The 56,654-nt window shown below is 72.8% G+C and carries 50 protein-coding genes (2 of these 50 only partly in view); 21 read left to right on the top strand and 29 right to left on the bottom strand.

The genetic code is table 11. The features are described 5' to 3' along the window. A protein-coding gene (locus tag ACFYVJ_RS27895; protein ID WP_388896946.1) for a (5-formylfuran-3-yl)methyl phosphate synthase crosses the window boundary here: on the bottom strand, window positions 1-83 show its 5' end (the start). It extends 673 nt beyond the left edge of the window; the window shows 83 of its 756 coding nt (coding positions 1-83); the start codon lies at window positions 81-83; its stop codon lies off the left edge, out of view. 253 nt (window positions 84-336) lie between these two features. On the opposite strand from ACFYVJ_RS27895, the gene ACFYVJ_RS27890 reads away from it, so the two are divergent. The 13 genes from ACFYVJ_RS27890 to ACFYVJ_RS27830 all read left to right on the top strand — a co-directional run bounded on the left by ACFYVJ_RS27890 (window position 337) and on the right by ACFYVJ_RS27830 (window position 15,766). Beyond that, the gene (locus ACFYVJ_RS27890; protein WP_388896943.1) at window positions 337-1,563 is read left to right on the top strand and encodes a sensor histidine kinase; all 1,227 of its coding nucleotides are present in this window, start codon (window positions 337-339) and stop codon (window positions 1,561-1,563) included. Then, complete coding sequence (locus ACFYVJ_RS27885; protein ID WP_388896940.1) at window positions 1,560-2,267, top strand: response regulator; 708 nt, start codon at window positions 1,560-1,562, stop codon at window positions 2,265-2,267. The genes ACFYVJ_RS27890 and ACFYVJ_RS27885 overlap by 4 nt, the downstream gene beginning before the upstream one ends. A gap of 130 nt (window positions 2,268-2,397) precedes the next feature. Further along, window positions 2,398-3,279, top strand: a complete 882-nt coding sequence (locus ACFYVJ_RS27880; protein WP_388896937.1) for an ABC transporter ATP-binding protein — start codon at window positions 2,398-2,400, stop codon at window positions 3,277-3,279. Further along, window positions 3,276-5,774: an ABC transporter permease gene (locus ACFYVJ_RS27875; protein ID WP_388896934.1), complete on the top strand. Its 2,499-nt coding sequence runs from the start codon at window positions 3,276-3,278 to the stop codon at window positions 5,772-5,774. The genes ACFYVJ_RS27880 and ACFYVJ_RS27875 overlap by 4 nt, the downstream gene beginning before the upstream one ends. A gap of 142 nt (window positions 5,775-5,916) precedes the next feature. Then, a complete protein-coding gene (locus ACFYVJ_RS27870; RefSeq protein WP_388896931.1) occupies window positions 5,917-6,576 on the top strand; it encodes an RraA family protein in 660 nt (219 codons plus the stop codon). Then, entirely contained in the window at window positions 6,573-7,733 is a 1,161-nt protein-coding gene (locus ACFYVJ_RS27865; protein WP_388896928.1) for a pyridoxal phosphate-dependent aminotransferase, read from the top strand. The genes ACFYVJ_RS27870 and ACFYVJ_RS27865 overlap by 4 nt, the downstream gene beginning before the upstream one ends. 112 nt (window positions 7,734-7,845) lie before the next feature. Continuing rightward, on the top strand, window positions 7,846-8,463 hold the full coding sequence (locus ACFYVJ_RS27860; protein WP_388896926.1) for a TetR/AcrR family transcriptional regulator: 618 nt from the start codon (window positions 7,846-7,848) through the stop codon (window positions 8,461-8,463). Between the two features lie 178 nt (window positions 8,464-8,641). Next, window positions 8,642-9,466 (top strand): alpha/beta fold hydrolase, encoded by an 825-nt coding sequence (locus ACFYVJ_RS27855; protein ID WP_388896924.1) that lies wholly within the window; start codon window positions 8,642-8,644, stop codon window positions 9,464-9,466. After that, window positions 9,459-10,571, top strand: a complete 1,113-nt coding sequence (locus ACFYVJ_RS27850) for a DUF3500 domain-containing protein (protein ID WP_388896921.1) — start codon at window positions 9,459-9,461, stop codon at window positions 10,569-10,571. Before ACFYVJ_RS27855 ends, ACFYVJ_RS27850 begins: the two co-directional genes overlap by 8 nt. Window positions 10,572-10,620: 49 nt before the next feature. After that, window positions 10,621-12,432 (top strand): gamma-glutamyltransferase family protein, encoded by a 1,812-nt coding sequence (locus ACFYVJ_RS27845; protein WP_388896919.1) that lies wholly within the window; start codon window positions 10,621-10,623, stop codon window positions 12,430-12,432. Beyond that, the gene (locus ACFYVJ_RS27840) at window positions 12,429-13,166 is read left to right on the top strand and encodes a YoaK family protein (protein WP_388896916.1); all 738 of its coding nucleotides are present in this window, start codon (window positions 12,429-12,431) and stop codon (window positions 13,164-13,166) included. Before ACFYVJ_RS27845 ends, ACFYVJ_RS27840 begins: the two co-directional genes overlap by 4 nt. 33 nt (window positions 13,167-13,199) lie before the next feature. Then, entirely contained in the window at window positions 13,200-14,597 is a 1,398-nt protein-coding gene (locus ACFYVJ_RS27835) for an MFS transporter (RefSeq protein ID WP_388896913.1), read from the top strand. Continuing rightward, window positions 14,594-15,766 (top strand): FAD-dependent monooxygenase, encoded by a 1,173-nt coding sequence (locus tag ACFYVJ_RS27830; RefSeq protein ID WP_388896911.1) that lies wholly within the window; start codon window positions 14,594-14,596, stop codon window positions 15,764-15,766. The genes ACFYVJ_RS27835 and ACFYVJ_RS27830 overlap by 4 nt, the downstream gene beginning before the upstream one ends. 146 nt (window positions 15,767-15,912) lie before the next feature. On the opposite strand, the gene ACFYVJ_RS27825 is transcribed toward ACFYVJ_RS27830, so the two are convergent. After that, on the bottom strand, window positions 15,913-19,149 hold the full coding sequence (locus tag ACFYVJ_RS27825) for a family 78 glycoside hydrolase catalytic domain (protein WP_388896908.1): 3,237 nt from the start codon (window positions 19,147-19,149) through the stop codon (window positions 15,913-15,915). 437 nt (window positions 19,150-19,586) lie between these two features. On the opposite strand from ACFYVJ_RS27825, the gene ACFYVJ_RS27820 reads away from it, so the two are divergent. Continuing rightward, complete coding sequence (locus ACFYVJ_RS27820) at window positions 19,587-20,687, top strand: M23 family peptidase (protein ID WP_388896906.1); 1,101 nt, start codon at window positions 19,587-19,589, stop codon at window positions 20,685-20,687. Between the two features lie 86 nt (window positions 20,688-20,773). Here the strand turns inward: ACFYVJ_RS27820 and ACFYVJ_RS27815 are convergent, their stop codons facing one another. From ACFYVJ_RS27815 to ACFYVJ_RS27805, 3 genes are all read right to left on the bottom strand, one after another. Continuing rightward, the gene (locus ACFYVJ_RS27815; RefSeq protein WP_388896903.1) at window positions 20,774-21,331 is read right to left on the bottom strand and encodes a DapH/DapD/GlmU-related protein; all 558 of its coding nucleotides are present in this window, start codon (window positions 21,329-21,331) and stop codon (window positions 20,774-20,776) included. Then, on the bottom strand, window positions 21,331-21,528 hold the full coding sequence (locus ACFYVJ_RS27810) for a hypothetical protein (protein WP_388896900.1): 198 nt from the start codon (window positions 21,526-21,528) through the stop codon (window positions 21,331-21,333). Before ACFYVJ_RS27810 ends, ACFYVJ_RS27815 begins: the two co-directional genes overlap by 1 nt. A 207-nt stretch (window positions 21,529-21,735) precedes the next feature. Then, window positions 21,736-23,646, bottom strand: coding sequence for a hypothetical protein (locus tag ACFYVJ_RS27805; RefSeq protein ID WP_388896898.1), 1,911 nt, complete (start codon window positions 23,644-23,646; stop codon window positions 21,736-21,738). A gap of 899 nt (window positions 23,647-24,545) precedes the next feature. Between ACFYVJ_RS27805 and ACFYVJ_RS27800 the strand changes: the two genes are divergently transcribed. Continuing rightward, window positions 24,546-25,505 (top strand): glycoside hydrolase family 43 protein, encoded by a 960-nt coding sequence (locus ACFYVJ_RS27800; RefSeq protein ID WP_388896976.1) that lies wholly within the window; start codon window positions 24,546-24,548, stop codon window positions 25,503-25,505. A gap of 65 nt (window positions 25,506-25,570) precedes the next feature. On the opposite strand, the gene ACFYVJ_RS27795 is transcribed toward ACFYVJ_RS27800, so the two are convergent. Together ACFYVJ_RS27795 and ACFYVJ_RS27790 are read right to left on the bottom strand one after the other, a co-directional pair. Then, on the bottom strand, window positions 25,571-25,957 hold the full coding sequence (locus ACFYVJ_RS27795; protein ID WP_388896895.1) for a hypothetical protein: 387 nt from the start codon (window positions 25,955-25,957) through the stop codon (window positions 25,571-25,573). An 8-nt stretch (window positions 25,958-25,965) separates the two neighbouring features. Next, window positions 25,966-26,475: a SigE family RNA polymerase sigma factor gene (locus tag ACFYVJ_RS27790; RefSeq protein WP_388896893.1), complete on the bottom strand. Its 510-nt coding sequence runs from the start codon at window positions 26,473-26,475 to the stop codon at window positions 25,966-25,968. 193 nt (window positions 26,476-26,668) lie between these two features. Between ACFYVJ_RS27790 and ACFYVJ_RS27785 the strand changes: the two genes are divergently transcribed. From ACFYVJ_RS27785 to ACFYVJ_RS27775, 3 genes are all read left to right on the top strand, one after another. Further along, entirely contained in the window at window positions 26,669-27,067 is a 399-nt protein-coding gene (locus tag ACFYVJ_RS27785) for a hypothetical protein (RefSeq protein WP_388896890.1), read from the top strand. A 229-nt stretch (window positions 27,068-27,296) separates the two neighbouring features. Then, a complete protein-coding gene (locus ACFYVJ_RS27780) occupies window positions 27,297-28,508 on the top strand; it encodes a sulfatase-like hydrolase/transferase (RefSeq protein WP_388896888.1) in 1,212 nt (403 codons plus the stop codon). Next, window positions 28,505-29,911, top strand: a complete 1,407-nt coding sequence (locus ACFYVJ_RS27775; RefSeq protein WP_388896885.1) for a sulfatase — start codon at window positions 28,505-28,507, stop codon at window positions 29,909-29,911. Before ACFYVJ_RS27780 ends, ACFYVJ_RS27775 begins: the two co-directional genes overlap by 4 nt. A gap of 158 nt (window positions 29,912-30,069) precedes the next feature. On the opposite strand, the gene ACFYVJ_RS27770 is transcribed toward ACFYVJ_RS27775, so the two are convergent. The 12 genes from ACFYVJ_RS27770 to ACFYVJ_RS27715 all read right to left on the bottom strand — a co-directional run bounded on the left by ACFYVJ_RS27770 (window position 30,070) and on the right by ACFYVJ_RS27715 (window position 43,858). Beyond that, window positions 30,070-30,600 (bottom strand): hypothetical protein, encoded by a 531-nt coding sequence (locus ACFYVJ_RS27770; protein ID WP_388896882.1) that lies wholly within the window; start codon window positions 30,598-30,600, stop codon window positions 30,070-30,072. A 289-nt stretch (window positions 30,601-30,889) separates the two neighbouring features. Continuing rightward, window positions 30,890-32,482 (bottom strand): TROVE domain-containing protein, encoded by a 1,593-nt coding sequence (locus ACFYVJ_RS27765; RefSeq protein ID WP_388896880.1) that lies wholly within the window; start codon window positions 32,480-32,482, stop codon window positions 30,890-30,892. A 634-nt stretch (window positions 32,483-33,116) separates the two neighbouring features. Next, window positions 33,117-34,208, bottom strand: a complete 1,092-nt coding sequence (locus ACFYVJ_RS27760) for a glycoside hydrolase family 5 protein (RefSeq protein ID WP_388896877.1) — start codon at window positions 34,206-34,208, stop codon at window positions 33,117-33,119. 78 nt (window positions 34,209-34,286) lie between these two features. Continuing rightward, a complete protein-coding gene (locus ACFYVJ_RS27755) occupies window positions 34,287-34,451 on the bottom strand; it encodes a fibronectin type III-like domain-contianing protein (RefSeq protein ID WP_388896874.1) in 165 nt (54 codons plus the stop codon). Further along, window positions 34,448-34,834, bottom strand: a complete 387-nt coding sequence (locus ACFYVJ_RS27750) for a hypothetical protein (RefSeq protein WP_388896872.1) — start codon at window positions 34,832-34,834, stop codon at window positions 34,448-34,450. Before ACFYVJ_RS27750 ends, ACFYVJ_RS27755 begins: the two co-directional genes overlap by 4 nt. Continuing rightward, complete coding sequence (locus ACFYVJ_RS27745) at window positions 34,831-35,928, bottom strand: ABC transporter ATP-binding protein (RefSeq protein WP_388896869.1); 1,098 nt, start codon at window positions 35,926-35,928, stop codon at window positions 34,831-34,833. The genes ACFYVJ_RS27750 and ACFYVJ_RS27745 overlap by 4 nt, the downstream gene beginning before the upstream one ends. Next, window positions 35,925-37,052 carry an ABC transporter ATP-binding protein gene (locus ACFYVJ_RS27740; protein WP_388896866.1) on the bottom strand — a complete coding sequence of 376 codons (1,128 nt, stop codon included), beginning with the start codon at window positions 37,050-37,052 and terminating at the stop codon, window positions 35,925-35,927. The genes ACFYVJ_RS27745 and ACFYVJ_RS27740 overlap by 4 nt, the downstream gene beginning before the upstream one ends. Window positions 37,053-37,064: 12 nt before the next feature. Next, window positions 37,065-38,168, bottom strand: coding sequence for an ABC transporter permease subunit (locus ACFYVJ_RS27735; protein ID WP_388896863.1), 1,104 nt, complete (start codon window positions 38,166-38,168; stop codon window positions 37,065-37,067). A 9-nt stretch (window positions 38,169-38,177) separates the two neighbouring features. Then, the gene (locus ACFYVJ_RS27730; RefSeq protein ID WP_388896860.1) at window positions 38,178-39,170 is read right to left on the bottom strand and encodes an ABC transporter permease; all 993 of its coding nucleotides are present in this window, start codon (window positions 39,168-39,170) and stop codon (window positions 38,178-38,180) included. A 30-nt stretch (window positions 39,171-39,200) separates the two neighbouring features. Further along, on the bottom strand, window positions 39,201-41,174 hold the full coding sequence (locus tag ACFYVJ_RS27725; RefSeq protein WP_388896857.1) for an ABC transporter substrate-binding protein: 1,974 nt from the start codon (window positions 41,172-41,174) through the stop codon (window positions 39,201-39,203). A gap of 18 nt (window positions 41,175-41,192) precedes the next feature. Then, a complete protein-coding gene (locus ACFYVJ_RS27720) occupies window positions 41,193-42,794 on the bottom strand; it encodes an FAD-dependent oxidoreductase (RefSeq protein WP_388896854.1) in 1,602 nt (533 codons plus the stop codon). After that, window positions 42,791-43,858: a LacI family DNA-binding transcriptional regulator gene (locus ACFYVJ_RS27715; RefSeq protein ID WP_388896851.1), complete on the bottom strand. Its 1,068-nt coding sequence runs from the start codon at window positions 43,856-43,858 to the stop codon at window positions 42,791-42,793. Before ACFYVJ_RS27715 ends, ACFYVJ_RS27720 begins: the two co-directional genes overlap by 4 nt. 226 nt (window positions 43,859-44,084) lie before the next feature. Between ACFYVJ_RS27715 and ACFYVJ_RS27710 the strand changes: the two genes are divergently transcribed. Together ACFYVJ_RS27710 and ACFYVJ_RS27705 are read left to right on the top strand one after the other, a co-directional pair. Continuing rightward, window positions 44,085-45,098: an acetylxylan esterase gene (locus tag ACFYVJ_RS27710; RefSeq protein WP_388896974.1), complete on the top strand. Its 1,014-nt coding sequence runs from the start codon at window positions 44,085-44,087 to the stop codon at window positions 45,096-45,098. Between the two features lie 191 nt (window positions 45,099-45,289). Further along, window positions 45,290-47,290 (top strand): hypothetical protein, encoded by a 2,001-nt coding sequence (locus ACFYVJ_RS27705; RefSeq protein WP_388896848.1) that lies wholly within the window; start codon window positions 45,290-45,292, stop codon window positions 47,288-47,290. 30 nt (window positions 47,291-47,320) lie between these two features. Here ACFYVJ_RS27705 and ACFYVJ_RS27700 read toward each other — a convergent pair whose 3' ends face one another. The 7 genes from ACFYVJ_RS27700 to ACFYVJ_RS27670 all read right to left on the bottom strand — a co-directional run bounded on the left by ACFYVJ_RS27700 (window position 47,321) and on the right by ACFYVJ_RS27670 (window position 52,993). Next, complete coding sequence (locus tag ACFYVJ_RS27700) at window positions 47,321-48,505, bottom strand: GDSL-type esterase/lipase family protein (RefSeq protein ID WP_388896846.1); 1,185 nt, start codon at window positions 48,503-48,505, stop codon at window positions 47,321-47,323. Between the two features lie 46 nt (window positions 48,506-48,551). Further along, window positions 48,552-49,124, bottom strand: coding sequence for a TetR/AcrR family transcriptional regulator (locus ACFYVJ_RS27695; RefSeq protein ID WP_388896843.1), 573 nt, complete (start codon window positions 49,122-49,124; stop codon window positions 48,552-48,554). A 100-nt stretch (window positions 49,125-49,224) separates the two neighbouring features. Next, on the bottom strand, window positions 49,225-50,523 hold the full coding sequence (locus ACFYVJ_RS27690; protein ID WP_388896841.1) for a glutaminase: 1,299 nt from the start codon (window positions 50,521-50,523) through the stop codon (window positions 49,225-49,227). A 113-nt stretch (window positions 50,524-50,636) separates the two neighbouring features. Continuing rightward, window positions 50,637-51,290, bottom strand: coding sequence for an NAD(P)H-binding protein (locus tag ACFYVJ_RS27685; RefSeq protein ID WP_388896838.1), 654 nt, complete (start codon window positions 51,288-51,290; stop codon window positions 50,637-50,639). A gap of 158 nt (window positions 51,291-51,448) precedes the next feature. Further along, window positions 51,449-51,871, bottom strand: coding sequence for a (4Fe-4S)-binding protein (locus ACFYVJ_RS27680; RefSeq protein WP_388896835.1), 423 nt, complete (start codon window positions 51,869-51,871; stop codon window positions 51,449-51,451). A 29-nt stretch (window positions 51,872-51,900) separates the two neighbouring features. Further along, a complete protein-coding gene (locus tag ACFYVJ_RS27675) occupies window positions 51,901-52,209 on the bottom strand; it encodes a GNAT family N-acetyltransferase (RefSeq protein ID WP_388896833.1) in 309 nt (102 codons plus the stop codon). A 127-nt stretch (window positions 52,210-52,336) separates the two neighbouring features. Then, the gene (locus tag ACFYVJ_RS27670) at window positions 52,337-52,993 is read right to left on the bottom strand and encodes an isochorismatase family protein (protein WP_388896830.1); all 657 of its coding nucleotides are present in this window, start codon (window positions 52,991-52,993) and stop codon (window positions 52,337-52,339) included. A 292-nt stretch (window positions 52,994-53,285) separates the two neighbouring features. On the opposite strand from ACFYVJ_RS27670, the gene ACFYVJ_RS27665 reads away from it, so the two are divergent. Then, window positions 53,286-53,753 carry a MarR family winged helix-turn-helix transcriptional regulator gene (locus ACFYVJ_RS27665; protein ID WP_388896827.1) on the top strand — a complete coding sequence of 156 codons (468 nt, stop codon included), beginning with the start codon at window positions 53,286-53,288 and terminating at the stop codon, window positions 53,751-53,753. A 38-nt stretch (window positions 53,754-53,791) separates the two neighbouring features. Here ACFYVJ_RS27665 and tpg read toward each other — a convergent pair whose 3' ends face one another. From tpg to ACFYVJ_RS27650, 3 genes are all read right to left on the bottom strand, one after another. Then, window positions 53,792-54,349: a telomere-protecting terminal protein Tpg gene (gene tpg, locus ACFYVJ_RS27660; protein WP_388896824.1), complete on the bottom strand. Its 558-nt coding sequence runs from the start codon at window positions 54,347-54,349 to the stop codon at window positions 53,792-53,794. A gap of 3 nt (window positions 54,350-54,352) precedes the next feature. After that, window positions 54,353-56,494, bottom strand: a complete 2,142-nt coding sequence (gene tap / locus ACFYVJ_RS27655; protein WP_388896821.1) for a telomere-associated protein Tap — start codon at window positions 56,492-56,494, stop codon at window positions 54,353-54,355. A 99-nt stretch (window positions 56,495-56,593) separates the two neighbouring features. Beyond that, window positions 56,594-56,654 carry the 3' end of a DUF1963 domain-containing protein gene (locus ACFYVJ_RS27650; protein WP_388896819.1) on the bottom strand. Its footprint extends 587 nt past the window's final position, so 61 of the gene's 648 nt are visible here — the last part of the coding sequence; the start codon falls outside the window, past its right edge; it ends in the stop codon at window positions 56,594-56,596.

The raw sequence follows: 56,654 nt of genomic DNA, 5'->3' as shown, positions 1-56,654 counted from the left end.
ACGTCGACGATGTCGAGATGCTCCGCCGCCTTCGCACAGTCGAGAGCCTCCTCGACACCGTCCGGAGAGATGAGAAGCAACACCCTGACCTCCTTGGCCGCCGGTCCCCGGCCGAGGGGCAGGGGACCGCAGATCACTGGCTGATGTGCGGTGTGCTCATCATTTCCGTCACCCTTGGAGATCGGGAGGGCGCACAGAGTAACCAGGCGTTCACGTCCACCACAATGCGCCGTACAAACCGGAGCGAACAGGAACAAAGGTGGCGATCCGTTGGCGCCCATCCGTGCCACGGGGTGGGCGCCACGGGCCCCGTACGGCCGCGCATAGGCTGGGCCCATGACGTCCGTGGAGCCGGAGCGCCCGCGCCCGCTGCTCGCGACGGCGTCGCGCCGTTGGGTGCGACTGCTGCCGTGGGGCCTGGCGTTCGTGCTGTGCGTCGCCCTCCTGCCCACCACCATCCGGGTGCTCACCGTCGACTACGGGCTGAACGCCGGCGTCGCGAGCCTGCTGGCCGTCGCACAGTCGGCGCCGCTGCTGCTCGCCGTCACCCGGCCGCTGCTCGCCTGGTACGTGATCTTCGCCGCGGACGTGGCCGGAGCGCTGGCCTTGCTCAGCGCCGACTACGGCGAGCGGCAGGAGTGGCCGTTCCCGCCGATGCAGATCGTCGGGTACATCGGCCTCTGCCTCGCCCTCGGCCTGCGCGAGTCCCGCCGGACGCTGGTGCTGGTGTGGCTGGCGACGGCGGGCGCGAACGTCGGGCTGCTGTACGTCGCGCCCGACCGGGTGAACGACAGAAGCGTCCTGCTGATGATCCTCGGCGGGGTGACCCTCCTGATCACCGGCGTGCTGCGGGAGCGGCACGAGGTGCAGCGCAGGCTGACCGAGCAGGAGACGATCAGCGAGGCCGAACGCGGCCGCCGGACGCTGCTGGAGGAGCGCGCCCGCATCGCGCGCGAACTGCACGACGTGGTGGCGCACCACATGTCCGTCATCACGGTGCAGGCGGACACCGCGGAGTACCGCCTCGCCGAGCTGCCGCCGGAGGTGCGCGGCGAGTTCACGTCGATCGCGGCGACCGCGCGCGAGTCGCTGGGCGAGATGCGCCGGCTCCTCGGCGTGCTGCGCAACGAGGAGACGCACGGCGAGGTCGCGCCGCAGCCGGACCTGGCGCAGATCGGGCAGTTGGTGGCGGCGACGGAGCGGGCCGGCGGGCCGGTGGAGTTCACGCCCTGCGACGCCGACGTGCCGGAGGCGGTGGGGCTGTCCGCGTACCGCATCGTGCAGGAGGCGCTGGCGAACGTCGTACGGCACGCGCCGGGCGCCGCGACGCGGGTGTCGCTGTCACTGTCGGACGCCGGCGACCGGCTCACGGTCCTCGTCGTCAACGGGCCGCCGCCGGAGCCGCCCACCGCACCGCTGGAGCACAGCGGCACCGGGCACGGCCTCGTCGGCATGCGCGAGCGGGTCCGGCTCGTCGACGGCACCTTCGACGCGGGCCCGCTGCCGGACGGCGGCTTCCGGGTCGCGGCCCACCTCCCCCTGAACGGAAAGGACACCGGGTGACGACGCGCGTCATCATCGTCGACGACCAGGCCATGGTGCGGGCGGGCTTCGCCGCGCTGCTGGCCGCCCAGAGCGACATCGACGTCGTGGGGGAAGCCCCCGACGGCGCACAGGGCGTGGAACTGAGCCGGCGTACCCATCCCGACGTCGTGCTGATGGACGTCCGCATGCCCGAGATGGACGGCCTGGAGGCGGCGCGCCGCATCCTGGCGCCGCCCGCGGGGGATGGGGGCACCGCCCACGCCGTTCAGGCTGTGGGGGACCACCGGCCGCGGGTGCTGATGCTCACCACGTTCGACGTGGACGACTACGTCTACGAGGCGCTGCGGGCGGGCGCGAGCGGCTTCCTGCTCAAGGACGCGCCGCCGGCGGACCTCATCGCGGCGGTACGGGTCGTGGCCTCCGGCGACGCGCTGCTCGCCCCGTCGGTGACCCGGCGGCTCATCGCGGACTTCGCCCGGCAGCGGCCCGCCGGCCGGGGCAAGCCCGCGCTGCGGCTGAAGGCCCTGACGGAGCGCGAGACCGAGGTCCTGACCCTGGTGGCCCGCGGCCGGTCCAACGCGGAGATCGCGGAGATGCTGGTGCTGGCCGAGCAGACGGTGAAGACGCACGTCAGCCGGGTGCTGACCAAGCTCGACCTGCGCGATCGCGCGCAGGCGGTCGTCATCGCGTACGAATCGGGGCTGGTGGCCCCCGGCGAGTAGGGGGGCCGGCCCCTCCGCCACCCCCTACCGGGGTACTACCTCCACATCGGCTCCCGGGTATGACGCCCGGCGGCCAGCCGTCCGCGCACTCTTCAGCCGTCAGCACGAAGAGATGACGAAAGGGCGGATCATGAGACTGCGTGGCAGCAAGCGGCACAAGGCGGACCACCGGCCGGCGGCCGGCGGCGGGCCGGAGGTCCCGGCCGCCGAGGCCCCGGCGGCCACCCCAGGACTCGCCGTGGAGCTGCGCGGCGTCCGGCGGCGGTACGGCCGCGGCAGCGGCACCGTACACGCACTGGCGGGCGTCGACCTCGCGCTCCCGCGCGGCACGTTCACCGCGGTGATGGGCCCGTCCGGGTCCGGCAAGTCGACGTTCCTGCAGTGCGCCGCCGGCCTCGACCGGCCGACGGCCGGATCCGTGTGCCTCGGCGGCACGGAGATCACCGGCATGAAGGAGAACGCAGTCACCGAACTGCGGCGCAGCCGCCTCGGCTTCGTCTTCCAGGCGTTCAACCTGCTGCCCTCCCTGACCGTGGAGCAGAACGTCCTGCTCCCCCTGCGCCTCGCCGGACGGCACCGGAACCGGGGCCGGGCGGACGCGGTGCTGGCGCAGGTCGGGCTCGCCGACAAGGCGCGGCGCCGGCCTGCCGAGCTGTCCGGCGGGCAGCAGCAGCGCGTGGCCATCGCCCGCGCCCTGGTCACCAGCCCCGACGTGATCTTCGCCGACGAGCCCACCGGCGCCCTCGACACCGCCACCGCCGCCGAGGTCCTCGGCCTGCTGCGGCACGCCGTCGACACCCTGGGTGCCACCGTCGTGATGGTCACCCACGACCCGGCCGCCGCCGCCTGGGCGGACCAGGTGCTGTTCCTCGCGGACGGCGCCTTCGCCGACCGGCTCGCGGGCGGCTCCGCGGCGCAGATCGCGGCGCGGATGGCCGGGCTCGGTGCCCGTACCGGAGCCCGTACCGCCGCTGACGTGCGCGGCGAGGCCATGGCGGGGGTGCCGGCATGATGCGCCCCAACGGACTCGCCCGCGCCGCCGTCCGCTTCAAGCCCGCGTCGTTCGCCGGGACCTTCGTGGTGCTGATGATGTCGGCGCTGATCGTCACGGCCTGCGGCATCCTGCTGGAGACCGGCCTGCGTGCCTCGGTGCCCGCCGAGCGGTACGAGAAGGCGCCGGTCGTCGCGGCGGCCGACCAGTACGAGTACGTCGTCACGGGCAGCGGCGAGGACCTGGAGAAGGAGGCCGTCCCGCTGCCTGACACGGCGCGGCTCGACGCCGGGCTGGCGGCGAAGGCCGCCGGGGCGCCGGGCGTCGGGGAGGCGGTGGCGGACTTCACCTTCCCGGTACGGACCGGGGACGGCCCGCTCACCGCGCACGGCTGGGGCTCGCACGCCTTCACCGGTACGGAGCTCACGGCCGGCGGCGCGCCGCGTACCGGCGAAGTGGTGCTCGACGCCGCCGCGGCCCGCGCCATGAAGGCGGAGGTCGGCGACACCGTCGCGCTGGAGACCGCCGCCGGGAAGCAGGACTTCCGCGTCGCGGGCCTCGCCGAGGCCGGCGCCGGGGACACCGCCCGGGACGGCGGCGAGCCGGGCTCCCTCGCCTGGTTCGCCGACGGTCAGGCACCCGCGCTCGCCGGGCACCCCGGCAAGGCGGACGCCGTCGCCGTACTGGCCGAGGACGGCACCGGCGCCGACGCCCTCGCCGACTCCGTGAAGAAGGCCCTGGCCGGGTCGGACGCCCAGGTGCACGTCGGCGACGACCGCGGCGCCGTCGAGGACCCGGGCCTGGCCTACGGCAAGGACACGCTCTTCGGCATCGGCGGCCCCTTCGGCGGCGTCGCCGCCATCGTCGCGGTGTTCACCGCGGCCGGGACCGTGGCGCTGTCCGTCTCGCAGCGGGCCCGGGAGTTCGCGCTCCTGCGCGCCGTCGGCGCCACCCCGCGGCAGATCCGCCGCGCGGTCTCCGCCGAGGCGCTGGTCGTCGCGCCGCTCGCCGGGATCCTCGGCACCCTGCCCGGCATCGGGCTCGCGCACTGGTGGTTCGGGCAGCTCAAGGACCGCGGCGCGGTGCCGGAGGCGGTCGGCCTGCACGTCTCGGGGTTCCCGCTGCTCGCCGCGGTGGGGGCCGGGCTGCTCACCGCGCTCGGCGCCGGCTGGGCGGCGGGGCGGCGGCCGGCGAAGATGAAGCCGGGCCAGGCGCTCACCGAGGCGTCGATGGAACGTACGCGGCCGGGCGTGGTCCGTACCGCACTCGGCGTCGTCGCCCTCGCCGGCGGCGCGACCCTCACCGGCGTCGCGGCCAACTCCTCCGGTGACGACGCGGCCGGTGCCTCCCTCGGCGTCGTGATGAGCTTCATGCTCGCCGTCGGGCTGCTCGGCCCGCTGCTGGCGCAGTTGTGCGCACGCCTCTTCGGCCTGCCGCTGCGCGCCGCGGGCGCGGCCGCGCAGTTGGCCGCCGCCAACTCCCGTACCAACGCCCGCCGGCTCGCGTCCGCGATCACCCCGATCGCGCTCGCGATGGCGTTCGCCTCGACGCTCGTCTTCATGAACACGAGCGAGAACCATGCCGCCGACGAGCAGTTGCGCGCGGGCGTCACCGCGGACCACGTGGTGACCGACCCGGCCGGGCTGCCGGCGGACGCGGCGGCCGGTGCCGCCCGCGCACCGGGCGTGGACACGGCGGTCGGGGTGCTCAACACGCAGGTGCTGGTGCCGGTCGGCTCCGGCGAGTTCAAGTCGCTGCTGGGCGCGGCCACCCAGGGCGTCACCTCCGCCGACAAGCTGGCGAAGGTGCAGGACCTGGACGTACGCGAAGGCAGCCTGGACCGGATCGGCAAGGACCGGATCGCCATCGACAAGACCCTGGCGTCCTCCGCGGGCGTCTCCGTCGGCGACCGGCTGCCGCTCTACCTGCCGGACGGTACGAAGGCCGACCCGGAGGTCGTCTCGGTCTACGGCCGTGGCCTCGGCCTGGGCACGGTGACCATGGACCGGGCGGACCTGGACGGGCACGTCACCTCGGGCTTCGACACGGCGCTGCTGGTCCGCGGCGGGGACGCACGGGCGCTCGGCGAGCTGGGCGAGGTCACCGACGCAGCCGGCTACGCCGCCGAGAAGAGCCTCGACGCGAAGCTGGGGTCCTGGTCCAACAAGACCATGGCCGCGGTCCTCGGCGGCTTCGCCGCCGTCGCGGCCGTCAACACCCTGGTGATGACGGTCCTCGACCGCCGCCGCGAACTGGGCACGCTGCGCCTCGTCGGCTCCACCCGGCGCCAGGTGCTCGCGATGCTCCGCTGGGAGGGCGCGCTGGTCTCGGCGGTGGGCGTGGTCGTCGGCTCCGCGATCGCCGCGGCCACGCTGATCCCGATGATGAGCGGCCTGACGGGTGCGGCGCCGTACGTGCCGCCGCTGGTGTACGTGTCCTTCGTGGCCGGCGCGGGCGGCCTGGCGCTGCTCGCGGTCACCCTCCCGGCGCGGGCGGTGCTGCGCCGCTGGTCGTAGGGGCCGGTACAAGGGCGGCAGCCGGCGGTGCGCCGACTGCCGCCCTTGCCGTAGGGCCCGACCGCCCGTTGTCGCCGGCCGGCCGAGCGGCTATGGTCATTCTTATCTGAGATAACAGCCTCATTTAAGAACGGAGACCATCGTGTTCATTGCCGCGGCGGCGGACAGCGTGTCCGTCACTCCGGGCTGGGACCGCGTGGCGGCGGGGGAAACCCGCCGGCTGGGGGAGGTACCGGCCGCCAACGTCGGCGACGCGCTGGAGCGGATGACCGTCGTGGACGGCGGCATCCGGCTCGTCACCGAGCGCGCCACGCTGCTGGGCAACGCGCTCACCGTCGACGTGCGGTCCGGCGACAACCTCGCCGTCCACCGGGCGCTCGACGAGGCCCGGCCGGGCGACGTCCTGGTCGTCAACGGGCACGGGGACACGACCCGCGCGCTGATCGGCGACCTCATCGGCGAGATCATGGTCAACGCCGGGCTCGCCGGCGCGGTGGTCGACGGCGCGGTGCGCGACGTCCAGGCGCTGTCCGCGATGGGCCTGACGGTCTACGCGCGGGCCGTCACTCCCGCGGGTCCGTTCAAGGAGGGCCCCGGCACGGTCGGCGCCCCGGTGGCGGTCGGCGGCGTGGTCGTGGCGGCGGGCGACGTGCTCGTCGGCGACGCCGACGGCGTCGTCGTCGTACCTCGGCGCCGTGCGCGGGAGGTCGCGGGCGCGGTCGACGGGATCGTGGCGAAGGAGGAGGCGCTGCGCCGCCGCATCCTCGCCGCCCGCCCCGGCGACGAGGCTGCGACCCGGTGACCGCCGTGCCGCCCGCCGCGGCACCCGCCTTCCGGATCGCGGAGCTGCGCCGCCTCTCGCGGCGCCCGGCTCTCGCCCCGGCCCCACCCGGGACCGTCTCGCTGGCCATGGGCGAGCCGGACCACCCGACGCCACCGCCGGTGATCGCCGCCGCGGTGACCGCCCTGCGCCGGGGGCACACCCACTACGCCGACCAGCGCGGAATCCGGGAGCTGCGCGCCGCGCTCGCGGCGCGCCTGCCGGCCCGCCCCGGCCGGGCCTGGACCGCGGACGACGTCGTGGTCACCCACGGCGCGACCGCCGCGCTGGCGGCAGTGGTGCTGGCGACGGTCGACCCCGGCGACCGCGTGGTGATCCCGGAGCCCGCCTACTCGCTCTACGCCGACCTGGTCGTCCTCGCCGGGGGCACCGTGGACCACGTCCCGCTCGCCCCCGACCTGCACTGGGACCTCGACGCGCTGGCCGCCGCGCTCCCCGGCGCGGCCATGATGATCTTCTCGAACCCGGCGAACCCCACGGGCATCGTCCACCGCAGGCAGGAGCTGGAGGCCCTCGGCGAGCTGCTGGACGGCTCCGGCACCCTCGTCGTCAGCGACGAGGCGTACCACCGGCTGACCTACCCGGGGCACGAGCCGACATCGGCGCTGGAGATCGACTCGCTGCGGGACCGGACCGTGTACGTGCAGACCTTCTCCAAGACGTACGCGATGACCGGCTGGCGGGTGGGGTACCTGACCGGGCCGCGCGCGGTGGTGGACGCGGCGGCCCACGTGCACCGGAGCCTGAACGGCTCGCTGAACACCGCCGTCCAGTACGCGGCCCTGGCGGCCCTGGAACTGCCGGACGAGGTCGTGGCGGCCATGGTCGACGGGTACCGGCGGCGGCGCGAGCTGGCGGTCGCGCGCCTGTCCGGCGTGCCCGGCCTGCAACTGGTGCCGCCGGAGGGCGCGTTCTACGGATTCCTCCGGTACGGCACCGGCGTGCCCTCCGAGGACGTCGCCCGCGAGCTGGCCGGGCAGGGGGTGCTGGTGCGGGCCGGCGCGGAGTACGGGCCGTCGGGCGAGGGGCACGTCCGGATCTCGTTCGCGACCGCCGAGGACGACCTGTGGACCGGGCTGGAACGCATCGTCCGCTACTTCGGCGCCGCGGGGCCGTGACGTCGCCGGTGCGGGTGCCGGTGGAGGCGCGCCCGCCGCGTACGGGCGCGCGGCCGGCCCGTAACCCGGGGCGCTACCCTGTGCCTGCACGTCGATGAGGCGGAGGAGCCGCGTGGCCGACCAGCAGGCCGCCCCGGACGGGGGGCGCAAACTGCGCAGCGACACCCGCCGCAACCGCCGGCGCCTTCTGGAGGCCGTCGGCGAACTCGCCCGGGAGGCGCCCGACGGGCTCACCATGCAGGCGGTCGCGTCGCGCGCGGAGATCGGCCCTGCCACCGCATACCGCTACTACTCCTCGATGGACGACGTGCTCGCGGCCTACGTGCTCAGCGTCGTCGAGGAGCTGCGCGACTTCAGCACGGCGTCGGCCGCGCAGGGCCGGCCGCTGTTCGACGCCGTCGTGGACAAGTGGGTGGACCTGCTCGCGGAGCACGGCCCGGCGCTGGTGCAGCTCCGCTCCCGGCGGGGTTTCCTGGAGCGGCTGCACGGCGGGAACGAGATCATCGTCGCCACCCGGGACGCCTGGAGCGGACCCGTGCGCGGGCTGATGGACGACATCGGCGTCCCGGACGACATGCTCGAATACGCCCTGTTCCTCAGCAACGTGATCTTCGACCCGCGGGAGGTCCGGGACCTGCTGCGGGAGACGGGGCTCTCCCGCCGCGAGGTCATCACGCGGCTGACCGAGGCGTACCGCGGTGCGCTGCGCGGGTGGGCGCGGGCCGGCTGACCGGCCGCCCCCTCCCCTACCGCGGTAGCACCTCACTTTCACCCCCCGGGTATGACGCCCGGCGCACAGCCGTGCCCGCACACTCCCTCGTGCCGGGCGGAAATCCCTTCGCGTGAAGTGATAGACGCATCTCAAATCGTAGGTATATCTTACGACTGCATCGACAAGGAGGTCAGCGGTGGCAACGCACCAGGCAGGGCAGGAGCAGGAACCCGCGGAACCGGCCAGTGCGACCGTGCGAGCGGGCGGACTCGACGTCGGGGTCATCGACGGCGGCAGCGGCGTGCCGCTCGTCCTCGTGCACGGCGGCGAGAGCGACCGCACGCAGTTCGCCGTGCTCCGCGGCCGGCTCGGCGCGGGGATCCGGGCGATCTCGTACGACCAGCGGGACTCGGGTATCACCGTGAACCCGCCGGTCCCGTACGCGCTCGAAGACCTCGCCGACGACCTCGCCGCCCTGCTCGACGCGCTGGAGCTGCCGCGGGCGCACCTGCTGGGCACCTCCTTCGGCGGCGCGGTCGCGCAGCACGCCGCGCTCCGGCACCCCGGCCGCGTCGCGTCCCTCGTCCTGGTGGCCACCACGCCGAGCTTCGCGATGGGCGGCGCGGCGATCGACGAGCTGCTGCGGATGTCGCCCGGCGACCGGCAGCACGCCGCCGCCGACTTCTTCTTCAGCCCCGCGGGCCGGGCCGGGCTGCCGGCCGCGGCCGGCCGGACGCTCACCGTCCGTACGCCCGGGCAGCGCGCCCGCCGCCACGACGTCGCCCGGCAGCACGAAGTACGCGACCGGCTCGGCGAGATCACCGCGCCCACGCTGATCGTGCACGGCACGGCGGACCGGCTGGCGCCGTACGCCGGCGCCGTGCTGATGGCGCAGCGGATGCCGCACGCCGAGCTGTGCGCGATCGAGGACGGGCGGCACGGGATCGCGGTGGAGTTCGCGGACACGATCGCCCTTCGGGTACGCGACTTCCTCGGCGTGGCCGGCGGCAGCCGTGGCTGACGGCAGCCGCGAGGTCGCGGCCCGGATGGCCGAGGCGGCCCTGGCGTGGCTCGACTCCCTCGACCCGGACCAGCGCCGGGCCGCGGTCGGGCCGCCGCCGGCGGCCGGCGGCGGCGCCGACGCCGAACGGACCCGCTGGTTCTACACCCCCACCGACCACGGCGGCCTGACCTTCCACCAGCAGCGCCCCGCCCAGCACCGGCTCGTGATGCGGCTGGTCGCCAGCGGCCTGTCGGAAGCCGGGTACACCACCGTCGCCACCGTGCTCGGCCTGGAGAACGTGCTCGACCGCGTCGAGGGCTTCGCGATCGACTGGGGCCGGGAGCGCACCCGCGATCCCGCCATGTACTACCTGCGGGTGTTCGGCGAGCCCGGCGGGGCGCAGCCGTGGGGCTGGCGGTTCGGCGGCCACCACGTCTCGCTCAACAACCTCGTCGTGGACGGGCGCGTCGCCGCCGCCACCCCGTGCTTCCTGGGCGCCGACCCCGCCGTGTCCCCGCTGCTGGGCGGCGCGGCACTGCGCCCGCTGGGGGCGGCCGAGGACCTGGCCCGCGAGCTGGTACGTTCCCTGCGCCCCGGCGCCGCCGCCCGCGCCGTACTGCTGCCGCGCGCCCCGCACGACGTGGTGGCGGGCAACAGCACCCGGGTCGACGGCCGCGAGCTGCGGCGCCGCGAACTCTGGCGCCCGGGGCCGCACGTCCCGGACCGCGCCGACCACCCGGTCACCGGGCTGGCCGGCACCGACCAGCGGGCGCTCGCCCTCACGCCGGCGCCCAAGGGCGTACCGGGTTCGGAACTCGACGCCGCACAGCGGGAGTTGCTGCGCGCCCTGCTCGGCACGTACCTCGACCGCGTCCCCGCAGGGGTGTCCCCGCTGGCCCGGTACGAGGATCCGGCGGCGCTCGACGCCGTCCACCTCGCCTGGGCCGGCTCCACCGCGGCGGGCGAACCGCACTACTACCGCCTTCAGGGCCCGCGGCTGCTCGTCGAGTGGACCAACATCCACCGCGGGGTCAACCACGCCCACGCCGTGTGGCGGGACCCGGTGGCCGACTTCGGCGGCGACGTGCTCGCCGCCCACCACGCCACGCACCACGCGCCGTAGGCACGCGCCGCACGGCCACCGCGTACGAGACGAACGGAATGTGACAGACATGGCCGGTCAGCGACCGTCACCGACCGACGCACCCCCGCACACCACGCGCCCCACGCTGCGCGGCTCCTTCGGCATGTGCGCCTCGACGCACTGGCTGGCCTCCGCGACGGCCCAGTCCGTGCTGGAGCGCGGCGGCAACGCCTTCGACGCGGCCACGGCCGGCGCCTTCGTCCTGCACGTCGCCGAACCGCACCTCAACGGCCCGGGCGGCGACCTCGTCGCGGTACTCGCCACCGCGGCGGATCCCGCGCCCCGGGTGCTCGCGGGGCAGGGGCACGCCCCGCGGGGAGCCACGATCGCGCACTTCCGGGCCGAGGGCCTCGACCACGTGCCGGGCGCCGGCGCGCTCGCCGCGGCCGTTCCGGGCGCGGTCGACTCCTGGCTGTGGCTGCTCGCCGAGTTCGGCACCTGGGAGCTCGCGGACGTGCTGGCGTACGCCGTCGGCTACGCGGAGCGCGGCGTTCCCGCCGTGCCCCAACTGGCGGGCGTCCTGGCGACGGTCGAGGACCTCTTCCGTACGCACTGGCCGACCTCGTACGCCCAGTGGATGCCGCGGGGGCGCGCCCCCGGCCCGTACGAGACCCTCGTCAACCCCGCCTACGCCCGCACCCTGCGCCGGCTCTGCGCCGAGGGTGCCGGCGCGAGCAGGGCCGCGCGCATCGGCGCCGCGCGGGACGCCTGGCGCACCGGGTTCGTGGCCGCCGCGCTGGCCCGGTCCGCGGCCGTGCCGCACCGGCACTCCTCGGGCCGCGACCACGCCGGGGTGCTCACCGCCGCCGACCTCGCCGACTTCCGGCCGTCGCTGGAGCCCGCGGTCACCGCGGAGTTCCGCGGCGTCACCGTGGCGAAGGCCGGGCTGTGGTCCCAGGGCCCCGTGCTGCTGCAAGTCCTCGCCATGCTCGACCACTTCGGCGACGACCGGATCGACCCGTCGACAGCCGCGGGCGTCCACACCCTCGCCGAGGCGCTGAAGCTGGCGATGGCCGACCGCGAGGCGTACTACGGCCACCTGGACCCGGCGGACGCCGAGACCGTCCTGCGCCGGCTGCTCTCGCCCGCGTACGCCCGCGAGCGCGCCGCGCAGATCGGCGCCGCCGCGTCGGCCGCGCTGCGGCCCGGCGACATCGGCGTCGCGCCGTACACGCCGCCGCTGGTCACCGAGCAGCACGCCGTACGGGCCGAAGGCGTGGGCGAACCCACCGTGCAGCAGACCGGGGACACCCGCGGCGACACCTGCCATATCGACGTCGTGGACCGCTGGGGGAACATCATCTCCGCCACCCCGTCCGGCGGCTGGCTCCAGTCCTCCCCCGCCGTGCCGGAACTCGGCTTCGCCCTGGGCACCCGGCTGCAGATGACCTGGCTCGATCCGGCGGCCCCCGCCCGCCTGGCGCCGGGGCGGCGGCCCCGCACCACCCTGAGCCCGACCCTGCTGCTGCGCGGCGGCCGGCCGGTGGCCGCGCTGGGCACACCGGGGGGCGACCAGCAGGACCAGTGGCAACTGCTCTATCTGGTACGCACCCTGGCCCTCGGTCTCACGCCGCAGGAGGCGATCGACGCGCCCGCGTTCCACACCACCGCGGTGCCGAGTTCGTTCTGGCCGCGTACCTGGACGCCCGCCGGGCTGGTGATCGAGGAGCGGGCGGGGGAGGCGATCGCCGGCGAACTGCGCGCCCGCGGGCACGACGTGACGGTCTCGGGGCCGTGGAGCCAGGGCCGCCTGTCCGTCGTCACGCGCGACCCGGACAGCGGCCTCCTCCAGGCGGCCGCGAACCCGCGCGGCGCCCAGGGTTACGCGACCGGGCGATGAGCGGCACCGCGGCCCGCGGCCGGCCGGTCGGTCCGCCGGCGCTGATGCTCGCCCTCACCTTCGCGACGGGCGTGGTCGACGCCGTCGGCTACCTGCACCTGGACCAGGTGTTCGCGGGCAACATGACCGGCAACGTCGTCATCCTCGGGATGGCGGCCGCGGGCGGAACGGGGCTGCCGGTCCTCGGCCCTGCCCTGGCGCTCGCCCTCTTCCTCGCCGGCGCCGCCGTCGCCGGACGGCTGCTGCGCACCGCCGCCGCGGGCTGGAGCCGCCGGTGCACGGTGCTGCTGACCGGCGTCGGACTGGCCCTGGCCGCCGCGGCGTCCGGCCTGGCCGCGGGCGGGGCGGGCACGCCCGGCGCCCGCGCGCTGACAGCGTCGGGGCTCGCGCTGGCCATGGGGGCGCAGGCGGCGACCGCCCGGCACCTGGCGGTCAAGGACGTCACCACGGTGGTCGTCACCTCCACGCTGACCGGCCTCGCGGCGGACTCCCGGCTGGGCGCGGCCCGCGGGCAGGGGGCGCTGCGGCGGAGCGCCGCCGTCGCGCTCCTGGCCGCCGGGGCGGTCGCCGGCGCCGCGCTATGCCGGGTGCACGCGGGCCTCGCGGTGGCGGCGGCGGCGTGCGTCGCGCTGGCGGTGGCCGGCCTCGGCCACGCCGCCGCGCGGTCCGCCGGCGCACCCCCGCGCGGGGCGGCGGCGCGCCCCCGTACGGCCGCAGCCTCACCGGCTCCGTAGCCCCCCGAACTCCTCGGCTCGGAAAGGACGCTCATGACCTCAACCCTGGCTCCCCCTGTCCCCATCGGAAAGGCCGCCGTCGGGGCCCTCGGCATGCTGGCCGTCGCCACCGGCGCCCTGGAGTCGGTGGTGACGCCGACGCTCCCGCTCCTCCAACGCGAGCTGCACCTGAGCCCCGCGGAAGGCGCGCTGCTCAGCGTCGCGCTCCTCATCACCGGCGCGCTCACCACCCCGATCGCCGGCAAGTTCGGCGACCGCTACGGCGGGAAGCGGGTCCTGATCCGGCTGATGGCGGTGGTCTCGGTGGGCGGCCTGATATCCGCCGTGGCGCCGAACCTGCCGGTGCTGCTGCTCGGCCAGGTGCTCCAGGGCGCGATGGTCGGCGCGCTGCCGCTGTCGTTCATCGTGGTACGCGCCCACCTGCCCGCCGGCGAGTCGAAGGTGGCCATCGGGGTCGTCAGCGGGCTGTTCGTCGGGGGCGGGATGGCGGGCACGCTGGCGGCCGGGCCGGTGGCGGAAGAGCTGTCCCGGCACTGGATGTTCGCGCTGCCGACCTTCGCGGTCATCGGGTCGACGCTGCTGGTGCACAGGCTGATGCCGGCCGACGCGCCCGGCCGGTCCGGCGGGGGCGGGATCGACTGGCCGGGCCTGCTGCTGCTGAGCGGCGCGCTGGGCACGCTCATGGCCATCCTCGCCAAGGTCCCGGAACTCCGCTCGCGGCCCCTCGTACTCGCCGCGCTCATCGCGGCACTGGCCGCCTTCACGATCGGGTGGACGGCCGTCGAGCGCCGCGCGTCCGCGCCGATGATCGACCTGCGGATGCTGGCGCGCCCGGAGATCTGGAAGGCGTGCGTGCTGACGTTCCTGATCTGCGTCGGGACCTCGGTGCCGGTCTTCCTCGTACCGCAGTTGCTCGCGCTGCCGAAGGAGGCGTACGGGTTCGGGGCCGGCGCCACCGCGATCGGATTCCTCCTGCTGCCGGGCGCCGTGGCCGCGTCGCTGGCCGGGCCGCTCGGCGGAATCGGGACGCGGCGGTTCGGCTCGCGCGCGGTGGTCGGCACCGGGGCCGTCATGCTCGCCTTCTCGCTGTTCGCCCTGGCGGCCGTGCACGGCGAGGTCTGGCACGTCGTCGCCGGCAAGACGCTGATCGCCCTCGCCAACGGCCTGTGCGTCACGGCGATGATGACCAGCACCGCCACGTCCGTCGAGCAGCGCGACACCGGCATCGCCAGCAGCCTGATCCTGGTGACGCGCGTGGTCGGCTTCGCCGTGGGCGCGCAGCTCGGCGGCGCCCTCCTCACCGCCGGGACGCCCGCGGGCGGGCAGATCCCGGCCGAGTCCTCCTTCGTCACCGGCTTCGTCATAGCCGGCGCCGTCACCGCGCTGTCCCTGCTGGTCACGCGCACCATGAGCAAAGGAGCCAAGGAATGAGCACGGCACCCACCCGCGTCCTGATCTCCGGTGCCAGCATCGCGGGGCCCGTCCTCGCGTACTGGCTGAACCGCCGCGGATACGCGGTCACGGTGGTGGAGAAGGCGGGCACGCTCCGCAGCGGCGGCTACCCCGTCGACGTACGCGGCACCGCCCTGGAGGTCGTCCGCAGGATGGGCGTACTCCCCCGCCTGCGGGACGCCCACATCGACCTGCGCCGGCTGACGTTCCTCGCCGCCGACGGCAGCGAGGTGGCCGCGGTCCACCCGCACGCGGTCACCGGCGGCGTCGCGGGCCACGACCTGGAGGTACGGCGCGGGGACCTCACCGACGCCCTGTACGCGGCGGTCCGCGACGACGTGGAGTTCGTCTTCGGCGACTCGGTCGACACCCTGGAGCAGAGCGGCCGCGGGGTCGACGTCGTTTTCCGCGGGGGCGGGAGGCGTACGTACGACATGGTGTTCGGCGCGGACGGGATGCACTCGCACACCCGGAAGCTGCTCTTCGGCCCCGAGGAGCAGTTCCACCGCTACCTCGGCTACTGCTTCGCCGTCTTCACCGTGCCCAACGCCTTCGGGCTCGCCTACGAGACCGTCATGTGGAACACCCCCGGCAGAGCCGCGGCGCTCTACGCCACGGGCCCCGACGACGACGTGCACGCCTTCCTGACCTTCGCCCGCCCCACACCGCCGTTCGCCGCCTTCCCGGACCCGCGGGCCCAACGGCACCTGGTGGCCGAGGTCTTCGCCGACGCGGGCTGGGAGGTGGCGGGGATGCTGACCGCGATGCGGGAGGCGGACGACGTGTTCTTCGACGCGGTCGCCCAGATCCGGATGCCCCGCTGGTCGCGGGGCAGAGCCGCCCTGCTCGGCGACGCCGCGTACGCCCCCTCGTTCCTCACCGGCCAGGGCACCAGCCTCGCGCTCGTCGGCGCGTACATGCTCGCCGCCTCGCTCGCCGACCGGGACCACACCGGGGGCTTCGCCGCGTACGAACACGCCACCCGCGACTTCGTCACCCGGAACCAGAACCTGGTCGGCGAAGGCGGCGCGACCCTCTTCCCGACCACCCAGGAGGCCCTCGACGCCCGCAACACCAGGCTCCGCACCCTCACCACCCTCCCGGCCCCGCAGCCCCGCCCGGCCCACACGGCCCTCACCCTCCCCTGAGACTCCGCCCGGTTCACGCGCCGTTGCCCGGGCGGAAAAGCCCCGGTCGCCCCCGTAGGCGACCGGGGCCCTCACCCCGCAGACGCCGAGCGCCGCGCGGGAGCCGGTCCGGGTCGCCGGCTTCCCCGCGGCAGCGCACGCCGGCTTCAGTTCTCCTTGCGGCAGACGCCCGTCAGGCGGTCGTCGTCGCGCACGCTCGCCGTCCACGAGGTGCTGAGGACGTGGCAGCCGGCGCCCACCTGCACGGTGATGCGGTCGCCGTCGCGTTCGCCCTCGACGGGCCGGCCGTCGACGTACACGACCGCTGCCTCGTGGCCCTCGGGCGCGAGCACGCCGACCGTCCCGGTGGTGTTGCCGGGCACGCTGACGCCGAGGTCCTGCCGGTCGCCGGACCGGTGGAAGGAGACCCCGATGGTGCCCTTGACGGTCGGCAGCGTGACGGAGCCGAAGCGCTGGTCGCCGGTCTGGGGCCGGACCCGGAAGGTCGCGTACCCCGGCGACGTCGGCTGGATGCCGTACATGTCGCGTGGGATGACGTACGCGGGGGCCGTCGCCCATGGGTGCGACCAGGTCATGTTGCCCTTCTGGCCGGGGTCCCAGGCTTCGCCGGTGGCGCCGGCGCCGATGTCGAGCATGTGCAGCCAGCCGTTCGTGCCGGAGGAGGTCAGCAGGTCGAGCGCCTCCTGACCGCGGTCCGCGTCGTAGAGGGCCTGGAGCAGGAACCCGGAGCAGTAGACGCTGCAGGCCATGCCCCGGGAGGCGATGTAGTCCGCGACGGCGCCGCGGCGGCCGGCGTCTTCGGGTACTCCGAAGGCGGCCGGGAACACGCTCGCGTGCACGGCACGGTGGCCGGTCGGGACGCCGTCCTTGTCCAGCCCGTCGTCGTAGGCGCCCTGCTCCGGGTCGTAGAACCTGGTGTTGAGGGCGTCGCGGATCGTCCGGGCCTTCGCCCGGAAGTCCTCGGCGTCCTGGTCGTGGCCGAGTTCTCCGGCGATGGTCTCCATCTGCCGGTAGTTGCTGTAGGCGAGGGCGTTGAGGACGGTGTTCTGGTCGGTGAACCGGTAGCCGTCGCGCTGGCTGTCGGGCCAGTCGACGATGGCGTCGCGCTGGACGATGGTGCCGGTGACGGGGTCGTAGTCCTCGTCGAGCAGTTTGGGCCTGAGCGTGTCGTAGGCGCGCTCGATCTGGTCGGTGGAGCCGGTGCGCTGCCAGGTGTCGTACACGGCGCTGATCACGTACATCGGCCACTCGGTGGGCCAGGTGCGGTTCTCCTCGAAGTAGTCCATGGAGTACTGGCTGAGCGTCGGGTCCTCGGTGAGGTGGAGGTTGGACAGCAACTGGATGTAGGCGTCGGCCTCGTAGTTGGTGCGCTCGCGGGTCCAGGAGTCGGTGAAGAAGTTCTGGTTGGCGGTCTCGATGGTGTCCTTGGTGAACTGCCAGACCTTGACGAGGTCGGGGTCGGAGGAGGTCAGCCGGGCCGCGTCGCGGTCGAAGGGGTAGACCAGGGCGAGCGCGCTCAGGTTGTCCTTCGTGACGGGGACGGGCGAGTCGACGATGTTCAGGTAGCGGAAGACGCGCATGCCCCAGGTGCCGGCGGTCTGCCGGCCGTCGCGGAGGGTGAGGACGTCCTCGTACGTGTTGCCGGTACGCATCCGGTAGCGGGCGGTGTGCGGAGCCGACAGCTCCTCGCCGAACTGCAGCCGGACCTGCTGGTCCTGCCGGCCGTCCAGGGTGAGCCTGACGCCGCCCATCCAGGTGCGGCCGAAGTCGACGAAGTAGTCGCCGCCGCCGAGGTCGACGATCTTCGCGGGGGCGTGCGTCTGCTCCTCGACCTTCGCGAACGGTGTCGGGGCGAGGTTGCCGAACGGCTCCTTGACCTCGGGGGCGCTCCAGCCGGGGCCGGTGAAGCCGGGCTTCCCGAACCCGTCCGGGAACGCGGCCATGTCGACGTCCTCCTGGGGCGCGTACCAGTAGTTCGTGCCGATGCTGTCCGCCGACGTCCAGATGCCGCTTCCGGACCTGGCCTGCCAGCCGGCTCCGGTGCCGAGGGTCTGGGTGGTGCCGTCGGTGTAGCGCACGATCACATGGGCCTGGAAGCGCTGGTCCTTCGTGGCGTACGCGATCGCGGAGAGCGTGTGCGGGCCGCGTGTGCGGAGCCGGTCGGTGAGGTCGAAGCCGTCGTAGCGGACCTCGTCGCCGGTCGGGCTCGTCGGGCCGAGCCCGACGAACTCCCCGTCCAGGTACATCTTGTACACGTACTGCTTGGCGCTGGAGTACGCGGAGCCGGTGGCGAAGACGGTCGCCCAGGCGACCTTCTTGCCATGCGCGAGCGAGAAGTCGTCGCGGAACAGCGCCCAGTCGTTGGCCCTGTTGACGTTGAGGCAGTCGACACCGGTCCCGAGGCTGAGCGCCCCGTTCTGGACGGTCCCGCACGGGAAGCCCGCCCCGGGTCCTTCGAAGTCGTTGCGGTACAGCTCGGTGCCGTCGCCGGTGCCGGTCAGGCCGGTGACGCGCACGTCGTCCACGACGCCCGTCTCGCTGCCGCCGTTGCGGAAGCCGATGACGCCCTCGGGGTAGGCGGTGTCGGTGCGGCGGTCCACGACGCGGCCGTCGAGGGAGGTGGTGAGGGTGGAGCCGACGGCTTCGATGCTGACCCGGTGCTCGGTGCCGGTCTTCAGCTCGGTCCCGAGCGGTACGGGGTCGCCGACCTGGAATCGGCCATCGGTCTGGATGTGCGGCACAAGGGTGTTGGGGTTGGCCGCGCCGGCCGCCCGGAACTGCCACATGTAGCCGTTCTTCGGGTCCGGCGACCGGAAGCGGACGCCGAGGGCGGTGCGGGTGACCGTGAGCGTCAGGTCGACGCGGTAGTCGGTCCACTTCTCCTCGGCCGGCCGGCGGGGCCACACAGGCGCCGAATCGCCCCAGTCGGCGCCGGGACCGGTGCCGAACGATGCGTACTCCGACCACCGAGAGGGCCGGCGGTCCTCGTCCCAGACCTGCACGCGCCACCGGTACCGCTCGCCCGTACGGAGCGCGGGACCGGCGTAGCGTACGGCGGACGACCGCGCCGACTCGACCTTGCCGGACGCCCACACCGGGCGGTCCGCGCCGAGGCGCGTCACCTCGACCTTGTACGCGCCCTGCCGGCGCAGCGCGGACTGCCAGCCGAACTCGACCGTCCCGGCGGCGTCCACGTCCGCGGGGGCGGGCAGCGAGTTCGTCCGCAGCCCGGTCGGCGCGGACGGCCGCTCGGGAGCACGGGACACCGCCTGCGCGTCCGTGGTCCCGGCGGCCGGAGCGGTGAGCGCGGCGACCGAGGCGAGCACCGCGGCCAGGACGGTGACGGCGCGCCAGGGCCCGGGTCTCCTTCTCCGAAGTCTCATACGTGCTCCATCGCTAGATTGAAACGTTTCAATTCATGGATGTAGCGGAACCGTATTTCGCTAGAAATGGCCCGTCAATACGTGGTGACACGATTCATGGATTGTGACGAAGCCCGCCCGGGCCCGCCTCCCTCGGCGACGTCGCAGGGCAACGGGGCCGTGGCGTATCGGGTGTGGGCCACACCTCGTACAGCAGCGGGACGCACGTCACGAGCAGGCCGACGACGCTTCATGTCTCCGCGCCGGCCCTGTGGCGCAGGACGGCACGTCTCCCCCACCGCCGGCGACTTCGCCGAATGTGACGCAAGGATGACATTGAATCCCCGATCTGCACATTCCCTGATTTCGGCGCCTCGCAGAGCGTGACCGCGTTGTGCCAAAATCCCGCTGACCTGTTCACCCGACAGGACCTCGCGTACGGGAATGGGGTACCACCCATGCTCTCCAAGCTGTCCGTGAGAACCACCCTCGCCGCTCTCGCCGTCACCGGGCTGCTCGCCACCGCGCCCTCGGCGGTGGCCACCTCCCCGGGAACGGCAGAAAGACCCCTCGCGACACCCGCGTCCACCGCCTCGCCGTCCACCGGTGTCACCGTGAAGATGCCGGACAAGGTTGCCGACCGCCTCGGCACCGGCCGCAAAGCGCTGATCGACGCGGTCTCCGCCGATGCCCTCTCCCGTTCCCACGACGCCAAGGGACTCGCCCCGGCGAAGGCCGTCAGGAAACTCGCCGCCGAGGGCCGCAAGGTGGTCGTCGACGTCCGCACCGTCTCGCCCGGATGGGCCCGCGGTGTGGCGTACGTCGAAGCCTCGCGCAAGGCGCACGGCCAGCCGGAGGGCTGGCTCTACATCGCCCACCGCGAGAACGGCCGCTGGATCGCCGGCCTCGAAGGCGACCGCGAGTTCACCGAGCACGTAGCGGCCTCGCCGCTGGTCGGCAAGGCCGAGCGGAAAGCCATGACGGACTACGCGCAGCGCAAGGTGACCCCGGACAAGAAGGCGTCACCGGCGAGGGCCGCGGCCAACACCGGCGGGCTGCTGCTGCCGTGGATGCCCGACTACTACATGACCGTGACCGGCGGTCCCCACTCCCACACCGGCGGGACCGGCTACTGGAGCAGCCTCGACTTCGCCGGCGGCAACGCCAGCGGGCGGGTCCGATCGTCCCGTGAAGGCACGGCGACCTCGATGTGCGGTGCCGGCGGCGGCTGGACCAGGGTGATCCACCCCGGCGGCTTCTCGACGGACTACTACCACATGTGGAACACGACCTACTACAACGGGACATCGATCGGCAGCAGCGCCCTGCTCGGCACCATCGGCACCGACGTCTGCGCCGGCGGTTCGGCGACGGGCGCGCACGTGCACTGGAGCCTGCGCACGTACGACGCGAACCTCGTCGGCCAGTACACCTGGCTGAACGGCCGCACCATCGGCGGCTGGACGTGGTGGAACGGCTCCAGCCAGTACACCGGCTGCGGCGCCCGCCTCGGCTACTCCGGCTGCCCCGGCACGGCGATCTACAACCGGACCAGTTGACGGCACCTCAGCAGCTCGCCCCTTGGAGCCCCGCCACGCCGCACGCGGCCGACAAGGCTCCAAGGGCCGCGGACCTTGTCACGGCGTCACGCATCATCCGAGATCCACCGGCGGTGCACGGTTGCTTTGCCGCCGGTCACCAGGCTCGCCGGCGGAACGTCGTCGGCCACGACCGCGCCGGCGGCGACCACGGCGTCGCGGCCGATGGTGACGCCGGGCAGGATGGTGGCACCGGCACCGATCCACACGTTCTCCGCCACGTCGATGGGTGCGCCGGTGAGGTACAGCCGCCGCTCCCCGGGATCGACCGGGTGCCCGCTGGTGATGAACGTGACCTTCGGGCCGATCATCACGCGCCTGCCGATGCGGATGCCGGCGTAGTCCAGGAAGGTGCAGTTCTGGTTGATGAAGACGCGTTCCGCGAGGTCGAGGTTCAGGCCGTGGTCGGTGAAGAAGGGCGGATAGATCGTGACTCTCGGCGGCAGCGGCTTGCCGAGGATCCGCTCGAACAGTTCCGCCTTGCCCGCTTCGTCTTCGAAAGGCAGGACGTTCAGGCGGGAAGTGAGCGCGGTGACCCGCAGGACCCTCTCGGCCATGGCCTGGAACTCGGCACTGCGGATGCGCATGAGACGGTCGCCGGACATTAGTCGTCGCCGCTGGTGTTGCCGTTGCTGTCGCTACGCCGGCCGCCCGCGGAACTGCGTACCACGTTCCCGGCGGCGAGGGTCAGGGTCGCCGCGGCACGGACCCATCGGGGTCCTCCCCCACGTGCCGCCCACACCACGCATACGCAGCCCCCGAGTACGAGCGCCAGGACGACGAGCAGTATTGGAATGATCAAGGCTCTCTACCTCTGCGTTCAGTCCTTCATTCCTGCCGATCATCTCAGGCGGGGGCGGTCACGGAGACGGCCGATGGCTCCGCCCGGAAGCCATTGCTCGGCCGGGGTGCGCGTCAGGCAGGTGGCTGCGTACCTTCCCGGCCGTATCACCGGCCCTGCCCCCTGCCTGGGCCGAGGCAGGGGGCAGAGTCCGGCGTACGGCGGGCGTCAGCGGGCCCCGGGTGGCACGGGGAGGGCCGCGTCGCGGTCGAGTTGGAGCAAGGTCAGGACGAACAGGGAATCCGTCCAGCCGAGCGGGACGACCGACGCCGGGTTGCCGTCGTTGTCGACCTTCTCGGGCAGCTCGCCGAGGACGTTGCGCCTGGAGAGCACCCAGTCGAGCACGCGGCCGGCCTTCTCTCGCTCGCCGAGGCCCGCCCACGCCAGTCCGAAGAACGACGTGCTGGGTGTCCAGGTCGACGTGCCCCAGTTGTGGCCCGGGTCGTCGCCGGGGACGACACCGCCGTTCGGGCGCAGCAGAGCGTCGTAGGTGGAGTCGAGCGCGTCCGGCAGGTCGGAGGGCGCGGTGTTGAAGGGCGGTGCCATGAAGGCGGCCGCGCTGTCGCGGCCGTGCAGGCCGTCCACCGTGCGCTGGTAGCCGAGGGGGGCGAAGTGCTCGGCGATGGCGTCCGACAGCCTGCCTGCGGCCTCTGCCCAGGTCGCCGCGCGGTCGTCGTGGCCGAGGGCCCGGGCGAGGTCGGCCGCGGCGTTGAGGCCGCTGAGCAGCGGTGCGGCGGTTCCGATGTTCGGGGTATCGGTGCCGAGTTCCCAGTAGTCCGGGGAGGCCGGCGGCAGTCCGTCCCCGTCCAGGGTGCCGGCAGCGTAGTCGGCGGCCTTTTCGATCGCCGGGTACAGCTTGGCCAGGTCCGCGTCGCGGGTATTCCGCGGAGCGGCCTGGTACCACTGCCATGTGGACCAGGGAACCCAGCCGTTGGCGTCGAGCTGCCAATGCCGGTTGTCGGGCGGTCCCGCGCCGTCCAAGGTGGTACGCGCTTCCCAGGTGCCGTCCGGGCGCTGGGTGGAGGCGTTGTACGTCAGGATCCGGTACGCCTCCTCCGTGTGTCCCGTGTGTGCGAACGCCGCGGCGACGTAGCTGGAGTCGCGGGGCCACGAGTACGTCCAGATGGAGTACCAGGCGGCGGCGGAAGCCCCGTTGGGCTGGACGAGTGCTCTCATGGACAGCAAGGCCCGTGCCGCGGCCTTGCGTTGAGGACCCGTCTTGCCGGGAACGGTGCCGCGCTTCAGCCAGGCGCGCGACTCGCTGATCTGACGCCGTGCACCGGGGTCGTTCGCGCGCACCGTCACCGGCTCGGTCCCGCCCGCGGGCAGGTAGCGCCAGCGGCCGCTGGGGAGTCGCAGGACGTTGCTGTCCCGCACGTACTCGGAGCCGTACGCCTGCACGGGTGTGATGGCCTCCGTGGCCTTCCCGTTGGAGTACAAGCCCGCCGTGGAGGCGGCGAAGACGTGGTCGGGCACGGCGCGGTAGCACGCGTCCGGGTCGCCGCAGCCCTCGGCGCCGGTCGGGTTGATGAAGAAGGCGGTACGGGTGGTGTACGCCCGCCAGCCACCGAGCACCGGGAGGTCGTAGTTCCAGCTCGTGAGCGATCCCTCGACCGGTGACCTGGTGCCGTGCCAGGCGATCGCCTTGTTCTCCGTCGTGGTCGCCTGGGCGAACAGGTAGTAGGTCTTTCCGGGGGTGACGTCGACGCCGAGCGGGAAGTCGAGCCATGCCGCTCCGCCGCCGCCGAGCCGCGCGAGGTCCCGTGTGCTCGAAGAGATCGCGGACGCGGGATCCTCTCGCACCGTCCGGACCTCCACCGTGACGGTGCCCGAGGCGGCACGGCTCGCCAGGTAGAGGGAGGCCCTGTCCACCCGGCCGGCGGCCGTGGTGAACTCCTGGGCCGCGGCGTTGTTCGGGCTCTTGATGCTGAACAACGCGGTGTCGAAACGCGGTTGTCCGTCGTACGCGGGCACTGCGGCAGCCGCGTCACGGGGCCATCCCTGCGACGCCAGGAAGACCACCGCCAGGGCGAGCAGCGCTGCCCATCTGTGCAGGCGGCCGGGAGGGCGGGCCCTCACCGGCACGAGAGTCGAAGCACCGTGCACGATCAACCTCCAATTGTCGCCTGTGGCGCCCGAGTACCGCGATGGCGCCGGTGCCCTGACCTCCTGCTCGCTGGAACAGGCATCCGCACGTGCCCAAGTGCACTGGAGGGTCGCGAAACATGACAGACGCTGTGGTCTGGCCGCCTCCTTCTCCGGGCCGCCACGGCGTTGATGACGGCAGATACAGGGGAACTTGCCGGTGAAGTACGGCAAGATTGGACTACACCACTGCCCGACGAGGATGAACGTCTCGCCATGGACCGTCAAGCCTGCAAGGCGAGATTGCTCCAACGACGGCAAACGTCGAACGGCCAAACGAGTAGTTGGGGTCGGTCACGGAGCGACCGCCGCCGGGCCTGACGGTGCGGCAGGCCGGGCGGCGGCACTCCGGCAGGTCGAGCGAGGAGGCGCGGCATCGTCTTGCCGAGGTCCCCGCCGGAGCCCAACTCGACGGTTATCCGGCGGGTGCGGCCGCGGGCGGCGAGGGTGACGGAGACGGTCAGGCCGGGGGCCGGCCGGGGTTGGCGACGTTCACCGCGGCCGAACTGCCGGACTCATTGAGCATGCGAGAGCAGGCTGAACGAACCGCTGCGCGCCGGCTCGCAGTGGCCCGGTTGCGTTCCTTGACAGGTTTCCCCCGTCGCCGTGACAGTTGAGAGCGCTCTCCATGTGAGTCATGTACACACCAGGAGGACCTGATGCGCCCTTCCCGTTGGCTCGCCGGTGCCGTCCCGTTAGGGCTGATCGGCGTACTCGCTCTCGGACAAGCCGCCACCGCCGCCAAGCCCGGTGACGGACCCGCCGGCCCATCAGCTCAGGAGGCGGCGACGGCTGCGACGGCGGCGCCGCCGTCCACGCTCGGCCGTGCTCTGGTGGGCGGGGCCGACCCCAGCATCATCAAGGTGGGCAGCCTCTACGTCTCCGCCAAGTCGGTGGACGGCGGGATCGCGGTGCGGACGGCGTCCACGCCGGAGGCCGTGGCCACCGCCCCCAAGCATCAGGTGTGGCAGGACACCGGCAATCTGGGCGAGGTTTGGGCGCCGGAGATCGTCCATCACGACGGCCAGTACCGCATCTACTTCGCCGCCGGCCGCGGTGCGGCGCACCGGATGTACCACATCGGCTCCGCGAACCCGACCTCCGGCTACTCCGCGGCCGTCAAGGTGGCCCTGCCCGGCGACAAGTGGGCCATCGACGGGGTGCCGTTCACGTTCGGCGGGCAGCGCTGGTTCGTATGGTCGGGCTGGGCCGGCGACACCAACGTCGAACAGAACCTCTACGTCGCCCGGATGAGCGGCCCCACCGCCTCCACCGGCGGCCGCTACATCATCTCGCAGCCGCGTGAGCCGTGGGAGCGCGTGGTGGGCAACCCGTTCATCAACGAAGCGCCCCAGCCGATCGTCGACCCGAACGGCCAGTTGCACGTCGTCTACTCCGCGAACGGCAGTTGGAGCGACAAGTACTGCATCGCCGACCTGCGGCTGAGGGCCGGCGGCGATCCCACCTACGTCTGGGACTGGTACAAGAGCAACGGCTGCCTGTTCGGCTCGCATGCGCCGTCCATGATGTCCGGCTGGACACCGACGGTGAACGTCAACGGCCCCGGCCACCACACGTTCGTCCTTCCGCAGGGCGACGTCAACGCCGGCCCGCCCTCCGGCAACCGTTTCCCCACGATGTTCCACGCGGTGGCCAAGGGCACTCCGTACACATGGGCCAACCGCTTCTGGTACTCCGGGACGGCGGTCTGGTGGAGCAACACCACGTACCGGCGCGCCAACGTCCCTGGCAGTACGACCGACGTGGGCTACAGCCTGAAGTTCTTCGAGTAGACGTCAGGCCCTGCCGCGGCACCGCGGCCCAACCGGGCCCGGTGCCGTCGCCGGGGAGCACCGCCCTACTCGGAGTCGGTGGACGGGGAGCTCCCGGAGGACGGCACCCCCGGATGGTCGTCGTTCCCCGTCGGTGTGGGAATCCCGCTGGGGATCTCCGACGGAGGCTCGGACGGCGAGGGCGGCGTGGACGAAGCCGGTGGGCTGCTGGGCGGCGGGGTGGCGGGCCTGGAACGGTCCTCGGACCCCAGACCGGGAAGGCCGGCCGCGAGGCTGACGGCGAGGGCGGCCACCGCCAGCGCGCTCCCGGCGGCGGCCGCGGCCCGGCGGCGGCGGATCCGGCGGCCGCCGGCGACGGCCGCGTCGGTGACGCTGGGCATCGGCGGCGCCGTGGGGTCGTCCGCCATCGCCGCGAAGGCGCGGTGCAGGTCGGCGGATTCACTCTCGTCCATCTCCCGCCTCACCTTCCGTTCACCTCGTGGGCGGGGGTGCCGAGGAGCTGGCGCAGCCGGCGCAGCCCCCGCGCGCTCTGGCTCTTGACCGTTCCCGGGCTCACCCGGAGCGCTTCCGCGGTCTGCTCCACACTCCAGTCCTCCCAGAACCGCAGCACCAGCACCGCCCGGTACCGGGGCGGCAGTTCCCTCAGCGCGGACTGCATCACCAGCCGCAGTTCCTGGGTGGTCGGGGGCGCCTGGGGCGCCTCGGGCACGTCCTCCATCAGCTCCTCCCGCCAGGCCCGGCGGCGGAGCTGGTCGATGAAGACGCGGGTGAGGATCGTACGGGCGTACGCGTCCACATTGCCGTCCCGGCGGACCCGCCCCCAGGCCGCGTAGAGCTTCATGAGCGTGGTCTGGGTCAGGTCCTGGGCCTGGTGCCAGTCACCGCAGAGCAGGTACGCGCTGCGTCTGAGGTCCGCCTGCCGGGCCTCGGCGAACTCCCGGAACTCCCGCTCCCGTACCGCTTCCCTCACCCACCCCGCCCTTCGGATCACGACGCTTCTCACATTCCTCTACGTGAGCGGGCGGCGGGAGGTTGCACGCTGCCGGGCGGAAATTCTCCCGGACGGGCCGTGCAACCTGAGGCGTCCCCGCCCCCGTACTCCTCTCATGCAAGGGCTTCGGCGACGGCCGGGGCCGGTCGACCACCACGCATCAGGAGTCACCTTGACGACCCGTCATCCCAGGCGTCCGCGCCGACTGATCCTCACGGCAACCGCCGCGGGCGTCCTGGCCGTCGGCGGCCTGGGCGCCCTCGCCCACGCCACCACCGGCACCGAGAAGCCGGCCGGCGGCCCCGGCTCGCAGGAGTCCGCCGTGCCGAGCGAGGTGCCCGGCGAGCCGACGCCCGTCCCCTCGGACACCGAGACCCCGAGCGAGGCGCCCGGCGAGCCGGCGCTCGTCCCCTCCGACGCCGGGATTCCGAGCGAGATGCCGGAAGAGCCGACAGCCGTTCCCTCGGAGCCCCGCACTCCGAGCAAGGAGCCGGGGGAGCCGACGCCCGTCCCCGAAGAGACCGGCACTCCCACGCCTCTCGCGCCCGGCGAACCCTCCCCCGAGTGGTAGAGCCGGCCGTGCGGTGACCGCCGCGCCCCCGGTGACCGGAGTGGACCGGCCACCGGGGCGCCCTCGGTGCGGCGGGCGGTCATGCGGCAGTCGTACGGCCGGCGCCGAAGGCTCCGGCACTTTCGCCTCGCAGTGGAGAAAGTTCACTCTCCGGCCGTCAAAGGTGTTGGCTGCCCGACCGAAGCCTTCTATGGTCGACATGTTCCTGTCATGAGGAGAGAGGCGGGTCATGGTGCCACCGAACGTTGTCGTGGTTCTCGCGGACGACCTGGGCATCGGTGATCTCAGCCCGTACGGCTCGCGCCTCATCCGCACGCCCGCGATGACCCGGCTCGCGGCCGACGGTGTCGTCTGCGAGGCGATGTACGCCGCCGCCTCGACGGACACGCCGTCGCGGGCCGGCCTGCTCACCGGGCGCTACGGGGCGCGCTACGGCCTGCCCGCCTCCACCGGCCCCGGCACCGACGCCGGCCTGCCCCCGGACGCGGTCACCGTCGCGAAGGCGCTCGGGAGCGCGGGCTACGCCACCGGGCTGTTCGGTCAGTGGCGGCTCGGCACGCGGCCCGGCCGGCACCCGCTCGATCACGGCTTCGACCGCTTCGAGGGCACCCTGCACGGCACCGACGTCACGCCGCTGGCCTGGTACGAGGGGCGGAAGGCCGTCGTGGACGACGCCGACCCGGCGCAGTCCGCGCGCCGTCTCACCGACGCCGCCCTCGACTTCGTCGACGACCACCGCGACGGCCCGTTCCTCGCCGTCCTCTCCCACCTCGGACCGCACGCCCCCTACCGGGTCGAGCCCCGCTTCCACGGCGCGTCCGCCGCCGGTGCCTACGGCGACCTGGTCGAGCAGCTCGACCACTACCTCGGCGTGCTCCTGCGCCACCTCGACCGCAGGAGGCTGACCCGCCGGACGCTGGTGATCGTCACCAGCGACAACGGCCCGCGCTACGAGGGCCGCACCCAGGAACGGCGCGGCCGCAAACCCGAGGTCTTCGACGGCGGCGTCCGCGTCCCGTTCCTCGCCTCCTGGCCCTCCGTCACCCGCCGCACCCGCGACGAAACACCGCGCTCGCTGCTGGACCTGACGCCCTCGCTGTGCGCGCTCGCCGGGGTGGACCCGCCGGACGGCCTCGACGGCGAAGACATGTCCGCGCTGCTGACCGGCCGTCCCTCCCCCGTCCGGGGGCCCGTCTACCTCTTCTTCGACGAGTGGCTGAACGCCGTGCGCAGCGACCGCTGGAAGCTGCACGTCGCGTTCGGTGCCGGCAGGACCCCGTACATGCCGCAGTTGTTCGACGTCACGGCCGACGTCCGCGAGGCGTACAACGTGGCCGCCCTCCACCCCGGTGTCGTGGAGCGGCTGCGCGGGCCGTTGGAGGAGCTGCGCGACGACGTCGCCGCCGAGGCTGCGGCGCGGAAGGAGACGACGACCGTATGAGCGTCCACCCCGGCGAAGCCACTCCTACGGCTTCCTCCACGGCATCCGCCACCCGACGGACCATCCTGAAGGGCTCCGGCGCCATGGGCCTGGCCGCCGTCGCCGGCGTCACCACCGCCGCCCCCGCCCACGGCGAGGAGGCGGCCGCACCGAACGTCGTGATCGTCTACTGCGACGACCTCGGCTACGGCGACCCCGGCTGCTACGGCTCGCCGCTGGTGGACACGCCCGTCATCGACGGCATGGCGCGCCGCGGCATGCGCTTCACCGACTTCTACGCGGGCGCCCCCACCTGCACCCCGTCCCGCGCCGCGCTGCTGACCGGCTGCTACGCACCGCGCGTGAACCTCGCGACCGTGCTCTTCCCCGACCACACCAATGGGATGTCGTCGCGGGAGACGACGCTCGCCACGTACCTCAAGGGTGCGGGCTACGCGACGGCCCACATCGGCAAGTGGCACCTCGGCAACCCCGCCGTCGACCCCGGACTGCACCCCATGGAGCACGGCTTCGACCGCTACTTCGGTCTGCCGTACTCCAACGACATGGCGCCGCTGCCGCTCTACGACGACCGCGAGATCGTCGAACAGCCCCCGGAGCAGGCCGGCCTGACGCGGCGTTATGCGGAGGAGACCGTCTCCTTCATCCGCGCCCACGCCGACCGGCCGTTCTTCGTCTACCTCGCCATCACCCAACCGCACGAGCCCCTCGCCTCGGAGTTCGCGGGCCGCTCGGCGGCGGGTCCGCACGGCGACTCGGTGGAGGAGATCGACCACTACGTGGGCGTGCTGCTGGACGAACTCGACGCCCTCGGCGTCCGCGACAACACCTGCGTGATCTTCACCAGCGACAACGGGCCGTGGTACGTCGGCAGCGCCGGCGACCTCTACGGCCGCAAGGCCGAGACGTACGAGGGCGGCCAGCGGGTGCCGTTCGTGGTCGAGTGGCCCGCCGTCGTACCGGCCGGGGTCACCTACCGCCAGCCCACCTCTCTCGTGGACGTCCTCCCGACCCTCCTGGAGGCCGCGGGCGTCGAGCCCGACCCGGATCGCACCATCGACGGCCGCAGCATCCTGCGTGCCCTGGCCACCGGCCGCCGGATGGACCGCGGCGACCTCTTCTACTACGACGACCAGCGGACACCGTCCGTCGGCAACTGCAACGCCGTCCGGCGCGGCGACTGGAAGCTGCACGTGCGCCGCGTGCCCGGGCCGTACTTCACCGGCCGCGCCTTCTCCCCCACCGAGGAGCTGCCGCAGCTCTTCGACCTCGCCCGCGATCCCGGGGAGTGCTACGACCTCTCCCGGCACTACCCCGAACTCGTCACGACGCTCACGGCCCGCATCGAGGAGTTCGACGCCGCCCTCCGGGCGGACCACGCCGAGCGCTACGGCACCCCCTGACGCCGGCCGACGACCGCGTATGACCGCGCAGACAGGCCCCGCGCGGGGCGTTCACGCACCGGGGAGGCGCAGTGCGTCGGGTACGCGGGCTACTGGACCGGCGGAATGACCGGAACAGGTGCGCCATCGTTCGCGGCCCACGAATCCGGCGCAGGCCCTCACGCCTTCTCGATCGTGTAGGACACCTCGTACCGCCAGGAGGAGGCCCCGCCCGAGTCCCGGCTGCATGACCACTTCCGGCCGGCACCCGGCTTCAGGTCCTTGACCCGGACGTCCAGGGTGAGCTGCCCCAGTTTGTCGTCGGAGTCGAGTCTGCCGAAGACGGCATCCGCCGCCTTGGAGGCGGTGGATACGAGCAGTGAGCCCGACGGGAGGGGCAACGCCTTCACCGCGGTGGTGATCTTGCTGACCGCGTCCCCGCGCTTCTTCCAGTCGCCCTTGCCGTCTTGGTCGTACGCGGCGAGCCCGAGGTGGAGCGTATCCGCATCCGCGACGGAGCCGTCGAAGACCACGCGCTGGTCGGACGGGAACGCCAGATCCTGACCGTCCTTGATCTCCATGGGAGTGGTCAGAACCGTCTGGGTCTTTCCCCCCGCCACCGCGGCACCCGCAACGTAGAAGTCGTCGGCTCCGCTCTCGTCTTCGGTCTCGAAGCACTGGACGCGGTCAAGCGTGATCTTCAGATTCATGGCGCCCTTCCGATGCTGCCCGCTGGTGGTCTTCCGCGCACGGCAATTCCGATGAGGAGAAGGGGAGAGAGCCGCGCCCGCGGCCTGGTGACCCGAGGTTCTCCCGGCCCCGCGCGGGGGCGTTGCCCGACACGCGACCCGGCAGCCGGGGATCACCTGGCCGGGCGCCGTGACGAGCGGACCGGGCCTCGTGGGGTCGCACGGGGACTCCCGTGCGTCAGCGGCGCGCCTTCGGACAGCGGGAGAGGCCCCCGCCGCCCGGAGGCGACGGGGGCTTCTCGTCGTGCGGTCAGTTCTCCCAGGGCCAGCCGGTGGTGCGGTCGCGGCTGAGGAGGTCGATCATGCGGAACAGGGCGTCGCCGACGCCGGCGATCTCGTACCGGTGCGGCCGGGCGGTGTCGATCGACGCCTTGCCGTAGCCGGTGGTGTCGACGCCGAACATCGGCACCCCGGCCGGGATCGCCTCCGACACCGACGTCCTGCGGCGCAGGCCGCGGCCCGGGTACGCGAACGCCTGCATGTCCGAGACGATCACGACGCGGTCGTGGCCGTCGTACGTCCCGCGCAGCGCGGCGACGGTCTCGGTGCCGTGGCCGACCTCGCCGATGCGCTTGCAGAACTCCTCCGTCTGCCGCAGCACGCTGCCGCCCTTCGCCTGCGGGTGCCGGAACACGCCGTCGGCGAAGCCGACCAGGTCGACGTCGCAGCCCCGGGCGGCGAGCGCGGTGCCGAACAGCGCGCCGATGTCGACATGCCGCACCTGGCTCTTCGCCGACACCCGGTACTGCATCGACGCGGAGGTGTCGACGAGGACGAGGGTGCGCCCCGGCAGGGCCGGGATGTTCGCCGTCGACGCCGCCAGCGCCTGCTCCAGGGCGTGGCCCCAGCGCAGCGACGGCGCCGCCCGGTACGCGGACAGGAACCGGTACGGGAACTGCCGCGAGCGGCGCACCTGGTCCGGGTCCGACAGCTTCGCGGCCACCTGTGCGGCGACCTCGTCGGGCACGCCGGCCTCGTCGAAGTTCCGCAGGTTGCGGCAGAGCGCCATCAGCCCCATGTGCGGGATGATCGCCGTCCACGCCGCGGCGTCCATCGGCCCGAGGGACGACAGCTCCTCCCAGGTCATGCCCGCCTCCCGCAGCCGGCCGGGGTCCGCGAGGAACCACGCCCGGCGCTCGGCCCGCGGCATGGCCGCCGCGGCCCGGTACGCCGAGAGCACGGGCAGGCGCTCGGTGACGCGCACCGTGTCCCGCTTCCAGCGGCGGTCGGCGAGGTAGTCGAACAGGTCGGCCTGCCACGGCGCCGCCGGAGTGGGCTTGGCCAGGGTCACGACGTCGGCCAGGCGCCACCGCGCGTTGGCCCCGTCGTACTTCAGGGCGGCCCGCTCGGTGAACAGCCGCGCGGCGGCATCGCCGATGCCGCGCTGCACGCCGCCGGGCAGGGTCGCCTTGCCGGTGCGCTGCTTCCAGTAGGCGATGAACTCGGCCGGCTCGTCGGCGCGGAGCATCGCGGAGGCGACCATCTTCCGGACCGGGACGGCCGCTTCGGGGCCGGTGCCGCCGCGACGGGCGAGCGCGGACTCCGCGGCCATCACGATCGCCGCCGAGCGCATGTTCATCTCACCGCGCAGGTACGGCACGAAGGCGGCGACCCAGTCCGGGTCCTGCTTCGTCGCGGCATGCACGAGGTCGCGGAACCGCCGGTCCCGCTCCCCCGTGCCCTCGTAGAAGGCGCCCTCGCCGACCATGTTGACCGCGGCGAACAGGAAAAGGTCGCTCTTGGCGTCCCGGGTGAAGCCGGCGCCGCCCTCGAAGGTGTCGGTCGTGCCGGTCGTGGTCACCGGCGAGCCGGGGCCGGTGCGCGCGGAGGTGAACTTTCCCATCGCGGTCTCCCGAGGCTGGAGAAAAGGATTCCGGGCCGACGGACAGAATTGCACAGGCACCGCGAGTACCAGTCGCGTGAGCTACGTGGTGCTCTGGCCGCTGAGCTACGCCGGCCAGAAGCCGACGACGGGATTCGAACCCGCGACCTCCCCATGGAGAGTGGAAGTAGGCCCACACTGCGCTTCGCGGTGCCGTTTGCAATTGTCGACCCGGCCGCAAAGCGACCGGCAGCGGGGGGCGGCAGCCGGACACGGGAGACCGGCGAGTACGAGACGTGCGAAGCACAGGTGCTCTGCCGTTGAGCTACACCCGCGGTCAGGCGGGCGACAGGATTCGAACCTGCAACCTCCTCGTTCTCGAAACGAAGTATCTCCGCACTGCGCTTCGCCGGTCACCCGTATCCAGTTGTCGAAATCCCCGAAGAATGCTGCGAGTACCGGTCGCCCGGGGGCTCGTTATCCGGTGAATGGGAAGTAACCCCGGGCTTCGCTTCGCGGCGGACTCAACCGTAACAGCGCACGGCGGAAAGGGCCTTGGGATTTTTCGGGGGTCGCGTCCCGGCGGAGGGCCCGGCCCCGGGCCTCCCGCCGGGCGGGCTCCGCCGCCGGGGGCGGCGGAGCCTGTGTGCCGGGATCAGCCCTGCGCGGGCTGGTTGGCGGTCTTCTTGTCGGCCAGCCACTGCTTGATGAACTGGCCCTGGTGCTCACCGCCGAGCAGGTTCCAGTCGTGGTCGTACATCATGGGCTTCCAGTAGTTGCTGTAGGCCCACGCGACCCAACTGATCTCCGGGCGTGCGTCCAGGTACTGGCGCAGCGGCGTGCCCCAGCCCGACGTGGTGCCCTTGGTGACCGGGTCGGACCAGGGGCCTTCGGGGTTCCAGCCGAACTCGGTGAGGATCACCGGGATCTTCTTCGCGGCGTTGCCGAACTTCGCGTCGAGATTGGCGGCGGTCGCCGCGCCCTGGTTGGGGTAGAGGTGGTAGACGTACGCGATGTTCCCGCCGCTCACGGGGTCGGCGGCGGCCTGGTTGACGCGCGTGCTCCACTGCGGGCCGCCCATGAGGATGAGGTTCTTCGGGGCGGCGGCGCGGACCTTGTTCACGACGGGCTGGATGTAGCTCTTCCAGGTCGCCCAGGAGTCGGGGTTGATGGGCTCGTTGTAGACCTCGAAGATGACGTTCGGGATGTCCTTGTACTTCGGTGCGACGTACGACCAGAAGTCCAGGACGCGCTGTTGCGGCATGCCGCTCGTGCCGCCGTAGTCCTGCACCTTGTGCAGGTCCACGATGATGTAGACGCCGCGGGCGACGGCCTGCTGGACGTACGGGTCGATGTGCTGGCGGAAGTTCTCCTCCAGGCTGAGCGAGTCGTTGGGCGCCCATTCGGTGACGGGCAGCCGGATCACCTTGGAGTACCAGCCCAGGGCGGGGTCGGTGGCCCGGTTGACGAGCTCCGACATCGGCTTGGGGTTGCATGCGCTGCACTCGTTGTTGTGGCGCGGCCCGATCATCGATACGCCGCGCAGCGTGACGGGGTTGCCCGCCGCGTCCTTGATGCGGTTGCCCTCGGTCTTCAGCCACGGCACGGCCGCCTCGGGTGCGGCGCCCGCGGGCGCGGCGCTTTCGGGCGCCGGTCCGGCGGTGGCCTGTCCCGGGGCGATGACGGTGACGAGCACCGCCACCGCGGCGAGCAGGGCGAGCAGGAGTTTTCGTGCTTTTCTGTGCATGCGGCTCTCCTGGGAACGAAGGTTCGGTGGGGGGTGGTGCCGATGCGGTCGCGGTCCTCCTCCCGGTCGGGGGTGGTCTCAGCGGATCCGTACGGTCCCGGTGACCGCGAGATCCGCCGAGCTGAAGCCGAGGTGCACCTGGTAGTCGCCCGGTTCTGTGCGCCAGGCGCCGTCCCAGTGCTGGAACGCGCGGGCCGGGATCCGCAGGTCGGCGGTGGAGGTCTGCCCCGGTCCTGCCGTCACGGTCGCGTACCCGGCGAGCCAGCGCGGCGGCCGGTCGACGTCGCCGGCCGGGTGGTGGGGCCGAGGACGACGTCGACGCCCATGCGGCGGGCCTCGCAGGCGATGATCGCGCCGTAGCGGTAGGCGATCCGGGGGTCCCAGGAGGCGGCCAGGGCGGTGGCGGAGGGCAGGTTGAGCGCCGTGAAGCGGCCGTCCCAGCTCTCGCCGCGCACCCCGCTGGGCCCGTCGGACAGGACGATCCGGCGCAGGCCGACGGCGGGCTCGGCGTGCAGGGCCCAGTTGTCGGCGCCGGTGAGCAGCCGTGCCTTCTGCTCCAGGGTGAGCTTGCCGACGAGGCCCCGCAGTGCTGCGGTGGTGGGCTCCGTGGCGGTCCTGTCGGTCATGCGGTCGCTCCAGGGGTTTCGTGGACTCCGGTCAGCGTGAGTTCGTCGGCGAGGTGGCAGGCGACCCGGTGTCCGGTGCCGGCGCCGCCGGTGGCCGGGACCGGCTCGGGCGGCTTTTCCGGGACGTCGCAGAGGCCGGGGCGGGCGAAGCGGCAGCGGGTCCGGAAGGAGCAGCCGGCCGGCGGGTGCGCCGGGTCGGGCAGGTCGTCGGAGAGCCGGATACGGCGGGCGCTGCCGCGCAGCCGCGGGTCGGGGCGGGGCACCGCGGACAGCAGTGCCTCGGTGTAGGGGTGGCGGGGGCGGGCGTACAGCTCGTCCGTCTCGGCCAGTTCGGCGATCCTGCCGAGATACATCACGGCGACCCGGTCGCACACGCTCTCCACCACCGACAGGTCGTGGGAGATGAACAGGTAGGTCAGGGCGTACTCGTCCTGGAGGTCGCGGAGCAGGTTCAGGATCTGGGCGCGGACGGACACGTCGAGCGCGGAGACCGGCTCGTCGGCGACGACCAGCTTCGGGTCCACGATCAGGGCGCGGGCGATGCTGACGCGCTGCCGCTCGCCGCCGGAGAACGCGTGCGGGTAGCGGTGCAGGTACTTCGGCGACAGCCCGACGCGGGTGAGCATCGCCGCCACCCGGTCCTCCAGCTCCGCCCCGGTGGCGATGCCGTACGAGCGCAGCGGCTCGCCGACGATCTGCAGCAGCGTCATCCGGGGGTTGAGCGAGGAGAAGGGGTCCTGGAAGACGACCCGGACCTGCCGCTGGTACGCGCGCAGCCCGCGGCCGGACAGGGCGGCGACGTCCACCGGCTCCGCGCCCGCCTCCGGCCGGTAGGAGATCCGGCCCGAGGTGGGCTGGAGGATACGGGCGACGCTGCGGCCCAGGGTGGTCTTCCCGCAGCCCGACTCCCCCACCAGGCCCAGGGTTTCACCGGGCCGGACGGAGAGGTCGACGCCGTCGACGGCGCGGACGTGGCCGACGGTGCGGCCGAGGAAGCCGCGCTTGACGGGGAAGTGGGTGCGCAGGCCGCGGACTTCGAGGACCGGGGCCGTGCGCGCGGCCGCGGCGGTGTCCGGGAGCACGGTGTCGGTCATGCCTGGGCTCCTTCGGCCGTGGCCGCCGCGGGTACGGCCGGCGAGGCGCCGCCGTGCAGCACGCAGCGGACCCTGCGGTCCCCGGACAGCGCCGTCTCGGGCGGCTCCGCCGTATCGCACACCCCGGCGACCGCGCTCGCGCAGCGCGGGTGGAACGGGCAGCCGGCGGGGCGCTCGGAAGGATGCGGGACGTTCCCGCGGATGGAGGCCAGCCGCTGCCGGGCCCCGGCGCCCATGCGGGGTACGGAGCCGAGGAGGGCCCGGGTGTAGGGGTGGGCGGGGTCGTGGAAGATGGCGTCCACGGGGCCCTGCTCGACCACCGTGCCGAGGTACATCACCACCACCTCGTCGGCGATCTCGGCGACCACGCCGAGGTCGTGGGTGATGAAGAGGACCGACATGCCGGAGTCCTTCTGGATCTCGGTCAGCAGGTCCAGGATGCGGGCCTGGGTGGTGACGTCGAGCGCGGTGGTCGGCTCGTCGGCGATGAGCAGCTCGGGGTCGCAGGAGAGCGCGATGGCGATCATCACGCGCTGGCACATGCCGCCGGAGAGCTGGAAGGAGTACGCGTCCATGCGCCCTTCGGCGCCGGGGATGCCGACCCGCTCCAGCAGGTGCACGGCCCGCGCGCGGGCCGCCTCCCGGCTCAGCGGCAGGTGCAGCCGGATGGCCTCGACGAGCTGGTCGCCGACGGTGTACATGGGCGACAGGGCGGCCATCGGCTCCTGGAAGACCATCGCGATCCGGCCGCCGCGGACGGCGCGGATCTCCTCGCCCCGCGGATCGAGGGCGGCCAGGTCGACGGACCGGGGCCGCGCGGTGTCCCCGGCCGCAGCGCCGTCCGCGGGGCGTTCGCCGTCCGCGGCGGCTGCGGAGTCCGCGGGCCGTTCGGCGTGGAAGCGGATCGAGCCGCCGACGATCCGGCCCGGCTCCTCGACCAGGCCGAGTACGGAGCGCGCGGTCACGCTCTTGCCGCAGCCCGACTCCCCCACGACGCAGACGATCCTGCCGCGCGGAACGGTGAAGCTCACCCCGTCGACGGCGCGGACGGTGCCCTCCTGGGTGTCGAAGTGCGTCTTCAGGTCGCTGATGTCGAGCAACGGGGGGTCCGGTTCTGGGGCCATCGTCTCGTTCCGTCACTTCCTGTAGGGGTCCGCGGCGTCGCGCAACCCGTCGCCGGCGAAGTTGAGGGCCAGTACCGCGGTGACGACGGCGAGGCCGGGGAGCATCAGCCACGGGGCGGAGGAGAGCACGCGGATGTTCTGCGCGTCCTGGAGCAGCACGCCCCAGCTCACGACGGGTGCCTGGAGTCCCAGGCCGAGGAAGCTCAGCGCGGTCTCGGCCAGGATCATCGCCGGGATGGACAGCGAGAGCTGGGCGATGAGGTGGCTGCTGGTGGACGGCAGCAGGTGCCGGAAGATCACCCGGCGCCGGGTGCAGCCGTCCAGGCGGGCCGCGGTGACGAACTCCTCCTGGCGCAGGGCGAGGAAGCGGCCGCGTACCTCCCGGGCCAGATGGGTCCAGCCGATCATGGCCAGCACCACGGTGATGGCGAAGTACCGCCGCAGCGGCCCCCAGTCGGGTGGCAGGGCCGCCGCCAGGCCCAGCCACAGCGGGAGGTGGGGCAGGGACATGAAGAACTCGACGACCCGCTGGATCGCGGTGTCGGTTCTGCCGCCCAGATAGCCGGAGATCCCGCCGAGTGTCACGCCGAGCAGGAACGCGACCACGACGCCGACCAGTCCGATGGTCATCGAGACCCGGGTGCCGTGGATGAGTTCGGAGAGCAGGTCGTGCCCGTTGCGGTCGGCGCCCAGCAGGAACATCGCGGCGCCGGGCTCCTTGGGGCCGATGAGGTGGCGGTCCCAGGGGATGAGGCCGAAGAGGTGGTACTCGTCGCCCTTGACGAAGAAGCCGATGGGGACTTCCGCCGACGGGTCGGTGGTGAAGGTCTGCTCGTACGTCTCGGCGTCCACGGTCGTCGTGTAGCCGTCGACGTGCAGGCCGCCGCCGAACCGGACCGTCTGCGGCGGGGCGTACGGGTAGTCGTCGTCGAGGTAGTCCGTGCCGTAGGGCGCCAGGAACTCCGCGAACAGCGCGACGAAGTAGAAGGCGAGGGTGACGATCAGGCCGGCCATGGCGAGCTTGTGCCTGCGGAACCGGCGCCAGATGAGCCGCCACTGGGAGGCGCCGTGCCTGGCCGGTGCCGCGGCCGGCGCGGGCCGGGTGCGTATGCGCATGGTCGTCCCTCATCCCTGGGCCAGCCGGACCCGCGGGTCCAGCCAGGCCAGCAGTACGTCGGAGAGCAGGGTGCCGATCACGGTCAGCAGGCTGACGATGAGAATGATGGAGCTGGCCAGGTACATGTCCTGGCTGCGCAGCGCGCCCAGCAGCAGCGGCCCGGTGGTGGGCAGCGACAGCACCTGGGAGACGATGACCTCGCCCGACACCAGCGCCGGCAGCACGTAGCCGACGTTGGAGACGAACGGGTTGAGCGCGACCCGCAGCGGATACTTCAGGACCAGCCTGCGCTCCGGCATGCCGCGCGCCCGGGCGGCGACGACGTACGGCTTGCGCAGCTCGTCCAGCAGGTTGGCGCGCAGCACCCGCACGAGTCCCGCGGTGCCCGCCGCGCCGAGTACCAGGACGGGCACCCACAGGTGGCTGAGGAGGTCGAGGAACTTGCCGAGGTTCCAGGCCGCGTCCTCGTACTCGGGCGAGTAGAGTCCGCCGACGCTCATCCCGAAGACGCTGTGGCCCAGGTACATCAGGACCAGCGCGATCATGAAGTTGGGGATGGCGAGGCCCAGGAACCCGACCGTGGTGGCGAGGTAGTCACCGGCCGAGTACTGGCGCACCGCCGAGTACAGGCCGACGGGGAAGGCCAGCAGCCAGGTCGCCAGGAGGGTCGAGACCGCGAGCACCACGGTCAGCGGCAGCCGGTCCATGACCAGGCTGGACACCGACTTCCCGTACTCGAAGGACTCCCCGAAGTCGCCGTGCAGCACGATCGCGGAGACCCACTTCGCGTACTGCTCGTACACCGGCTCGCCGAGTCCGTAACGCTCGCGCAGCGCGGACATCTGCGCCTCGTCCATCCGATCGCCCTGGTTCTCCAGCCGGGCGGCGAGGGTGGTCAGGAAGTCGCCCGGGGGCAACTGGATGATGGCGAAGGCCACCACGGAGATCCCGAAGAGCGTGGGGATCATGTAGAGGCACCGACGTGCCAGGTAGCTCAACACTGCTCGACCGTCCCGTCAGCCGTGTGCCGGTTACGCGCCGATGGCGAACTGCTCGGGGTTCATGGCACCCGGCATGGGGAACTTGGCGGCGAAGAAGCTCTTCTCCGGCACGTTGCGGAAGGTCTCGCCGACGATGCCGTAGCCGGGCAGCGGGGTGCTGATCCCGATCGTGTAGAACTGCTCCTTCGCGATGGCGAGGATCTGCTTCATCGTCGCGGCGCGCCGCTTCCCGTCCGTCTCGGCCGCGAGCTCCTCGTGGTAGAGGCGGTACTGCTCCTTGGCGTGGGCCGGCGGCTCGATGCCCTCCTGCCCCCCGGTGGACAGCCAGGTGAACCACTCGGGGCAGAAGGCGTTGTTCTCGCCCCACTCCGGCATGAAGAAGGCAGGGGTGCTGACCGGGTCCAGGGCGCCGTCCCCGTCCCAGGCGAGTGCCTCGTGGCCGTTGCCCTGGATGAGCTGCATGCGCAGGGTCTCGTCCTCGGCCTGCACGCTCATCCGCACGCCGACGGCCTCCCACATGGGCTTGATGATCTCCAGTGCGTCGGCCAGCTCGGGCTTCCCGGCCCCGGCGCTGACCAGGATGCGGAAGGAGACCGGCTCGCCGTCCGGGCCGCGCCGCGGCCCGTCGCCGTCGCGCCGCAGACCGGCGCGGTCCAGGTGCTCGTTCGCCTTGTCCGGGTCGTACTCGGTGTACTGCGTGGCCATCTCCTCGTCGAAGAAGCCGGAGTCGCGCGCGGGGGCGACCTGCCAGGGCTCGCCCTGCCGGGCGTGCACCGCCTTGATGACCTTCCGGCGGTCGATGGCGTAGGACAGGCCGATGCGGAAGTCGCGGTTGCCGAAGACCTCCCGCTTCGTCTCGTCCTTGCAGGTGAGGTTGAGCATGATGGTGAGGGTGTTGAGCTTGTCGGACGCCAGGTCGAAGAAGCGGTAGTGCCCCTTCGTCCGGTCCTTGGCCAGCACCGGCTTGTTCTTGGTGGTGGTGACGTTGCGCTCGATCATGTCGATGTCGCCGCGCAGCACGTTGAGCAGCACCACTTCCGCGTCCTGGGCCATGGCGAAGTCGACGCCGTCGAGGTAGGGCAGTTGGTTGCCCTCCGGGTCGACCTTGAAGTAGTACGGGTTGCGGGTGAACCGCATGCGCGTGCCGGCGCCGATGGCGTCGTCGGGCAGCCAGGCGTGCAGCCGGGGCAGCCGCGGGTCCTTCCAGAGCATGCCCGCGTAGAGCGCGTCCTGGAGCAGTTCCATCGGGCCCGCGTAGTCCATCTCCGTGGCCGCCTTCTCGGCGTCCGGGCTGTGGTCGGGGTGGAACCGGCCGAGGTAGTGCTTGGGCAGCCGGGTCAGCATGTCGTAGACCTCGTTGGCCATGCCCGTCAGATAGAGGGCGTTGGGGCCGGCGAAGGTGAACTCCACGGTGTACGCGTCGATCTTGCGCAGCTTCGCCGGGCCGCCGCCGACGGTGTACTGGCCCGGCGTGTCCGGGATGATCTCCTTGTTCATGATCAGATCCCGGAAGGCGAACTCGATGTCGTCCGCGGTGAAGGGCTCGCCGTCGGACCACTTCAGGCCCTTGCGGAGCCGGAACGTCACCCGCGTGGCGTCCTCGCTCTCGCTGAACGACTCGGCGACGTTGGGGATGATCTTCTTCCAGTCCCGGTCCCAGCGGACCAGGTTCTCGTACGCGAAGGCGTAGCCGAGGCGGCCGGCGTCGCCCGCGCCGATGAGCGCGTTGCGCCAGGTGCCGCCGTAGGCCGCGGCCCGGTCGACGGGGCGGACGACGAGCGGCTCGGCCGGGAGCCGCTTCGACAGCGCGGGCAGCTTCCCCTCGTCGACCAGCCGCTGCAGCTCGGGGGCCTGCCCCTGCCCCTCGACCGGTCCCGTGTCCCCGGCGCCCGCCGGATCCGTGCTGAAGTCGCAGCCGTTCAGCGTGAGTCCGCCGACGGCCCCGGCCGCCACCAGCGACCCGCCGGCCATCAGCAGCCTTCTCCTGTCCATGCGTCCCGTCATCTTCTCGCTCCCTCGGGTTCAGTAACCGCGGATGTCGGGCCAGGCGAGTTCGACGCCGTGGCCGGTCAACGCGCTCTGGTAGTCCGCGAGTCGGGCGGGCTGGGCGCGGACCTGGTGCGGGGTGGTGCGGTGGCGCAGGCAGTACGCGGCGAGCAGTCCTGCGGCCTCGCCGGCGTTCCACTCCACCGGGTGCAGCCGGTAGCAGCCGTTGGTGAGGTGGGTGGTGCCGATGTTCTTGGCGGCGGGCAGCAGGTTGCGCATCCGTTCGGGCAGCAGGGCGCCGAGCGGGATGCGGAAGGGCGAGGAGCCGACGTCGATGTAGTTGTCGCCGCCGGTGGAGGGGTGCAGGTCGATGCGGTACGAGCCGATGCCGACCGAGTCCTCGTACGCGACCGCCCCGCGATCGCCCCGTACCGCGAGGGACACGTCCTGTTCCGGCACCGTGTACACCGCCCGGATGCGCCGGGACTCGCGGATGTACGGGCCCATGCACAGCCCGTCCGCCGTGCCCACCACGTCGCCGCGCAGCCGCAGCCCGGGCAGCCCGGTGCTCCCGTCGGGGCGCGGCATCTCCGTCTGCATCCAGTACAGGAAGGACAGGCTCATCTGCCGCGCACCGGCCCGGTGTCGTGCGGCCGCCGCGGGCTCGACCTCGAACAGCGGCCCCTCGACGTAGTCGATCATCGGCCAGTTGACGATGACGACGTCGCTGGCGAATGCGCCGTCCTCGAAGGAGGAGCGGGCGAGGACGCGGCGGAATGCCCACAGGTCGAGGTCGCCCGCGAGGCCCTGCAGTGCGGGCTCGTCCGGCGCGGGGTTGGGGATCAGCACGCGGGTGGTCGGCCGCAGCGTCTGCGGCTTGGGGGCGACCATGCTGAACATCCGGTCGGGCCAGTACGGGGGGCGGTAGTCGCGCCAGAAGCCGTAGTCGTCGGGCTTGTCGATGGTGTGGTCCTCGCCGGCGCGGTGCTCGACGGCGAAGCACCAGGAGGCGGCCTGCATGTCGAGCGGCCGGCGCTCCGCGGGGGCGCTGGGCTCCCCGGTGTCGGCCTGCGACTCGAACCCCGTGACGTACTCGGTGCCGGTGAGCGGCAGCAGTTCGCCGGTCTCCGTGGCGTCCAGGAAGTACCGGGCGGTCACCGTGACGTCGTCGCCGGAGTCGAGGTCGCGCAGCGTGACGCTGGTGACGGCGTCGCCGTCGGTGGTCGCCGCGACGGGGCGGTGCCTGAGCCGCAGGTCCAGCAGGCCGCTCGCCCGGTACGGGGCGAGCATGGCCCGCAGCACGGCGTGCGCCGCGCTCGGCTCCGCGCACAGCGCGCTCACCCGGCCGGCGCCGGGGTTGAGGGCCGGGTGCCGGCGCGCCGCCGCCGACAGCGGATACCAGTGCCGGTAGTAGTCGCGGACCCCGTCCCTGAGCCGGCGGTAACTGGCGGTGCAGCCGAACTGCTCGATCCAGGGGTGCTCGTCGGGCGGCGTGCCCTGGACGGTCAACTGGCCGCCGACCCAGTCGTACTCCTCGGTGAGGAGGACCCTCAGGCCCGAGCGGGCGGCGGCCAGCGCGGCGGCCACGCCGCCGAGCCCGCCCCCGACGACGGCTATGTCGGTGCGCAGCTCCGTCATGCCTCTGCCCCCGGAGCGCTCGCCGGGGCCGGGGCGACGGTCTCCTCACCGGGGGGCGCGCAGGACAGCAGGATCTGGTCCTCGCGCGGCGCGTCCGGGGCGTCGAGCAGCCGCAGCAGCAGCCGGACGGCCTCGCGCCCGATCTCCCGGCGCGGGATCTCCACGCAGCTCCAGCCGGTCCCGGGGTACGGGCCCGTCTCCGTACCGCGCAGCACGACGAGCGAGAGCTGCGCGGGTATCGCCAGGTCGCGGGCGGCGGCGAATTCGGCGATGCGGCCGGCGAACGACTCTTCTTCCGCGACGAAGGCCGTCATCCCGGACGCCAGGGCCAGGTCGAACCACTCCTGCGTGAGGTCCGCGTCGTTCATCAGCACCGGGAGCTGCGGGATGCCGGCGTCCGCGCAGGCGGCACGGTAGCCGGCCTCGCGGTCGGCGACGGCCTCGACCCGGTGCGTGATGCCGAGGTAGCCGACCCGGCGGTGGCCCAGCGAGACCAGGTGGGCGACGGCGTCCCTGGTCGCCTCGGCGTAGTCGGCGCTGACCCAGGCGATGTCGGCGCCGGGGACGTCGCGGCGGCCGATGTGGACGAAGGGGTAGCCCTCCCGGCTGAGGCGGGCGAGGTCGGAGTGGTCGTGCGCGACGCCGAGGAGCACGCTGCCGTCGGCGACGTTGAGCCGGTTCGAGCCGTCGCTGTAGAGCTGGCGCTGACCGTCGGGGCCCTCCGTGGAGGTGAACAGCACCAGGTCGTGGCCCTCCGCGACGGCCTGCTCCTCCACGCCGACCAGGAACTCGTGGTAGAAGTCGCGGCTGGCGATCGGGAAGACCGACTCGAAGGTGTGCACCCCGATCATCCGGTTGCGCTTGCCCTTGAGGCTGCGTGCGGCGGGATTCGCCGCGTAGCCGAGGTCGCGGACGGCCTGGCGGACCAGTTCCTCCGTCTCGACGGGTATCCGGTGGTCGGTGGCACGACCGTTCACGACGGCGGAGACGGTCGCCTGCGACACGCCCGCACGGCGGGCGACGTCGGCCTGGGTCGGTGCCCCGCGACGGCGTTTGACTGACAAAGGAACCCCTTGCTGTTACGTATCAGCAGCTAATTAGCAGGACTTGAGCCCCTCTTGCTGTTTCGTAGCAGCGACCATAGGAGCGGGGCATGACCCCGTCAACAGGCGGTGGCGAACGAATTTCCGGGAGGTTTCCCGGACTTGAGGACCGCGCCCTCGTCGCCATGGATCACCCCGGGTACGTTGGGGCGCGGACGGCGGCGGCGCGCGGCGGGAGGCTCGGGTGGTGCGGACGGACGGCGGCGGTCACGGCCACCGTCCGCGCGGGCAGGCGGCCGGCCTCGTACACGACCTGCCCTTCGACCCCACGCACGGCTACGGCCTGGACCGGCTGCTCACCGTGCCCGCCCCCGAAGCCCCCGCCGGCTTCCGGGAGTTCTGGCGCGCGCTGCACGCCGAGGCCCGCGGCACGCGGGTCGCGCCCAGCCTCGGCAGCCGTACGGAGACCTTCGGCGAGGTGGACGCGGTGGCGGTGCACGAGGTCGCGTACACCTCGCTCGGCGGGCGCCGCATCGGCGGCTGGCTGACGCTGCCGGCGGACGGGCAGGTGCGCCGGGGCTGCGTCGTCACGCACGGCTACGGCGGCCGGGAGGCCCCGGACCCCGCACTGCTGCCGCCGGGTACGGCGGCCATCTGGCCCTGCCTGCGTGGACAGGGTGACCGCAGCCGCCGGCCGGACCTGCCGTCCGACGCGGCCGCGCACGTCCTGCACGGCATCGGTTCCCGGCGGTCGTACGTGCACGGAGGCTGCGCCGCCGACGTGTGGTGCGCGGCGACGGCGCTCGCGGAACTCGTACCCGCGGCGGCGCGGCGGCTCACGTACGCCGGGGCGAGCTTCGGCGGCGGCATCGGTGCGCTGGCGCTGCCGTGGGACGAGCGCTTCGCGGCTGCCGTGCTGACCGTGCCCAGCTTCGGCAACCACCCGCTGCGGCTGACGCTGCCGTGCACCGGGAGCGGCGAGTCGGTCCGGCAGTACCACGCCGTGCATCCGGAAGTCGCGGACGTGCTGGCGTACTTCGACGCCGCCACCGCGGCGCGGCACGTCGGCATCCCGGTGCACGTCGGAGCCGCGCTCTTCGACCCGGCCGTCCCGCCACCGGGGCAGTTCGCCGTGTACAACGCCCTGGCAGGCCCGAAGGAGTTGCACGTGCTCACCGCGGGCCACTTCCCGCACCCCGGCGAGGCGGCGGAGGAAGCGGATCTCCTCGCCGCCCAACGCCGGTTCCTGGCGCGGGCCTAGCGCTCCGGCCGCACACCCCTGCCCCGGCTGATCGGTTCCGTGCACCCGGGCGGACGGCTGTCGAGTGCGGCGGCGCGTGCGCCGACACCGGCTTCCACTTTCACGTGCGGCAGGGGTTGACGTGTTGCACATGATGACTGAAGCATGCGCATCGTGAACTCCCCTTGCAGCCACGCACGTTGGAGGCACGTATGAAGGTCCAGGCACTCATCGCCGCGGGTGTGCTCTGCCTCGGCGCCCTCCCGGCGACCGCCGTCGCCGCCACCGCCGAGCCGGCCGCCGTCAGCGGCCTGGCGCCCGGGGATCCGCGGGCCGGCCAGCCGGTGCTGCTGAACCAGAGCGGGTTCGGTCTGGGCGAGCCGAAGCGGTTCACCGCCCCGCGGGCCGAGGACGGCGCGGCCTTCACGGTCAGCGACGCGTCCGGGAAGGTCAGGTACCGGGGCAAAGTCATGGGCGGAGTCGGGGACTTCACCGCCTTCGACCCCCGCGACACCGGGGACTTCACCGTCACCGTCGAGGGCGCGGCGGGCGCGGGCACTTCGGTGCCGTTCGGCATCGGGGCGTACTGGATCGACCGGGTCTCGTACGGCAGGGCCATCGAGTTCATGTCGGGCAGCCGCTGCTACTTCGGCGACTTCACCCGCAAGGCGGAAGGGCCGGGACTGGTCAGCGACGAGTACGGCCACCGCGCGTGCATGAAGGCGGTGACCTGGCGGGACGGCGCCCAGTACTCGAAGGAGATCCAGACGCTCGTCGACCTCTACCTGGCCAACCCGAGCGCGTTCGAGCAGATCACCGTGGACGACGCGGTCTACGAGGGGCTTCCGGTGACGCTGCCCGACGGCACGCCGGAGATCGTGCGGCTCATCCACTGGGGCGTCGAGCTGCTCCTCGAAGCGGACGTCGACGACCCCCAGTTGAAGGAGCAACTCGCGGCCTTCGCCTACGCCTATCCGCAGCTCGCCGAGTGGATACCGGCCGGCGTCTACGAGCGCGCCCTCGACCACCTCTTCGCCACCTGGGGCGGTCCCGCCCGGGACCGCTACTACTGGCAGGCGTTCACCCCCCACACTGGCGACCTCTTCCAGACGTACACCCAGGTCGGCACCGGCAAGGGCGAACTCGCGCCGGGCCACTCGGTGTGGCCGAACCTGATGATGTACGAGGTCGCGCAGCGGGAGGGCCGCGAGGACGCGGAGCGCTACCTGCGCGCCGCGCAGGACCAGGCCGCCTGGCTCATCGGGAACCTGGACGTCGGCGACCCGCGGACCACCAAGGGGCAGCGGCAGAGCGAGCACGTGCTGATCACGGGGCTGGTGCAGTTCGCGGAGACATATCCGGACCGGGCGCCCGCGGGGATCGAGGACTTCGTCCGCGACTGGGCCGAGACCGTGACCAGCCGCTCGGACAACCTCTGGGACTTCCGCCGCTACTCGGACGACCGCTGGACCATCCCCGCCTTCACCGGCGGCGGCGCGGACGACCCCAACGAGACCGGCAACGTGGCCGGCTTCGCCGCGCCGGCGCTCGCCGCGGCCCGGCTGCTCGGCGACGACCCGCCGGCCGGCCGGCTGCGCGAGATCGCGGCGGCGCACGTCGACAACATCTTCGGCCGCAACCCCACCGGGCGGCACGCCTCGTACGACGCGCCCAGCGGCACGGCCGGGTTCGAGGGCGTGGAGCGCGGCTGGTTCTCCGAGTACCGCGGCGGCGCCGGGCTGCTGGAGGACCTGCCCGGCGTACTCGACGGCAGCCCCAAGAACGGCCACTACCCCTTCAACCCGGACCAGGGGAACATCGGCCACACCGAGGGCTGGGTGGCGTTCAACAGCGCCTGGAACGCCTCGCTCGCCTGGCGCGCCGCCGATCAGACGGGGATCGAGGTACGTACCCGCGGCGGCGCCCCCGCCCGCGTGGTGCCCCGTCACGCGAAGGTGACCGTGGAGCTGACGGCACCGCTGAACCTGGACGCGGCAGCCCTCGACCGGGGCTCGGTCGAGGTGCGGGTGGGCGACCGGGCCGCGGTGCCCCTGACCGTCACACAGGCCGGGCAGAACGCGAGGACGTTCCGCGCGACCCTCGACCTGACCGCGGTGGACGCGGGCCACGGCGACAGGATCACGGTGTCGTACGGCCATGGCCCCTTCGCGGTCTCCCACACCTTCACCGCGGTCGGCGGGCCCGTCGGCTGATCCCCGGGGCGTTCCCCCGTCGCCCGCCGGTCAGCGCCGCGCGGGCGCGAAAGGGCCGCCGTCGCCGAAGGCGAGGGTGGCGAAGCGCTCGCCGATGTGCCGGTGGGTGGCGGGGTCGGGGTGGAGTTCGTCCGGCAGCGGCCGTTCCGCGTAGTCGGTCTCGCCGTAGAGGTCGAGGCCGTCGAGGTAGTGCAGGTCCGGGTCGGTGGCGGCGCGCTGCCGGACGATGCGGGTCAGCTCCTCGCGGATCACGGTGAGGGTCAGCTTCCCGGCGGCGGTCTGCGCGGGGTCGCCGGTGCTCATGAACCGCATCCGCCCCTCGCTCATCGCGCTGACGTCCGGGGCGCTGGGCCCGGGAGCGTTCTCGTGGATGGCGCAGTAGATCGGGGACGCGACCAGGAGCGGCGCGGTCGGGTGTCCCTCGCGGACGGTGTCGAGGAAGCCGTGGACGGCCGGGCCGAAGGCGCGCAGCCGCATCAGGTCGGCGTTGACGACATTGATGCCGATCTTGACGCTGATCAGGTCGGCGGGGGTGTCGCGGATCGTGCGGGCGGTGAAGGGGTCGAGCAGGGCGCCCCCGCCGAACCCGAGGTTCACCAGCGCCACCTCGCCCAGCGCCGCGGCCACCGCGGGCCAGGTCCCGGTCGGCGTGGTGGCGTTGGAGCCGTGGCTGATCGAACTGCCGTGGTGCAGCCAGACCTTGCGGCCGTCGGGCGGCGCGGTCCGGACGGGGGCGTCGGTGCGCAGGGCGACCAGCCGGGTGGTCTCGTCGTGGGGCAGCCAGATCTCGACGTCCTTGTCGTCGCCGGACAGGCCGGTGAACCGCACGGTCTGCACCGGCCCGGGCCGGGTTTCCACGGTTCCGGCGGCCATGTCGATGGTGAGTACGTCGCCGTCCGGCACGCCGGCCCGGCCGGCGAGCCGGCCGTCGGCGAGCAACTCGTACACCCCGTCGGGGCGTGCCGGTGCGCCGGCGTAGACCCGCTTGGTGGCCACGACGTCCAGCTCGACGGCGGTGGCCGGGGTGCGGAAGACCAGCCGTACGCCGGAGGGCTGCGACTCGGCCATCGCCATCTGGCCGTCGGGGATCTGCCGGCGGGCGGGCTCGGGCAGCCGGTGGGGCAGTACGCCGCGCTCGGTGTGCTCCACGTCGACGGCTCCGCGCAGCAGGTCGGCGGTGACGGCGGTGGTGGTCCACGTGCGGTCGGTGTGCATGTTCTCGGTCTCTTCGCTCGGGAGGGGCGGCCGGAAGGGCTGCTGGTCAGGAGGTGGTCGGCCAGGTGCGCAGCAGGACGTCGAGCGCGTCGAGGATCGCGGCCCAGCTCTCCTGCGAGTCGGGGGCGCTGTGGCTGAAGCCCCCGGCGGCTTCGAGGCCGACGTAGCCGCTGAAGACGCTGCCCAGCAGCCGTACCGCGTGTGTCTGGTGCGGTTCGGCCAGGTCGTACCCGCGCAGGATCGCCCGCGTCATCTGCGCGTGCCGGACGCCCGCGCTCGCGGCTGCCGTCTCCGGGTCGAGCGGGAACCGGGCGGCGGCGAAGCGGCCCGGGTGCGCGAGGGCGTAGTCGCGGTACACGTTCGCGAAGGCGGTCAGGGCGTCCTTGCCGGCCCTGCCGGCCACCGCGGCGGACACCTGGTCGGCGAGTTCCTCCAGGGCCAGCAAGGCGATCCCGGTCTTGAGGTCGTGGGCGTTCTTCACGTGCGAGTACAGGCTCGCGGTCCTGACGCCGAAGCGCCGGGCCAGCTCGGCGGGGGTCGTCTGCTCGAAGCCGATCTCGTCGGCGAGATCCGCGCCCGCGCGGACCAGGCGCTCCGTGGTCAGTCCTGCCCGAGCCATGCCCGCCCTCCGAATCGACGCCGCACCCTTCCAGAGTCTATTATGCATCTACCTAATCTGATTAGGCAAATCGCACGCACTTTAGGGAGGAGTACGGCTGCTAGCGCCGGGCTGTCCTGTGCGGGGGGATCACGGCTTGGTCGACGTTGCCGACGACGGTGACCCGGCCGCCGTCTCCGGGGTCGGGGTCGGGTACGACCGATTCCGGGTCGACGAGGAAGACCTCGTGGCCGTCCAGCGAGAGCCGGCGCACGACCTCCAGCAGCATGCGCCGTGCCACGTCATCGATCGAGTAGACCATCGTGAGGTCCAGGGCCACCCCGACCTCCGCGGGCGCCGTGTCCACGGCTTCCCGGACGACCTTCTCGGCTCCGGAGAAGCCGATTCCGCCCTGCAGTTGGAGGACCCGGACCGCGTTCGGCCCGCTGCCGACGACGTGGTTGGAGCGCACGACCGCACGCGCCGGGGGCGGGACCTGCATCACGTGCATGCCCATGTCGGAGGAGATGCGCTCGAACAGCGACACCCCGCGCACGCTGTTCCCGTGCTGGTCCAGCCGCGGGGAGAAGGTGGCGATGCCGATCTGGCCGGGGAGCGCGCCGATCAGGCCCCCGGCCACGCCGCTCTTCGCCGGGATGCCGACCTGCGTCGCCCAGTCACCGGCCGCGTCGTACATGCCGCAGGTCAACATGACGCTCAGCACCTGACGCACCACCGGTTCGCGCACCACCTGCTCACCCGAGAGGGGGTTCACCCCGCGGTTGGCCAGCGTCGCGGCCATCATGGCCAGATCGCGCACGGTGACGAGCACGGCGCACTGGCGGGTGTAGCCGTCGACGACGGCCTCCGGGTCCTCGGTGAGGACGCCGTGGCTGCGGAGCATGTGGGCGATGGCGAGGTTGCGGTGCGCGTGCTCCATCTCCGACACGCACACCGCCTCGTCGATCTCGAGCCGTCGGCCGGCGAACGCCGAGAGTCCCGTGACCACGCGCTCCACGCGCGCTGCCGGATCCAGGTCCTCCGAGCCGGCCAGCGCGTGGGTGGTGATCGCCCCGGCGTTGATCATGGGATTGAGCGGGCGCCCGGTGTCGCTTTCGAGGGAGATCTGGTTGAACGCCTCTCCCGACGGCTCGACGCCGACCTTGGCGAGCACGGGGTCGAAGCCGCGATCGGCCAGGGCCAGCGCGTACGCGAACGGCTTGGAGATCGACTGGATCGTGAACTCGGTATCGACGTCGCCGGCACCGTAGACCTTGCCGTCCACTGTGGCGAAGACCGCGCCGAGGCGCTCGGGGTCCGCTGCCGCGAGTTCGGGGATGTATCCCGCCTGCACTCCTGAAGAGTCCGACTCGACGTCTCCGAGCGCCTCTGTCAGATAGTCGGGAATCACCGACCGCATGCGTACTCCTCCGTGCCGATGGGAAACTGATGCGCCGTGGCTTTTCAGCGTCTCACCGAATCACCACGTCGCCGTGCGCGCCAAGCCATACCCCGGCGCGGAAGACTCGCCGGTCAGCGAATATTCGCGCGGACCGCCTCTTCGATCGGTGTGGAACCCGTGTCGAGTTCGAGGATCTGCCGGCCGATACGGGGCTCGTGGAGAAGCTCGGCGAGCGTGGCGGCAACGTCCTCGCGGGTAATCCGGCCGTGGAACTCCGCCGGACCGAGTGACACGGCGCCGGCGCCCGGGCCGTCGACAAGCAGTGAGGGACGGAGGACGAGCCAATTCAGCTCACTGCGGCTGAGCGCGATGTCCGCTTCCTTCTTCACGGCGAAGTAGTACTCGACCTCCTCGCCGAGGTCGCGTTCCCGCCACGATTCCGGGAGCACGGAGACCAGCGCGAAGCGCTCGACACCGGCCAGGCGTGCCGCCGCGATCGCCTTCGCCACTCCTTCGCCGTCGACGGCCTTCGTGACCTCCCTGCTGCCGCCGTTCGACCCCGCGCTGTAGACGATCGCGTCGGCGCCGGTGAAAGCTGCCGCCAGTTCGTCGACGGTCATGCGGGAGATATCGCCGACCCGCGCGTCCACGCCCTGCGTGGCGAGTTCGGCCCGCTGGCCGTCCCGGCGGACGAGCCCGCGTACGGAGTCGCCGCGCGAGCGCAGTTTCCGCGCGAGCAGACCGCCGACGCCGCCGGTGATACCGATGATGAAAACGTCTGACATGGATGCTCCGTCGATGTCGGTGCTGCGCACTGTGCCTGCCCGGTGTCAGACCATCGGGTTTCCGCTGAGGGTGGCGCCCGGAGGGTGAGGTCCCGGAGGACGAGGGACAACTGCCCGGCCCCCGGTCGTTCCGGGCGCCTGCGTGGGGCCGGGCGGGGTCAGTCCGACGCTGCCCGGCCGCACGGCCCCGCGTGGTCGCAGTAGGGCTGGAGACCACTCTGCCCGCAACCGCAGAGAACGGCCCTGGTCTCCGCGCGCGGGCCCGTCGCCGTGTCCAGGCTCAACTCGCCGCGCACGAGCACCTGCCCGACGGAGTTGCGCGTGAGGTGCGTCGGCCGGTCGGGGGCCTCCGCTTCTCCGTCCACCAGTTCGTACTGCAGGGCGCCCGACGGACAGCGCCGTACCACTTCGGCCAGGCGCTCGGCCCCGGCGCCGTCCGGCCGGATCCACGGGCGCGCGTCCGGGTCGAAGACCTCCGGCAGACCGCGGACGCACTCGGCGGCGTGCAGGCAGCGCCCGGCCTCGAAGGTCACCGTGATCGACTCGCCCTCGTAGGCCCTCTTCCGGGTCCTGCCGCTCATGCCGCCTCCGTTTCCGCCATGCCCGGTGTTCAGTCGCTGACTCTGCTGCGGGACTGATACAGCAGGTCCCCGTACTCGGGGTGCCGGGCGATCCACCCCGCGAAGAACGGGCAGGTGGCCAGCACCCGCAGGTCCGCGGCGCGCGCCTCGTCGAGAGCGGTGCGGGCCAGCGCCCCGCCGACCCCCTTGCCCTCGTACTCCGGGGAGACCTCGGTGTGTACGAACGCGATGAGTTCCTGCGTACGGATGTAGACCGCGACGCCCGCGACCTTGGACTCCCCGTCGACCCGGGCCTCGTACCGGTTGGCCTCGGGAGCGTCACTCACTTCCACTGACACGTGTTCCTCCATGTACCTCCGCGCGGGCTGTGCCCGGCGCGGATTCAATCCCGTTGATCCATCAACTTGTACCACGAGTGAGTGTAGCCGCAAGGTCCACCCGGCCACGCGGCGGCGCGTACGCGCGTCAATCGTCGCTTCCGGCGGGCGTGGCGAGGAGCTGCATCTCCCAGGCGAAGGCCACCCCGCTGGCACCGCCGTGCTGCGCCTGGACCTCGGCGGCACCCGCGACGGTCTTCTCCCGGGCCCAGTCGCGCTGCCACTCCCCCATCACCGCCAGCCAGGTGATCGGCACCACGCCCGCCTGGACCATGCGCCGCACGGCCATGTCGTGGGCCTCCTTCGATACCCCACCCGAGGCGTCGGTGACGACGAAGACCTCGAAGCCCTCGCCCGCCGCCTGTATGGCAGGCATCGCCACGCAGATCTCCGTCCAGAGGCCGGCGATGATCAGCTTCTTGCGCCCGGTCGCCTTGACGGCGTCGACGACGCGCCGGTCCTGCCAGGTGTTGATGAAGGTCCTGTTGATCGGCTTCTGCTCCGGGAACACGTCCTGCACTCCCTGGACGAGAAGGCCGCCGCGCTCCTCCAGCACGGTCGTCAGAATGGTCGGGACGTCGAACACCTTCGCGGCCTTGGCGAGCCCGACGACGTTGTTGACGACCATCGTCGGCTCATGGCTGTTCAGGTTGGCGAACTGGAAGGGCTGGTGGTCGATCAGCGCGAGGACGCTCTCCTCGGGCGTCAGCAGCGCGTCGAGTCCGGCCTTGTTCTCGGTGCTCATGGGAGTCCCCTTCCGGAACTGCACGTCCGCGGACGTCAGGCGGGCGCGGGCCGACCGGATGGGGTCTCCCGCGCAATTTGGTTGACGTGTCATCCACGCTAGAGGTTGACCGTTGAGGCGTCAACTAGATGCCTGGGCCGGGGCGTTGACGTGGCGGTGGTGAACCACGCAAGCGCGGCAAGGCGGCGGCAAGGGCGCCGCGCTCGCGGCGTCCCGGACGTTCTGGGCATTGATTCGAGATCGCCGCGTCCGCCGGATAGAGGACCCCCGGCGGCCTCGTTACGCTCCCCCCATGGACGCAACGCCTCGCTGGCTGACCTCGGAGCAGACCGCCGCCTGGGACAGTTTCGTCCGGATGCAGGAGAAACTGATCGGGCGGCTCTCCCGCCGGGTCCAGGCCGACTCCGGCATGTCCGCGTCCGACTACACGGTGCTCGTCAAGCTCACCGAGAGCGGCGGGGGGCGGATGCGCTTCATGGAGCTGGCGAAGCTGGTGGAGTGGGAGAAGAGCCGGATGTCCCACCAGGTCGGGCGGATGATGAAACGCGGCCTGGTGACCAAGGAGGACTGTCCCGACGACGGGCGCGGATCGTTCATCGTGGCCACCCCGGCCGGCTACGAGGCGATCGAGGAAGCCGCACCGCTGCACGTCGCGCAAGTCCGCCGGCTGTTCGTCAGCGCCCTCGCCCAGGAGGAACTCGCCGCGCTCGCCCGGATCTCGGACCGCATCCTCGCGCACATGGAGAAGCAGCCCGACTGACGAGCCGCGGGGTTTCCGCCGACGGCGGAGAAAAGTGCTCAGCTCAGGTCGACGTCGAGGTGGTCGATGTCGGTGACCGTCACCTCCAGGCCCGCCGCGCGGCGGCCGCGGTCCTGGAAGTAGGCGTGGCCCAGGCCGGCGCCGAGGAGGTCGCGCAGTTCGGTCTCGTCGGCGCCCGCGGCATGCTGGGCGAGGAGCCGGGCGGTGATGTCCGGGGGAAGCAGCTCGGTGATGCGGCGCATGCGGGGGTCGTCGGTGGAGCCGGGGGCGGCGGTGAAGCCGAAGCGGGCGCGGGTCTCCACGACGGCGCCGCGCTGGGCGGCCTGCCGGACGGCCCGGGCCCGTACGCGGGGCTGCCAGCTCTTGCGGACCTCGCGTTCCAGGGCCGCGGCCAGGCGCGGGGTGGGGCGTTTGGCCTGCCCGGCCAGGTAGCGCTCGACCTGGCGCCGGGAGCAGCCGAGCCGGGCCGCGGCGCGGCGCGTCGAACCCTGCTCCGTCTTCACGAGGAACCGCATCCGCGCCTGCGGGCTCACCGGGATGGGGCGGGTCGCGGTGGCCTGCAGCGCCGCTTCGAGGGACTCTCCGATCGTCGCCACCGCTCACTCCTCGCCGTCGCGGGTCGGGTCGTCCTTGATGTGCCGGGCGGGGTTGTAGTGCTGCTCGATGACCTCGGCGGCCCACCACAGATCGCGTACGCCTTCGAGCTTGGTCATGCCGGGGCTGACGCCGAGGCGGAAGACGCCGGGGGCCGGCTTGCCGTCGGGGGTGCGGGGCAGCAGGTCAAGCGGTGACGGGGTGGCGGCCGGGTAGACGACGCAGTCGGAGAGCACCGCGACCGGGTAGCGGCCGTGGGCGGCCATCCTGACCATCTTGCGGTGCATGTTGACCCGGGCGGTGGCGATGACCGCGGCCCGGATGTCCGGCCGCCAGGTCGGCCGTTCCAGGGCCGGCCACCGCTGGTTCGTGCGGAACTTGGCCTTGCCCTGGGCGCGTTCGCGCAGCTTGCCGATGCCGCCCTTGACGGTCGCCTTGATCGCCGAAAGGACCGCCGCGGCAGCCGGGTCGACCCCTTTGTGGCCGTCCATCGCGGCCAGGTAGCCGGCTTCGGTGAGGTCCTTCGTCACGCCGAGGTCGGCCATCGTGGCCAGGTACGCGTCGCGCAGCCGCTCGTACCACGGGTCCAGGTACGCGCCCGGCTCCGGCCGCAGCCACGCCTCCAGCGGCGCGACGTCGTAGCCGAGTTCGGCGGCGTAGGCGACGGTGGGGGTGGCGTACCAGGCCGGGCCGGAGGGACGGTCGCCGGTGGGGGTGAAGGGACCGGGCAGGCGGGGGTCCAGCTCGATGTGGGAGAGGTCGACGTACCAGGACCCGGGGATCTTCTTGTCGAAGCGGGGGCCGTCGGTGTGGACGGGGGCGTCCAGGCCCACGGTCAGCCGGTTCGCCGCCGCGGCGAACGCCATGTTGACGTCCAGGCCCATCACGTACGGCAGCTCGCACTCGGCGTCGGTGAAGCCACCGGGGCGTACCCAGTCGTACGCCTCCTCGTCCAGCGCCTGCCACGCGGGGCGGCCTTCGGCGACCGGATGCTCCTCCGGTGCCTCCGGCGGGGCGGGGTCGACCGGGGCGGCGAGGGATCCGGGTACGGGTCCCGAGGTCCAGCCGGCGCCGTCGCGGACCGGGCGGGTCGGCGGGCGCAGCGCGGTCATCAGCTCCAGGCCGTTGACGGCGGTGGAGCCGCGGGGGGTGAGCACCCGGGCCGTGTACGTGCCGAGCATGCGCGCCAGTTCGCCGGGAGGCACGTCGCCGGCGCCGGGCCAGGCGCGGTCCTCCAGCGCGTCCCAGGCCAGGACGGCGAGCTGTACGCAGCGGCGGCGGCCGTGCTCGGCGGGGCGGTAGATCCGCGGCCAGGGGCCGAACCCGCGCCGCGTCAGCTTCCAGCCGGCGGCCAGGATCTCGCGTACCGCCGGGTGGTCCTCCGCGAGGCGCATCCCGTCGTCGAGCGCGCGGTTGTCCAGCCGGAGCGGCAACCCGAGCCGCTCGGCGGCGGCTTCGGTGAGTACGACGAGGGGGTCGGCGTCCTGCCCGTGCCGGTGCAGGCGCTCGGCGCCGAGCCCCGACCGCAGGGTCCAGTCGACCAGGTCGACGACGGAGCCGGCGGGGCAGGGCACCGTACGGCCGTCGGCGAGGTGGGCGAGGCCGGCACCGTCCAGCACCGCCAGCGGGCCCGCCGGGTAGCGGCCCGCGGCGGCGGGTGCCGCCTTCTGCGCGTACGACCGCGCCGTCCGCGGCCCCGGAGTCGCTGCCGGCACCGGCGACGGCCCGGGGGTCCCGGCACTGCCTCGCCGGGAGTCCGGGCCCGCGGCCGGCGCCGTGGCGGTCTGCTGCACCCGGGGGGCGGCGGGAGACTCCGCCCCGGCCGGCACGTCGCCGGCGGGCGCCGGACCGGGCACGGCCGGCGGCGGGTAGAGCTCGGCGAGCCGGTTCAGCAGCCGGGCGTAGGCGTCGCGTTCCGGTGGACGCGGCTCCGTACGGCGGGCGGGATCGTCGCTCTCCCAGGCCCCTACCGTCGCCCGCCGCACCCTCAACGCATCGGCAACCTCCTGCTGTGTCAGCCCATGCGCCACCCGCAACCGCCGGCGCTCCGCCGGCGCCGGCAACGCCCGCGACCGCGCCACCAGAGCGTCCACCGAATCGAACCGAGCCTGATCATCCCGAGCCACATCCCGCAGCGTACGCTGCATGCACGGTTCAGCGAACGATATCCGTGCGGTCGTTCGCGGATCAGCAGGGCCGACTGCCGGCAACGCGGCAGAACGGTCCCGGCCGGGAGCCGAATGCCGTCAGGAGCAGTCGAACCAGTGTCCGGTGGGGCGGTCGGGGCAGGTACGGCATTCGAAGACG

The sequence above is a fragment of the Streptomyces sp. NPDC004134 genome, assembly GCF_042874195.1.
Taxonomy (GTDB): Bacteria; Actinomycetota; Actinomycetes; order Streptomycetales; family Streptomycetaceae; genus Streptomyces.
The sequence above is the reverse complement of the archived record's forward strand: the minus strand, read 5'-3'. Positions and strand labels throughout refer to the sequence as shown.

What these genes read in the sequence shown, in the direction of transcription:
- ACFYVJ_RS27830 (WP_388896911.1), top strand. Translation starts at nt 14,594, where the DNA reads ATGAGCACGGCACCCACCCGCGTCCTGATCTCCGGTGCCAGCATCGCG.
- ACFYVJ_RS27685 (WP_388896838.1), bottom strand. Translation starts at nt 51,290, where the DNA reads ATGTCAGACGTTTTCATCATCGGTATCACCGGCGGCGTCGGCGGTCTG.
- ACFYVJ_RS27665 (WP_388896827.1), top strand. Translation starts at nt 53,286, where the DNA reads ATGGACGCAACGCCTCGCTGGCTGACCTCGGAGCAGACCGCCGCCTGG.
- ACFYVJ_RS27725 (WP_388896857.1), bottom strand. Translation starts at nt 41,174, where the DNA reads ATGACGGGACGCATGGACAGGAGAAGGCTGCTGATGGCCGGCGGGTCG.
- ACFYVJ_RS27735 (WP_388896863.1), bottom strand. Translation starts at nt 38,168, where the DNA reads ATGCGCATACGCACCCGGCCCGCGCCGGCCGCGGCACCGGCCAGGCAC.
- ACFYVJ_RS27795 (WP_388896895.1), bottom strand. Translation starts at nt 25,957, where the DNA reads ATGGACGAGAGTGAATCCGCCGACCTGCACCGCGCCTTCGCGGCGATG.
- ACFYVJ_RS27890 (WP_388896943.1), top strand. Translation starts at nt 337, where the DNA reads ATGACGTCCGTGGAGCCGGAGCGCCCGCGCCCGCTGCTCGCGACGGCG.
- ACFYVJ_RS27740 (WP_388896866.1), bottom strand. Translation starts at nt 37,052, where the DNA reads ATGGCCCCAGAACCGGACCCCCCGTTGCTCGACATCAGCGACCTGAAG.
- ACFYVJ_RS27695 (WP_388896843.1), bottom strand. Translation starts at nt 49,124, where the DNA reads ATGGCTCGGGCAGGACTGACCACGGAGCGCCTGGTCCGCGCGGGCGCG.
- ACFYVJ_RS27770 (WP_388896882.1), bottom strand. Translation starts at nt 30,600, where the DNA reads ATGAATCTGAAGATCACGCTTGACCGCGTCCAGTGCTTCGAGACCGAA.
- ACFYVJ_RS27765 (WP_388896880.1), bottom strand. Translation starts at nt 32,482, where the DNA reads ATGGGAAAGTTCACCTCCGCGCGCACCGGCCCCGGCTCGCCGGTGACC.
- ACFYVJ_RS27705 (WP_388896848.1), top strand. Translation starts at nt 45,290, where the DNA reads ATGAAGGTCCAGGCACTCATCGCCGCGGGTGTGCTCTGCCTCGGCGCC.
- ACFYVJ_RS27880 (WP_388896937.1), top strand. Translation starts at nt 2,398, where the DNA reads ATGAGACTGCGTGGCAGCAAGCGGCACAAGGCGGACCACCGGCCGGCG.
- ACFYVJ_RS27815 (WP_388896903.1), bottom strand. Translation starts at nt 21,331, where the DNA reads ATGTCCGGCGACCGTCTCATGCGCATCCGCAGTGCCGAGTTCCAGGCC.
- ACFYVJ_RS27700 (WP_388896846.1), bottom strand. Translation starts at nt 48,505, where the DNA reads ATGCACACCGACCGCACGTGGACCACCACCGCCGTCACCGCCGACCTG.
- ACFYVJ_RS27875 (WP_388896934.1), top strand. Translation starts at nt 3,276, where the DNA reads ATGATGCGCCCCAACGGACTCGCCCGCGCCGCCGTCCGCTTCAAGCCC.
- ACFYVJ_RS27760 (WP_388896877.1), bottom strand. Translation starts at nt 34,208, where the DNA reads ATGCACAGAAAAGCACGAAAACTCCTGCTCGCCCTGCTCGCCGCGGTG.
- ACFYVJ_RS27780 (WP_388896888.1), top strand. Translation starts at nt 27,297, where the DNA reads ATGGTGCCACCGAACGTTGTCGTGGTTCTCGCGGACGACCTGGGCATC.
- ACFYVJ_RS27680 (WP_388896835.1), bottom strand. Translation starts at nt 51,871, where the DNA reads ATGAGCGGCAGGACCCGGAAGAGGGCCTACGAGGGCGAGTCGATCACG.
- ACFYVJ_RS27690 (WP_388896841.1), bottom strand. Translation starts at nt 50,523, where the DNA reads ATGCGGTCGGTGATTCCCGACTATCTGACAGAGGCGCTCGGAGACGTC.
- ACFYVJ_RS27845 (WP_388896919.1), top strand. Translation starts at nt 10,621, where the DNA reads ATGGCCGGTCAGCGACCGTCACCGACCGACGCACCCCCGCACACCACG.
- ACFYVJ_RS27775 (WP_388896885.1), top strand. Translation starts at nt 28,505, where the DNA reads ATGAGCGTCCACCCCGGCGAAGCCACTCCTACGGCTTCCTCCACGGCA.
- tap (WP_388896821.1), bottom strand. Translation starts at nt 56,494, where the DNA reads ATGCAGCGTACGCTGCGGGATGTGGCTCGGGATGATCAGGCTCGGTTC.
- ACFYVJ_RS27745 (WP_388896869.1), bottom strand. Translation starts at nt 35,928, where the DNA reads ATGACCGACACCGTGCTCCCGGACACCGCCGCGGCCGCGCGCACGGCC.
- ACFYVJ_RS27670 (WP_388896830.1), bottom strand. Translation starts at nt 52,993, where the DNA reads ATGAGCACCGAGAACAAGGCCGGACTCGACGCGCTGCTGACGCCCGAG.
- ACFYVJ_RS27720 (WP_388896854.1), bottom strand. Translation starts at nt 42,794, where the DNA reads ATGACGGAGCTGCGCACCGACATAGCCGTCGTCGGGGGCGGGCTCGGC.
- ACFYVJ_RS27820 (WP_388896906.1), top strand. Translation starts at nt 19,587, where the DNA reads ATGCTCTCCAAGCTGTCCGTGAGAACCACCCTCGCCGCTCTCGCCGTC.
- ACFYVJ_RS27840 (WP_388896916.1), top strand. Translation starts at nt 12,429, where the DNA reads ATGAGCGGCACCGCGGCCCGCGGCCGGCCGGTCGGTCCGCCGGCGCTG.
- ACFYVJ_RS27750 (WP_388896872.1), bottom strand. Translation starts at nt 34,834, where the DNA reads ATGACCGACAGGACCGCCACGGAGCCCACCACCGCAGCACTGCGGGGC.
- ACFYVJ_RS27835 (WP_388896913.1), top strand. Translation starts at nt 13,200, where the DNA reads ATGACCTCAACCCTGGCTCCCCCTGTCCCCATCGGAAAGGCCGCCGTC.
- ACFYVJ_RS27825 (WP_388896908.1), bottom strand. Translation starts at nt 19,149, where the DNA reads ATGAGACTTCGGAGAAGGAGACCCGGGCCCTGGCGCGCCGTCACCGTC.